Source organism: Cognatundibacterium rugosum, from assembly GCF_014284365.1.
Lineage (GTDB): Bacteria > Pseudomonadota > Gammaproteobacteria > Burkholderiales > Burkholderiaceae_D > Undibacterium > Undibacterium rugosum.
Map to the genome: position 1 here is coordinate 1 of NZ_JACOGG010000015.1, position 57,671 is coordinate 57,671.

At 52.1% G+C, this 57,671-nt stretch carries 46 protein-coding genes, 1 tRNA gene and 1 pseudogene (1 of these 48 running past the window's edge); 20 read left to right on the top strand and 28 right to left on the bottom strand.

Annotation, left to right across the window (positions count from 1 at the left end; translation table 11 throughout):
• A partial coding sequence (locus H8K47_RS13750; RefSeq protein WP_186881635.1) for an IS3 family transposase occupies nucleotides 1-91 on the top strand: 91 nt, incomplete at its 5' end.
• A gap of 140 nt (nucleotides 92-231) precedes the next feature.
• Here the strand turns inward: H8K47_RS13750 and orn are convergent.
• A complete protein-coding gene (gene orn, locus H8K47_RS13755) occupies nucleotides 232-819 on the bottom strand; it encodes an oligoribonuclease (RefSeq protein ID WP_186881988.1) in 588 nt (195 codons plus the stop codon).
• Nucleotides 820-858: 39 nt separating this feature from the next.
• Here orn and H8K47_RS13760 point away from each other — a divergent pair, with 39 nt between their 5' ends.
• The 3 genes from H8K47_RS13760 to rsgA are packed head-to-tail and all read left to right on the top strand — an operon-like array spanning nucleotide 859 to nucleotide 3,405.
• Nucleotides 859-2,118, top strand: a complete 1,260-nt coding sequence (locus H8K47_RS13760) for a M48 family metallopeptidase (protein WP_186881989.1) — start codon at nucleotides 859-861, stop codon at nucleotides 2,116-2,118.
• A 28-nt stretch (nucleotides 2,119-2,146) separates the two neighbouring features.
• Entirely contained in the window at nucleotides 2,147-2,500 is a 354-nt protein-coding gene (locus H8K47_RS13765; protein WP_408057901.1) for a 4a-hydroxytetrahydrobiopterin dehydratase, read from the top strand.
• On the top strand, nucleotides 2,500-3,405 hold the full coding sequence (rsgA, locus tag H8K47_RS13770) for a ribosome small subunit-dependent GTPase A (protein WP_186881990.1): 906 nt from the start codon (nucleotides 2,500-2,502) through the stop codon (nucleotides 3,403-3,405). The genes H8K47_RS13765 and rsgA overlap by 1 nt, the downstream gene beginning before the upstream one ends.
• Before the next feature lie 473 nt (nucleotides 3,406-3,878).
• On the opposite strand, the gene H8K47_RS13775 is transcribed toward rsgA, so the two are convergent.
• The 4 genes from H8K47_RS13775 to H8K47_RS13790 form a co-directional block, all read right to left on the bottom strand.
• Nucleotides 3,879-5,024, bottom strand: a complete 1,146-nt coding sequence (locus H8K47_RS13775) for an alginate O-acetyltransferase AlgX-related protein (protein ID WP_186881991.1) — start codon at nucleotides 5,022-5,024, stop codon at nucleotides 3,879-3,881.
• Nucleotides 5,025-5,033: 9 nt separating this feature from the next.
• On the bottom strand, nucleotides 5,034-6,431 hold the full coding sequence (locus H8K47_RS13780) for an MBOAT family O-acyltransferase (RefSeq protein WP_186881992.1): 1,398 nt from the start codon (nucleotides 6,429-6,431) through the stop codon (nucleotides 5,034-5,036).
• 20 nt (nucleotides 6,432-6,451) lie between these two features.
• Nucleotides 6,452-7,108 (bottom strand): alginate O-acetyltransferase AlgF, encoded by a 657-nt coding sequence (locus H8K47_RS13785; RefSeq protein WP_186881993.1) that lies wholly within the window; start codon nucleotides 7,106-7,108, stop codon nucleotides 6,452-6,454.
• A 153-nt stretch (nucleotides 7,109-7,261) separates the two neighbouring features.
• A complete protein-coding gene (locus H8K47_RS13790) occupies nucleotides 7,262-7,921 on the bottom strand; it encodes an SGNH/GDSL hydrolase family protein (protein ID WP_186881994.1) in 660 nt (219 codons plus the stop codon).
• Nucleotides 7,922-8,376: 455 nt separating this feature from the next.
• On the opposite strand from H8K47_RS13790, the gene argF reads away from it, so the two are divergent.
• The 3 genes from argF (at nucleotide 8,377) to ppnP (ending at nucleotide 11,149) form a co-directional block, all read left to right on the top strand.
• Nucleotides 8,377-9,294 carry an ornithine carbamoyltransferase gene (argF, locus tag H8K47_RS13795; protein ID WP_186882065.1) on the top strand — a complete coding sequence of 306 codons (918 nt, stop codon included), beginning with the start codon at nucleotides 8,377-8,379 and terminating at the stop codon, nucleotides 9,292-9,294.
• A 175-nt stretch (nucleotides 9,295-9,469) separates the two neighbouring features.
• Nucleotides 9,470-10,702, top strand: coding sequence for an argininosuccinate synthase (locus H8K47_RS13800; protein ID WP_186881995.1), 1,233 nt, complete (start codon nucleotides 9,470-9,472; stop codon nucleotides 10,700-10,702).
• A 132-nt stretch (nucleotides 10,703-10,834) separates the two neighbouring features.
• Nucleotides 10,835-11,149, top strand: a complete 315-nt coding sequence (gene ppnP / locus H8K47_RS13805) for a pyrimidine/purine nucleoside phosphorylase (protein ID WP_186881996.1) — start codon at nucleotides 10,835-10,837, stop codon at nucleotides 11,147-11,149.
• 91 nt (nucleotides 11,150-11,240) lie between these two features.
• On the opposite strand, the gene H8K47_RS13810 is transcribed toward ppnP, so the two are convergent.
• Both H8K47_RS13810 and murJ read right to left on the bottom strand, forming a co-directional pair.
• Nucleotides 11,241-11,741 (bottom strand): hypothetical protein, encoded by a 501-nt coding sequence (locus H8K47_RS13810; protein WP_186881997.1) that lies wholly within the window; start codon nucleotides 11,739-11,741, stop codon nucleotides 11,241-11,243.
• Between the two features lie 167 nt (nucleotides 11,742-11,908).
• Nucleotides 11,909-13,462, bottom strand: coding sequence for a murein biosynthesis integral membrane protein MurJ (gene murJ, locus H8K47_RS13815; protein ID WP_186881998.1), 1,554 nt, complete (start codon nucleotides 13,460-13,462; stop codon nucleotides 11,909-11,911).
• A 114-nt stretch (nucleotides 13,463-13,576) separates the two neighbouring features.
• Here murJ and H8K47_RS13820 point away from each other — a divergent pair, with 114 nt between their 5' ends.
• On the top strand, nucleotides 13,577-14,665 hold the full coding sequence (locus H8K47_RS13820; protein ID WP_186881999.1) for a serine hydrolase domain-containing protein: 1,089 nt from the start codon (nucleotides 13,577-13,579) through the stop codon (nucleotides 14,663-14,665).
• Between the two features lie 37 nt (nucleotides 14,666-14,702).
• Here H8K47_RS13820 and H8K47_RS13825 read toward each other — a convergent pair whose 3' ends face one another.
• A complete protein-coding gene (locus H8K47_RS13825) occupies nucleotides 14,703-15,005 on the bottom strand; it encodes a cupin domain-containing protein (RefSeq protein WP_186882000.1) in 303 nt (100 codons plus the stop codon).
• A gap of 178 nt (nucleotides 15,006-15,183) precedes the next feature.
• Nucleotides 15,184-15,663, bottom strand: coding sequence for an Lrp/AsnC family transcriptional regulator (locus H8K47_RS13830; RefSeq protein WP_186882066.1), 480 nt, complete (start codon nucleotides 15,661-15,663; stop codon nucleotides 15,184-15,186).
• A 191-nt stretch (nucleotides 15,664-15,854) separates the two neighbouring features.
• On the opposite strand from H8K47_RS13830, the gene kynB reads away from it, so the two are divergent.
• From kynB to H8K47_RS13850, 4 genes are all read left to right on the top strand, one after another.
• On the top strand, nucleotides 15,855-16,493 hold the full coding sequence (gene kynB, locus H8K47_RS13835; RefSeq protein WP_186882001.1) for an arylformamidase: 639 nt from the start codon (nucleotides 15,855-15,857) through the stop codon (nucleotides 16,491-16,493).
• Between the two features lie 69 nt (nucleotides 16,494-16,562).
• Complete coding sequence (gene kynU / locus H8K47_RS13840) at nucleotides 16,563-17,825, top strand: kynureninase (protein WP_186882002.1); 1,263 nt, start codon at nucleotides 16,563-16,565, stop codon at nucleotides 17,823-17,825.
• 94 nt (nucleotides 17,826-17,919) lie between these two features.
• Nucleotides 17,920-18,774: a tryptophan 2,3-dioxygenase gene (gene kynA / locus H8K47_RS13845; RefSeq protein WP_186882003.1), complete on the top strand. Its 855-nt coding sequence runs from the start codon at nucleotides 17,920-17,922 to the stop codon at nucleotides 18,772-18,774.
• Between the two features lie 96 nt (nucleotides 18,775-18,870).
• Entirely contained in the window at nucleotides 18,871-19,497 is a 627-nt protein-coding gene (locus H8K47_RS13850; protein WP_186882004.1) for a LysE family translocator, read from the top strand.
• A gap of 170 nt (nucleotides 19,498-19,667) precedes the next feature.
• Here H8K47_RS13850 and H8K47_RS13855 read toward each other — a convergent pair whose 3' ends face one another.
• Nucleotides 19,668-21,473, bottom strand: a complete 1,806-nt coding sequence (locus H8K47_RS13855; protein ID WP_186882005.1) for an amidohydrolase — start codon at nucleotides 21,471-21,473, stop codon at nucleotides 19,668-19,670.
• A gap of 217 nt (nucleotides 21,474-21,690) precedes the next feature.
• On the opposite strand from H8K47_RS13855, the gene H8K47_RS13860 reads away from it, so the two are divergent.
• A complete protein-coding gene (locus H8K47_RS13860; RefSeq protein ID WP_186882006.1) occupies nucleotides 21,691-22,299 on the top strand; it encodes a fumarylacetoacetate hydrolase family protein in 609 nt (202 codons plus the stop codon).
• 98 nt (nucleotides 22,300-22,397) lie between these two features.
• Nucleotides 22,398-23,198 (top strand): type I methionyl aminopeptidase, encoded by an 801-nt coding sequence (gene map, locus H8K47_RS13865; protein ID WP_186882067.1) that lies wholly within the window; start codon nucleotides 22,398-22,400, stop codon nucleotides 23,196-23,198.
• A 152-nt stretch (nucleotides 23,199-23,350) separates the two neighbouring features.
• Here the strand turns inward: map and H8K47_RS13870 are convergent, their stop codons facing one another.
• The gene (locus H8K47_RS13870; protein WP_230410214.1) at nucleotides 23,351-24,088 is read right to left on the bottom strand and encodes a DUF4386 domain-containing protein; all 738 of its coding nucleotides are present in this window, start codon (nucleotides 24,086-24,088) and stop codon (nucleotides 23,351-23,353) included.
• 220 nt (nucleotides 24,089-24,308) lie between these two features.
• Here H8K47_RS13870 and H8K47_RS13875 point away from each other — a divergent pair.
• A pseudogene (locus tag H8K47_RS13875) lies at nucleotides 24,309-24,524 on the top strand (M24 family metallopeptidase); the annotation flags it as partial.
• A 273-nt stretch (nucleotides 24,525-24,797) separates the two neighbouring features.
• On the opposite strand, the gene H8K47_RS13880 reads toward H8K47_RS13875, so the two are convergent.
• The 3 genes from H8K47_RS13880 to H8K47_RS13890 all read right to left on the bottom strand — a co-directional run bounded on the left by H8K47_RS13880 (nucleotide 24,798) and on the right by H8K47_RS13890 (nucleotide 25,785).
• The gene (locus H8K47_RS13880; RefSeq protein ID WP_186882007.1) at nucleotides 24,798-25,124 is read right to left on the bottom strand and encodes a type II toxin-antitoxin system RelE/ParE family toxin; all 327 of its coding nucleotides are present in this window, start codon (nucleotides 25,122-25,124) and stop codon (nucleotides 24,798-24,800) included.
• Nucleotides 25,121-25,396: a type II toxin-antitoxin system Phd/YefM family antitoxin gene (locus H8K47_RS13885; protein WP_186882008.1), complete on the bottom strand. Its 276-nt coding sequence runs from the start codon at nucleotides 25,394-25,396 to the stop codon at nucleotides 25,121-25,123. The genes H8K47_RS13880 and H8K47_RS13885 overlap by 4 nt, the downstream gene beginning before the upstream one ends.
• A 314-nt stretch (nucleotides 25,397-25,710) precedes the next feature.
• A tRNA-Arg gene (locus H8K47_RS13890) sits at nucleotides 25,711-25,785 on the bottom strand.
• A 187-nt stretch (nucleotides 25,786-25,972) separates the two neighbouring features.
• Between H8K47_RS13890 and H8K47_RS13895 the strand changes: the two genes are divergently transcribed.
• A complete protein-coding gene (locus tag H8K47_RS13895) occupies nucleotides 25,973-27,898 on the top strand; it encodes an ATP-binding cassette domain-containing protein (protein WP_186882069.1) in 1,926 nt (641 codons plus the stop codon).
• A gap of 109 nt (nucleotides 27,899-28,007) precedes the next feature.
• Nucleotides 28,008-28,649, top strand: coding sequence for a hypothetical protein (locus tag H8K47_RS13900; RefSeq protein WP_186882009.1), 642 nt, complete (start codon nucleotides 28,008-28,010; stop codon nucleotides 28,647-28,649).
• A 29-nt stretch (nucleotides 28,650-28,678) separates the two neighbouring features.
• Here the strand turns inward: H8K47_RS13900 and H8K47_RS13905 are convergent, their stop codons facing one another.
• The 3 genes from H8K47_RS13905 to murB form a co-directional block, all read right to left on the bottom strand.
• Nucleotides 28,679-29,980, bottom strand: a complete 1,302-nt coding sequence (locus H8K47_RS13905; protein WP_186882010.1) for a putative bifunctional diguanylate cyclase/phosphodiesterase — start codon at nucleotides 29,978-29,980, stop codon at nucleotides 28,679-28,681.
• On the bottom strand, nucleotides 29,977-31,677 hold the full coding sequence (locus tag H8K47_RS13910; protein WP_186882011.1) for an HD-GYP domain-containing protein: 1,701 nt from the start codon (nucleotides 31,675-31,677) through the stop codon (nucleotides 29,977-29,979). Before H8K47_RS13910 ends, H8K47_RS13905 begins: the two co-directional genes overlap by 4 nt.
• 365 nt (nucleotides 31,678-32,042) lie before the next feature.
• On the bottom strand, nucleotides 32,043-33,107 hold the full coding sequence (murB, locus tag H8K47_RS13915; protein ID WP_186882012.1) for a UDP-N-acetylmuramate dehydrogenase: 1,065 nt from the start codon (nucleotides 33,105-33,107) through the stop codon (nucleotides 32,043-32,045).
• 84 nt (nucleotides 33,108-33,191) lie between these two features.
• On the opposite strand from murB, the gene H8K47_RS13920 reads away from it, so the two are divergent.
• Together H8K47_RS13920 and H8K47_RS13925 are read left to right on the top strand one after the other, a co-directional pair.
• Nucleotides 33,192-33,683, top strand: a complete 492-nt coding sequence (locus H8K47_RS13920; RefSeq protein WP_186882013.1) for a YajQ family cyclic di-GMP-binding protein — start codon at nucleotides 33,192-33,194, stop codon at nucleotides 33,681-33,683.
• Nucleotides 33,684-33,739: 56 nt separating this feature from the next.
• Entirely contained in the window at nucleotides 33,740-34,381 is a 642-nt protein-coding gene (locus H8K47_RS13925) for a retropepsin-like aspartic protease family protein (protein ID WP_186882014.1), read from the top strand.
• Between the two features lie 212 nt (nucleotides 34,382-34,593).
• On the opposite strand, the gene aroG is transcribed toward H8K47_RS13925, so the two are convergent.
• The 11 genes from aroG to H8K47_RS13980 all read right to left on the bottom strand — a co-directional run bounded on the left by aroG (nucleotide 34,594) and on the right by H8K47_RS13980 (nucleotide 55,124).
• A complete protein-coding gene (gene aroG / locus H8K47_RS13930) occupies nucleotides 34,594-35,655 on the bottom strand; it encodes a 3-deoxy-7-phosphoheptulonate synthase AroG (RefSeq protein ID WP_186882015.1) in 1,062 nt (353 codons plus the stop codon).
• 446 nt (nucleotides 35,656-36,101) lie between these two features.
• Nucleotides 36,102-36,512 carry a tetratricopeptide repeat protein gene (locus tag H8K47_RS13935; RefSeq protein WP_186882016.1) on the bottom strand — a complete coding sequence of 137 codons (411 nt, stop codon included), beginning with the start codon at nucleotides 36,510-36,512 and terminating at the stop codon, nucleotides 36,102-36,104.
• A gap of 1 nt (nucleotide 36,513) precedes the next feature.
• Complete coding sequence (locus H8K47_RS13940) at nucleotides 36,514-40,827, bottom strand: cellulose biosynthesis protein BcsC (RefSeq protein WP_186882017.1); 4,314 nt, start codon at nucleotides 40,825-40,827, stop codon at nucleotides 36,514-36,516.
• Between the two features lie 109 nt (nucleotides 40,828-40,936).
• Complete coding sequence (gene bcsA, locus H8K47_RS18645) at nucleotides 40,937-45,475, bottom strand: UDP-forming cellulose synthase catalytic subunit (protein WP_186882018.1); 4,539 nt, start codon at nucleotides 45,473-45,475, stop codon at nucleotides 40,937-40,939.
• Entirely contained in the window at nucleotides 45,475-46,242 is a 768-nt protein-coding gene (bcsQ, locus tag H8K47_RS13950; protein ID WP_186882019.1) for a cellulose biosynthesis protein BcsQ, read from the bottom strand. Before bcsQ (H8K47_RS13950) ends, bcsA begins: the two co-directional genes overlap by 1 nt.
• Nucleotides 46,239-46,784, bottom strand: a complete 546-nt coding sequence (gene bcsP, locus H8K47_RS13955) for a cellulose biosynthesis protein BcsP (protein ID WP_186882020.1) — start codon at nucleotides 46,782-46,784, stop codon at nucleotides 46,239-46,241. Before bcsP ends, bcsQ (H8K47_RS13950) begins: the two co-directional genes overlap by 4 nt.
• A 46-nt stretch (nucleotides 46,785-46,830) precedes the next feature.
• Nucleotides 46,831-47,322: a cellulose biosynthesis protein BcsD gene (bcsD, locus tag H8K47_RS13960; protein WP_186882021.1), complete on the bottom strand. Its 492-nt coding sequence runs from the start codon at nucleotides 47,320-47,322 to the stop codon at nucleotides 46,831-46,833.
• Nucleotides 47,323-47,731: 409 nt separating this feature from the next.
• A complete protein-coding gene (gene bcsQ / locus H8K47_RS13965; RefSeq protein ID WP_186882022.1) occupies nucleotides 47,732-48,493 on the bottom strand; it encodes a cellulose biosynthesis protein BcsQ in 762 nt (253 codons plus the stop codon).
• A 22-nt stretch (nucleotides 48,494-48,515) separates the two neighbouring features.
• Nucleotides 48,516-49,976 (bottom strand): metalloprotease TldD, encoded by a 1,461-nt coding sequence (gene tldD, locus H8K47_RS13970; protein WP_186882023.1) that lies wholly within the window; start codon nucleotides 49,974-49,976, stop codon nucleotides 48,516-48,518.
• A 163-nt stretch (nucleotides 49,977-50,139) separates the two neighbouring features.
• Nucleotides 50,140-50,937: a carbon-nitrogen hydrolase family protein gene (locus tag H8K47_RS13975; RefSeq protein WP_186882024.1), complete on the bottom strand. Its 798-nt coding sequence runs from the start codon at nucleotides 50,935-50,937 to the stop codon at nucleotides 50,140-50,142.
• Nucleotides 50,934-55,124: a YhdP family protein gene (locus H8K47_RS13980; protein WP_186882025.1), complete on the bottom strand. Its 4,191-nt coding sequence runs from the start codon at nucleotides 55,122-55,124 to the stop codon at nucleotides 50,934-50,936. The genes H8K47_RS13975 and H8K47_RS13980 overlap by 4 nt, the downstream gene beginning before the upstream one ends.
• Nucleotides 55,125-55,353: 229 nt before the next feature.
• Here H8K47_RS13980 and glnE point away from each other — a divergent pair, with 229 nt between their 5' ends.
• Nucleotides 55,354-57,671, top strand: the 5' portion of a protein-coding gene (gene glnE / locus H8K47_RS13985; protein ID WP_186882026.1) for a bifunctional [glutamate--ammonia ligase]-adenylyl-L-tyrosine phosphorylase/[glutamate--ammonia-ligase] adenylyltransferase. It continues 409 nt past the right edge of the window; the window shows 2,318 of its 2,727 coding nt (coding positions 1-2,318); its start codon is at nucleotides 55,354-55,356; the stop codon falls past the right edge of the window.

Consider the following 57,671-nt stretch of genomic DNA (forward strand, 5'->3'; position numbering starts at 1 on the left):
CTACATCCACTACTATAATCATGACCGTATAAAACTGAAATTAAAAGGGCTGAGTCCTGTTCAATACAGGAATCAGCCCTTGGCCACGTAACTATCAAGCTGTCCAACTAAATGGGGTCACTTCAAAAATCGGGTAGCTTTTTTTTCATTACGAAGCTGGGTTCAAGCCAGACTCGCACTCGTACAATGGGATGGACGCGATTCAGGCGAACGCTAAGAGCAGCCGCCAGCTTACTCCTTGATGAAATGCTGACGGTAGTACTTGAGTTCTTCTATGGATTCCACGATGTCGGCCAGCGCGGTGTGCTTCTGGTGTTTTTTGAATCCGGCCAGCAGCTCTGGTTTCCAGCGGCGGCATAATTCTTTGAGGGTGGATACGTCCAGGTTGCGGTAGTGGAAGAAGGCTTCCAGCTTAGGCATGCCGCGTGCCATGAAGCGGCGGTCCTGGCAGATGGAGTTGCCGCACATTGGCGATTTACCGGCCGGTACCCAGACTTTGAGAAAGTCGATCAGGGCTTGCTCGGCATCGTCTTCGCTGACTGTGGAGGCTTTGACGCGGTCGATCAGGCCAGAGCGGCCGTGGGTGCCCTTGTTCCAGGCATCCATCTTATCGAGGGTTGCATCCGACTGATGAATCGCAAACACCGGGCCTTCTGCCAGTACATTGAGTTCTGAGTCGGTGACCACGACGGCGACTTCGATAATTCTGTCATTGTCTGGGTCCAGACCGGTCATTTCCATGTCTACCCAGATCAGATTGAGCTCATTGGCGCGCGCTGCTGCTGCGTTGTTTGCTTGCATATCGGTCGCTTGTGACATAATTCTTCCTTAGCTTTTTTACGAATGTCACATTTTCCCATGAATTCTGTCAGCTTTTCGGTTTTCTTCATCGGCTTTTTGCTGATTTCTGTGTGCTTGCAGTTCTGGCTCAGCGCACGCCATATCCGCCACATCCTGAGCAAACGCGATAGCGTGCCAGCGCAATTCGCGGAAAAAATCAGTCTGGCAGCGCATCAGAAAGCGGCCGACTACACCGTGACCAAGACCAAGCTGGGCTTGTTGATGCTGATGCTGAATGTGCCCGTGTTATTGGGCTTCACGCTGTTTGGAGGGCTGCAATGGCTGTCAGTCACGATTGCGGGTATCACCGGGCCGGGCATGCTGTATCAACTCAGCCTGTTTGCCGCATTTGCGCTGATTACGGGTGTGCTCGATTTGCCATTTGCTTACTATTCGCAATTTGTGGTCGAAGAAAAGTTTGGCTTTAACAAAATGACACGCTCGCTGTTTGTGCGGGATCTGATCAAAAGCAGTCTGTTGGGCGCAGCGATAGGCGCACCGCTGTTGTGGCTGGTGCTGACACTGATGGCCTCTGCCGGTGATCTGTGGTGGCTGTACACCTGGATCGCATTGATGGCATTTCTATTTCTTAGAATTCAACTTTACCCAACATTCATCGCGCCCTTATTCAATCGCTTCACCCCACTGGAAGATGACAGCTTGCGCAGCCGTATTGAAGGCTTAATGGCCAGAGTCGGCTTTGCTTCCAAGGGTTTGTTTGTGATGGATGGCTCTAAGCGCAGTGCGCATGGCAATGCCTATTTCTCAGGCTTTGGTGCAGCGAAGCGCATCGTGTTTTTCGATACCCTGATCGAAAAACTGAGCCCGGCAGAAATCGAAGCCGTGCTGGCGCATGAACTGGGCCATTTCAAACTGCGTCACATCGTCAAACGTATCGGCGTGATGTTTGTTTTTTCACTGGGTTTTCTGGCTTTGCTCGGCTATCTGAAGCAACAGGTATGGTTCTATACCGGCCTGGGCGTTGATCCGCTGTTACTGGCGCAAAATGATGCGATGGCACTGTTGCTGTTTATGCTGGTTCTGCCGGTATTTACTTTCCTGCTGTCTCCATTGGCGGCGATCAGCTCGCGCAAGCATGAATTTGAAGCCGATGCCTTTGCCGCTCAACATGCAAGTGCGCAGGATCTGATTACGGCACTGGTCAAAATGTATGACGATAACGCCTCCACGCTGACGCCCGACCCTTTACACTCTGCATTCTATGACTCCCACCCACCGGCCGCGATCCGTATCCAGCATTTGCTGGCCGCACAGTGAAGCGCAGCCCTGATACTACTTTGAAGGAATGATGATGAAAACAGCCGACTTACTCGCACTCAAATCCCAGCACACAGAAACCGGACTGGCAGATGCGGAACTCAGCGCTTACTTTGCTGCGACACCGGGCTGGAGCCAGGACGGCCCGCGCATCGTGAAGACCTATCAGTTCAAAAATTATTATGAAACCCTGGCTTTCATCAATGCAATCGCCTATGTGATCCACGCAGAAGATCACCATCCTGAACTGGTGGTCACCTATAACCGCTGTGTGATCCGTTTCGACACCCATACCGTGAACGACGGCAAAGGCGGCATTTCGGTCAATGACTTTATTTGCGCGGCCAAGGTTGACGCGATTTTTGAGCAAAGCTTTTCCTGATGGCGCACTTACAAGGACTGGTCATCGCCGCGCATGGCCGGCATTATCTGATACAGGCGGAACTGGATGGCGAGCAGCATAAGCTGCACTGCGTCACGCGTGGAAAAAAAAGCGATGTGTCGGTCGGCGACGTGGTGGAGTTTGCACTGACCTCGAAAAATCAGGGTGTGATCGAAGCTATCACTACGCGGAAAACCTTGCTATATCGATCCGATCAGTACAAATCCAAAATGTTGGCAGCCAATCTGACGCAATTGCTGATCGTGATCGCGACTGAACCCAGCTTCAGCGATGATCTGGTCTCGCGCGCACTGGTCGCGGCGGAATCGGCTGGTATACAGCCTGTGCTGATACTGAATAAAACTGATGTCACCGCCTCCCTCGATAAGGCCAGGGAGCGCGCCGGACTGTACTCGAGGCTGGGCTATCCTGTGCATGAGGTATCAGCCAAAGAACAGCCTGAAGCAACCCGCGTGTTGTTGGAAACGCTGACACGTGGTCAAAGCACTATCCTGATCGGTCAATCCGGCATGGGTAAATCTTCGCTGATTAATTTGCTGATCCCGGATGCCGATATCGCCACCCGTGAAATTTCAGCTGCGCTGGATACCGGCAAGCACACCACCACTTTCACCCGCCTGTATCAGCTCGACGCACAATCCTATGTGATTGATTCACCAGGCTTTCAGGAGTTTGGTCTGCATCATTTGAGCGAAGGCATGTTGGAACGGGCCTTCCCAGAATTTGTGCCACATCTGGGCAAATGCCGCTTCTATAACTGCCACCACCACACTGAACCCGGCTGCGCCATCCTGGCCGCGATCAGCAATGGCGAAATCAGCAGCATGCGCCACGAGCTATTCGAGCAACTGGTACACGAATCGAAGCAAACTGTCGGGTATTGAGGCGTTTAGCTGGTTCCACTTTGTGTGATCCGGCATGCATACTCATTGTTGGCATGATAGACATCATTGCCGGCTTGATTCAGACAGCGTCATTCCCGCGCAGGCTGGAATCCAGTGGCGTACCAGCACCAAGACACTAGGGCCTGTTAACATTTAAATTGCGAGATGCGTTCAAGCCAAAACGTGGGCTGGCAAGGCGTGTGTCGCCGTCAGGGCTGGTGCCCCTGACAAGACACGCAACGCAGTCCAGCACGGGTTTTGGCTTGAACCCGGAGGGAAAGGGGTAAAACAGCCGCATGGCGTTGTTGCATCCCGCTGACAGTGATCACACTGCTGCGCGGGCTGCGCCTAGCCCTGCACCTGTTTTACCCCTTTCGCACACGTAATTTAAATGTTAACAGGCCCAGATCCCTGCCTGCACAGGGAAGACGAATTTTAGTGCATCAGTATTTGGATCGAAGGTGCTCGCATTATCAGAGCTTACCCTGACGCAGACGTTCAAACCAGGCGCGTTCTTTGGGCTCAAACGGGCGTTGTATCATGCGTTCCGGGATTTCCCACAACACCAGCTTGGGGGCGTCCTGACTGAATTCCTTGCTATGAAAATAAGCTTGCGCAGCGCCGTCAAAGGCCCCGCCATCTTTCGCCAGATTCGCAACCGGCGCACCCACATGGCGGCTCAGGAAAGGCACAAAATTACCGCGCAGGCTGAACGAAGTACCGATCAGCGATAAGGCAGGTAAGCCGCTGTCACCAAACAAATCATCGCTATGGACCACCACCGGTGCGACTTCGCTGAGGGTGGTGATTTCAGTCGCCGGTCTGGCCCAGGCTGGCACATCTTCCAGGCTGGAGACTTTGTACAAATCGCCCATGCGTTCGCCTTGACGGCTCTTCACGCTGTCGGCATTGAGTGGCGCAGCGTCTGAGCTGATCCACTGCTTCTGACGTAACTGAGTCGCGATATATGCGGCCACCGCGTTGGCACCGGCTTCATTCCAGTGAGAATCGGTGCGGTAATAACGCTCCCCGGTCACAGCCTGCAGCGGCAAGCGCAAATCCAGCACTGGCACCTGCGCCTGTTGTAACTCGCCTATCCACTGATCCATCCTCGGACCAAAAGCAACCGGACGATACATGCCACATGTATGACTGCTTTCTATGCGTGCCTTGTCTGGCACCACGGCCACGACCAACGGTATGCCTTGCGCTTTGAGCAGTTTTGCCACCTGTCCGACCATCCAGGCGCGTGCTTTGGCGTTCTGGGCCGCACCATCGAAGCTAGTCAGTTCGTCGGTCAGAAAAAACCAGCCTGTACACCCTGGCTTGACCTGAGTGCCGGTGTCCCGCACCAGGTTCCAGCTGACCGCGCGTTCGGTTGCGGCAAAGGCTTTGCTGAAGATGAATTTTTCGTTCAATTGCGAGGTCAGCAAACGGGTGGACTCGCCCTGCGCGACTTTTTTCCAGTCAGCCATCTGCGCCCATTTGTCGGATGGAATTGCGCGCAGCGTCTGAATACCAACGGCAAAACCGCCCAGCGTGATGGCCGCAAACGCAGCTGCCGGCAGGTACTTCCACAGTCCGGCACGTTCAGGGCGATAGATAAATGATTCACTCATATCAGCCTCTTAAAACTGAAAATACAGGAAGGGAACGGCCTTCTGACCCGCCAGCACAATCACGCCGTAGCAGAAAGTCAGCACTGGCCACAGCATGCTCCAGCTCATTACACCGAGACCGCCGCGTTTGGCGACCGGTGTGGCGGGATAGACGACGCACAGCAAGCCAATAAAAAAAGTCAGAATAATCATAGGACGCAGCGCCAGGATCACTTCATCCTGGATGCCAAAGCCGTGCAAGCCGAGCTGACCGGCCCACATGCCCAGTGCGCTGTCAAAACCGCTGGCACGGAAGATCGTCCAGGCGAACATCACGGTCAGCATGGTCAATGCTCGCGAGGCATAATCCGGCATGGATAAACCACGCTGGGTAAACGCACGGTCACAGCACAAGGCCGTGCCCTGAATAATGCCCCAGATCAGATAATTCCAGTTATCGCCACCATGCCACAAACCACCTATCGCCATGGTCAGCATCAGATTGACATAGGTGCGTAACGGTCCCTGACGATTCCCACCCAGGCTGATATACAGATAATCCCTTAACCAGGACGACAAAGTCTGATGCCAGCGGCGCCAGAAATCCTGTATCGATACCGCCAGATACGGATTGTTGAAATTCTCTTCGAAATGAAAGCCCAGCATCAGCCCGAGGCCGATCGCCATCGCACTATAACCGGCAAAATCAAAATACAGTTGTAAGGTATAGGCGATGCAACCTACCCAGGCATCCCAGAAGCCAGGGTGTTTGAGGCCGAAACACAGTGCAACCACCGGTGCCAGCGTATCGGCGATCAGCACCTTCATGGAAAAACCGATCATGAAGCGACGCACACCTAAGGAGAACTTCTCCATTGAAAACACGCGTTCACGCAATTCCTTGTCGATGACTTTGTAACGCACGATAGGCCCGGCGATCAAATGCGGGAACATCGCCATATAGGCTGAGAACGCCAGCACATCATACTGCGCCGGCACCACCTTGCGCCGTACGTCCACCACATAGGAAATCGCGTGCAATACCGTGAATGACAAGGCGATGGGCAGCATCACATGTTCCCAAGGCAGTGCTTCCATCTGGCGTCCGGTCAGGAATTCATTGAGTGTGGACACCAGCATATTGGTGTACTTGTACCAGACCAGCGAAGCGAGGTTGAGCACGATGGTCCACGCCATCCAGCGCGTTTTCCATTTCTCGTCCTGGCTCTTATCGATCAGAATCGCTGCACCCCAGGCCAACAGGGTCAGCGCGATAATCAGGATCAGGAACTTGGGCGTCCACCAGGCATAGAAAATCCAGCTGCCGACCAGCAGCGTATGGTTGCGGTAGTTCTGCGGTGTGACCAGGTAGAGGGCAAAGAACAGGGGCAAAAACAGAGTCAGAAACTCAAGTGAGGCAAATACCATAGCTGCGGTCCGGTGTCAGATCAGGATGTGCTATCGCGCACGAAGAAGACTTGTTGCGCTTTTTTGGACGGAATCACGATCACGCTGTAGCGCTCGCCCGCCTGCAACTGCCCCATATCCACTGCCGCACCGGTATCGGCCTTATTGCACTGTGCCTGCACGCTGAGCTTAACGGCATTCACCAGACGGCGCTGGGTAGTACCAGTCGCCACATTCTCAAATACCGACGCACCTTTTGCACCGCCATTCAGGCCAGCTGCGGTGCAGGCTGGATCAGCATTGAGCAAGGAAATGGAAGCGCGATTGGCATTGAAATCAGTAGGTGATTCACGCACGATCAGGCTGTCCAGACCATTGCCTTTATTGACGATGGCGATAGTGATGAATTCACCGGGCTTGGCAACGACATCAATCGCTGCTTTGTGATTGCCGACCTGTACCGTAGCACTCAGCTTATCACCGGCTTTGACCGGATAAAAACGCGATACGCGATTGTCTGTCTGTGCGCCCAAAGCCACTTTGGCACTGCCATTGACCACGCTGGCTTTATCACTGGCGGCATTTAGAAAACGCACAAATGACGAATCCTGACCGGGACCGGTTTCATATAAAGGATTATCCGCATAGGCATTGAGGGACAGCACCAGTGTGATGCAGCTAAGGGCAAATTTTTTCATATTAGGTGTCAGGGTTCGGTGGCTTTCCGGTTGCCAGCAGGCTTATCAAGCTGCTTGCAGCTTACTTGCTTCATTACTTGCTTGTTTTATTTAACAGCCAGTCCCGTCGCGCAGGACTGGCTGGGACTGGCTTTATCGCGTCTTGAAAATGGCTTAACGCTTGATCGTATTGATAATCGCTGGTGTGCTGATCGCATTACCGATCGCCGTTCCCCAGGATTTATAACCGGCATTGTCAAAATGCTGACCATCTATCGTGCCCCATTCGCCAGGCTGTGATAGTTTGAGCGAATCCACATAGGTGCATGGTGCGACGATTTCAGACAAGTAGCCCGACATTTCTTTTGCGCGCGCATAAGTTTTGTTGAATTTACCGCCCTCTGTACCCCAGGCTGGGCCTACCCAAACGCAGGCCACGCCATTATTTTTGACGCCCTTAGTCAGACGTGATACCTGCTGCCATATCCAGGTCTTTTGCAGTTCAGGCTGAGTATAGCCAGCCATGGTGTCCCCATTCACGACCACCACCAGATTTGGCTTATAGGTTTTCACTAATTCATTGAAAGGACGCGTCATTGCATCCTGACCGGTTTTCACTTCTACCGGGCCATCTTTCAGGCGCACCGCGCCGCCGCAGGAGGACTGGCTCTTCACCATCCAGTCACCGGCGGCCACGCCGCAGGCGCCAAAGGAATAGACCACCGCACCTTTATTCATCAGATCATCGTGCAAAGTCGAGATCAGATAATCAGGGGTGGACATGTGGCTATCGCCAATGATCAGGACGGTCAGTCCGGCTAACAGTGCGCTCATAGTTTCGACTCAAAAAAGTGTGGCTGATTAATCTGATGTATTCCTGAACAGGCAGAGCGTAATTCCTACCCTGCTCTACTTCGCTATGCTCCGCTTTACGCTATTTCAACGCAGAACAACGATTTCGGGAAATGCGTACAATTATAAATATGATGCGGTCATTTACTACTGGCAAACAAGCAACATTTCCGTATTGAATTAAGTTTTTTCACTAATTGACTAGAATCGACCATCTGGAGTAAGTTGCTCCGGTGTGCAAATATACTGACCAAGTCAGAATAGTCCGTGAATAATTCGTCGAATGTGCATGAATAATTCGTCAATAACTCATATTCACGGCACTATTACGCCTTAAATTGCTTTTTCCTGAATTTCGTATGGGAAAGAGAGTTTAATCCCTTATAATTAAGCAGTTATGACAGGCGGCGGCATGCCTCATGCTGCCCGTTTTATTTATGGCTATCAAACACTTCCTGCAATTCTCCGACTTCACACGCTCAGAATTTGAATATGTGATGCAGCGTGCGCGCATTATTAAACAGCGCTTCAAGGCGTATCAGACCTATCATCCACTGCTGGACCGCACGCTGGTGATGGTATTCGAAAAAAACTCCACCCGTACCCGTCTGTCATTTGAGGCAGGTATGCATCAGCTTGGTGGTGCTGCGATTTATTTGAATACGCGTGACAGTCAGCTCGGACGCGGAGAGCCCGTGGAAGATGCCGGTCAAGTCATGTCGCGCATGTGCGACATCATCATGATCCGCACTTTTGAGCAGGAAATGATAGAAAAATTCGCTGCCAATTCGCGCGTACCTGTGATTAACGGCCTGACCAATCAGCACCATCCCTGCCAGATCCTGGCTGACGTGTTCACGTATATAGAACACCGTGGCTCTATCGCTGGCAAAAAAGTCGCCTGGATAGGTGACGCCAATAATATGCTGTACTCCTGGCTGCAGGCCGCGCAGGTATTTGGTTTTCACCTGCACGTCTCTACACCGAAAGGCTATGAGATGGACATGTCGCTGGTTGGCGCAGATGCCACCCATTACACCCTGTTCGACAACCCGTCCGACGCCTGTTCAGGCGTGGATCTGGTCAATACAGACGTCTGGACCAGCATGGGCTATGAAGCAGAAAACGAGGCGCGCCTGAAAGCCTTTGACGGCTGGATCGTGGATGAGGCCAAGATGGCGCGCGCTAATCCGGATGCGCTGTTCATGCACTGCCTGCCCGCACACCGCGGCGAAGAAGTGTCTGCCGGTGTGATCGATGGCCCGCAATCTGTAGTGTGGGATGAAGCAGAAAACCGCCTGCACGTGCAAAAAGCGCTGCTCGAATATCTGGTGGTGGGCAAGATCGAAGGATAAAAAAATTTACGAAAACCTCTCAACACAGAGGCACGGAGACTCGGAGAAAAACAGGAGAATGGCAAATGCATTTCCAATTTCCTCCTAAGCTTTTCTCTGCGCTTCCTCTGAGTCTCTGTGTCTCCGTGTTGAGAGGTTTTTCGCTTGGCATAACACTATTAACAGAAAGTACAACATGAGCGATATTAAGAAAGTCGTCCTCGCCTATTCCGGCGGTCTGGATACCTCCGTTATTCTGAAATGGCTGCAAGACAATTACCAATGTGAAATCGTGACCTTCACTGCGGATCTGGGTCAGGGCGAAGAACTGGAACCGGCACGTGCCAAGGCCTTGAAATTCGGTATCAAACCGGAAAACATCTACATCGACGATGTGCGCGAAGAATTTGTGCGTGACTTTGTTTTCCCTATGTTCCGCGCCAATACCATTTATGAAGGCGAATACCTGCTGGGCACGTCCATTGCACGTCCGCTGATCGCAAAACGCCTGATCGAAATCGCGAAAGAAACAGGTGCCGATGCGATCTCGCACGGTGCGACTGGCAAAGGCAATGATCAGGTACGTTTTGAACTCGGTGCGTATGCACTGATGCCAGGCGTGAAAATCATCGCGCCTTGGCGTGAGTGGGATTTGCTGTCGCGCGAAAAACTGCTCAAATATGCAGAAGACGCAGGCATCGATATCGACATGAAACACAAAAACGGCGGTGCGCCTTATTCCATGGATGCTAACCTGCTGCACATCAGCTTCGAAGGCCGCCATCTGGAAAACCCAAGTGCGGAAGCCGAAGAAAGCATGTGGCGCTGGACCGTCAGCCCGGAACAGGCTCCCGATGCGCCAGAATACCTGGATATCGAATTTGAACGCGGCGACATCGTAGCCCTGAACGGCGTACGCATGTCTCCGGCCACTGTGCTGACCGAACTGAACCGACTGGGTGGCAAACACGGCATTGGTCGCCTGGATCTGGTCGAAAACCGTTATGTCGGTATGAAATCCCGTGGTTGCTATGAAACGCCAGGCGGCACCATCATGCTGCGTGCACACCGTGCGATCGAATCGATCACACTGGACCGTGAAGTCGCGCATCTGAAAGATGATCTGATGCCACGTTACGCCAGCCTGATTTATAACGGCTACTGGTGGGCTCCGGAACGCGTCGCACTGCAAACGCTGATCGACCATACCCAACAAACCGTCAATGGCTGGGTACGTGTCAAACTGTACAAAGGCAATGTGATTACCGTGGCACGCGATTCGAAAACCGACTCGCTGTTTGACATGAATATCGCGACGTTTGATGAAGACGGCGGCGCCTACAATCAGGCTGATGCTGGCGGCTTTATCAAGCTCAATGCACTGCGTATGCGTATCGCCGCCAACGCGCGTGCAAAACGCGGTCAGTAAGCACTACGGCATGTCATATGAAAAAGCCCGCATCGTTGACTGATGCGGGCTTTTTTTATCTGTCATTTCTGTCATTTCGTCTTTCAACTCCCGGCGCCTTCACTTTGCGCTGAACACTTTTTTGGGACATTCATGAGCACACAGTTTGATCAGGTCAGTATCGTAAAAAAAGCCAACCTCTACTTTGACGGTAAATGCGTTTCGCACACCGTGCTGTTCGCAGACGGCAGTAAAAAAACCTTAGGGGTGATTTTTCCATCCACCTTAGTGTTTAACACGGCAGCAGCGGAAATCATGGAATTGAACGCCGGTCAATGCCGCATACGTCTGCAAAGCAGTCAGGACTGGCAGACATACCAGGCTGGCCAGCAATTTCAGGTAGCGGCCAATTCCAGCTTTGAGATAGAAACACTGGAAACCCTGGACTACGTGTGTCATTTCATTTGAAGCAGCAAATAACGCGACTGCTAATTTCTGGATGAAGCCGGATTGCGCGCATCCGCTTCAGCTTGAATCTCAAACAGCTCAGGCGTCCACCTTAGTCGTCGCGCCGGTGTCCGTGCTCACGGCCGTGCTCTTCCCGGCGCCACTCACGCCGCTCTTCCCTGCGCTCGTGCTCCCAGCGCCGGGAGTCATCGCGATAACGTCTGTCCTCATAGCGATCCCAGCCATAGACGGGTGCCGGTGCATAACGCCGATAGGATGGCACATACACCGTCTGGTACCAGTTATCCTGCACAAAATAGACTTGGCGGCCGCAGGCATCGTAGCGATAACAATGGTGGGACCAGTGATGGATATGGCCGGGTGGAACACGCAGATACAAGGGCTGTTCGATATACACAGGAGGCTGGCTCACCAGCAGCGGCCGCTCATACACCAGTTGTGGCCGCATGGTATTGCCTATATCCAGACGGCCATAAAAGCCAGGATCACCAACAGATACTGAGACACCGATATCGCTGGCATGGGCGGAGGAAGTACCTGTCAGACTGGCAGCGGCCAGCGATAAGGCGATGAAGAATGCAGACGCTTTCATGATTTCTGTCCTTGTCCGGGTTGCGCTGTGATGCAGCACGCGTGCTACAAGAGTGCTGCTTGAGTACAGCGTGAGTTCAGCGTTAACGCTGCCCGGATGAAAGCGGATGACAGCAGGATCGCAAGCATTTGTAAGCAGATGTATGCGATCCTGCTATTTGCCCTGAATCAGGCTTTGGTCGTTTTGCGGAAATCTTTAAAGCGGAAGCCCATGATACCGAGTGCCGCAAAATACACACCGGCCGAAATCAGTACCAGTCCACACATAATCATTGCGCGCAGGTACGGGGTGGATTTCATTTCCAGCCATGGGAACTGATCTGAAATCCAGGAACAGGTGGCGGCCATGATCAGCAAGGCTGCAGCGAGTTTAATGAAGAAAGGCAGCCAGCCCGCACGTGGCTGATAAATGCCGCGACGACGCAAACCGGTGTACAGCAAACCCGCATTGACGCAAGCGCCCAGACCAACCGACAGCGCCAGCCCGGCATGCGCGAACCAAGGCACGAAAATCAGGTTCATCAACTGGGTAGCGATCATCACTGACAGCGCGATCTTGACCGGGGTACGGATATTCTGCTGCGCGTAAAAGCCAGGAGCCAGAATTTTGACCAGGATCAGACCAATCAGACCGATGCCATACGAAAGCAAGGCATTGGCCGTCATGTGCACGGCATGATCACTGAACTTACCCTGATGGAATAAGGTCGCAGTCAGCGCCTCAGGAATAATTGCCAGTGCCACCGCGGCAGGCATCGCCAGCAAAAATGTGAGCCGCAAGCCCCAGTCCAGCAAGGCTGAATATTCTTCTTTATCGCCATCCGCATTCGCTTTAGACAAACCCGGCAGCAGTATCGTACCCAGTGCCACGCCAAGTATCGCGGTCGGGAATTCCATCAGGCGGTCAGCACTGGCCAGCCAGCTCACACTGCCCGGCACCATACGCGTGGCCAGATTGGTATTGATCAGAATGCTGATTTGTGAAGCCGACACGGCCAACAAGGCCGGTGCCATATTCTTAAGGATGCGGCGCACCCCGGCATCCTGCCAGGCGGTGTCGGGCCGCCAGCCTATGCGTGGCAACATCCCCACCCGTATCAATGCCGGTACTTGTATAGCCAATTGCAGCAAACCACCGACAAAGACCGCAATCGCGAGCGCGTAAATCGGTGTTTCCAAATGCTGTGCCAGCCACAGCGATGCCGCAATCGACGTCAGGTTATACAGTACCGGTGTAAAGGCCGGGATCTTGAATTCACGCCAGGTATTGAGGATGCCGCCAGCCAGCGCCACCATGGACATAAAGCCTATGTAGGGGAACATAATACGGGTCATCACCACACTGGCCGCAAAATCATCCGGCCGGTCGACAAAGCCGCTGGCTGCCGCATACATGATGGCGGGTGCCGCTGCCACGCCTAGCGCGCAGGTCAGCACTAAGGCCCAGACCAGCAAGGTCGCCACATGGTCGATCAGGTCTTTGGTTTTTTGCTCCCCCTGCTGGGTTTTATATTCAGCCAATATCGGCACGAAAGCCTGTGCAAATGCGCCCTCAGCGAACAAGCGGCGCAGCAGATTCGGAATGCGAAAGGCGGTGTTAAACGCATCGGTCATGCCGTCTGCGCCAAATTTGGTGGTGATCAATACGTCGCGCGCCAGCCCCGTGATACGGGAAAGCATGGTCATGCCGCTGATAGAAACGAGAGTCTTTAGTAAATTCATAGGCCAGCATTATAGCCTCTGCACTGCACAATCTTCCGTTTTTCCCCTGATTTGGTACACTCTGGCAGCCGAGCCCCAGCGCTCTTTTCCGCAGTGTTCTTCCGGAGTCCATTTATGTCTGTCTTTTCACGCTACCGCCGCGCCCTGCAGTTGCCGGGTCTTCTGACTGCCCTGTTGCTCAGCACCAGCTTCTGTCTGCCAGCCAGCGCTATCGACAACAGCGGTCTGGAAAAAGCAGCGAATGCGCTGGCACAGTCAGGTTTTCAGGGCGCCGTATTAGCCGCGCGTGGCGATCAGGTCTTGCTGCAAAAAAGCCTGGGGCAGTTTGGTGAGCTGAATCAGACTTTCCGCTTCGCTTCTATCACCAAGCAAATGACGGCAATACTGGTGATGCAGGAGGTAGATGCAGGCAAACTCAGGCTGGATGCGAGTTTAGGCAGTTACTGGCCGGATTATCCGAATGCGGATGCACGAGCAATCACGCTGCGTCAGCTGCTCACGCATTATTCCGGCCTTTACAATGAAAATGCGATCCCCGACTTCCATATGGCGTCGGCCGCACGTGGCGACAATATGCAGGAATTTGCGACTGGCGTGTGCGCTCAGCCACTCAAGGCCAGTCCGGGCAGCAACTTTGATTACAACAACTGTGACTACATGGTGTTGGGTGCGCTGCTGGAACGGCTGAATAAGCAGAGTTTTGCGCAACTGCTCAAAAAAAGAATCTTCCAGGTTGCAGGTATGAAGCAATCCGGGCTGTATAACGCAGCGATGCCAGATAACCGCAGCCACGTGCACGGCATCTTGAATGGACAGCCGGAACCGGAAGTCAATTTCGCCAGTTATGGCGCAGCGGGTTCCAGCTATGGCACGCTGCAGGACTTGCTGGCGATGAATCGCACCTTCATACAAGGCAAACTGATGTCTGCGGCCGCCCGCAGCGAGATGCTAAAACCCAATGCCACCGGTGGCGCGCTGGGCGTCTGGGTCTATCCGTTTGGCGGCGCCGATGCGGCAAAACCTACGGTGATCGTTGAACGTCAGGGCTGGATAGCGGGGATAAGAATATTGAATCTGGTCGATATTGCGAGCGGTAATATCCTGATACTGGTCAGCACCAACGGTGATCTGGATCTGACCCAGACCTGGGCCAATCAAGGCCCGGCCGCTGCGTTACTGAGTGCTTTGATTAAAGTGAAGTGAATGATTACTGAACAATCGCTGCCATACGTGAGCGCACTCAGTTAGCGTTATCGATCATCATTAGCGTACCGAAGCTGCCTCTCGCAACAGCATGGGTTTTACTGGCGGGGACAATGAATAATTCCCCCGCCCTGACCGAAATCACCTTCCCATCCAATTCCAGATTCAACTGTCCATCAAGCACAAACAAGCCCTGATCAAAATCATGCATTTGCTCAGGATAGCCCGTAGCATCCATACGCAAGACTTTCAGGCTGGCACCCGCTGCTTTACCCAGCACGGTACTTTGCCAGGCATCGGGGAGTGCGGCGGCGCGGGATTTAACATGAGTCAGAGGCATAATTGAATCGCAATCTCTAATTACAGCTATTGAACAGGAACAGCACCAACAGGTTTCCGTTTGCGATCAGCAATCGCTAACACATCAACTAAGTACCTAAGTACAGTACCGAAGTAAAGTACCTAAGTACGCAGATAACTAAGCAAATTTGATACCACCGAATCGCAACATGCTGCTGTCAGTATTGATCCTGCATCAGTTCTACTGCGATCTGATGTGTATCCTTTAAAGTCTGCAATACGATATTGGAACGTATATCAAGCACACCTGCGGTTTTATATAAACGTTCCAGCACAAAGCCAGAGTAATGTTTTAAATTCCTGGCGCGCACTTTCAGCAGGTAATTCGCATCGCCAGTGATAATATAAGTCGCCACGACTTCCGGCCATTGCTGCAGTGCCCTAGAGAAATTTTCGTGCCAGTCTTCCACATCACGACGCATCGTCACCTGTACAAATGCCTCTACCTCGATCCCAACTTTGGTGGCATCAATCACCGCACAATAGTGGTGAATAATGCCTGCCTCTTCCAGTGCCCTCACTCTGCGCAAGCACGAGGATGGGGATAAAAACACCTTATCTGCCAAATCCTGATTACTGATACGTCCGTCGGTTTGTAATTGCTGCAAAATTTTCAGGTCGGTCGCATCCAGTTGCATGTATTCGCCTTCATCCGGGTTCAGGTCAAACTGTATTTGCTGCATCACAGCAAATAAATTTAGCGGAAAATTTCAAATATTGTTTATATCTGGCAGTATATTCGACTACATCTGAATTACACCATGCAATTTGCAAGAAATTGTCACGTAATCCGGCATAAAATTACTGCTATTCAATTGCAGGAGTTTTTATGTCCACCGCAACGCATAACAGCCAGATCTGGGACATCAGTCCCGCCATCAAAACCGGCATTCCGGTATGGCCTGGCGATACCGCCTATCAGGCTGACACCACCTGGCAAATCGCCGATGGCTGCCCGGTCAAGGTCAGTAAAATCACGCTGTCTACCCATACAGGCGCGCATTGCGATGCCCCTTCACATTACGATATCGACGGTGCAGCAATCGATGAGGTGGCGTTACACACTTATCTTGGTGCATGTCGTGTGATTGATTGCCAAGGTGCGGCCCAGGTAATGCCTGAACACGTACTGCCGTATCTGAACGCCATCCCGGCGCGCGTGCTGTTTCGCTGCTATACCCAGGCCCCGCAAAGCAGCTGGGACAGCAACTTCCCCAGCGTTGCGGCAAGCACGATTAGTTTACTCGCGCAACACGGCGTTAAGCTGATCGGCATAGACAGCCCTTCGCTCGATCCTCAGGACTCCAAGACGCTCGATGCACATCACTGTATCAAGACACATCAGATGGCCATCCTGGAAGGTATCGTGCTCGACCAGGTAGAAGCCGGCGACTACGAACTGATTTGTCTGCCGCTCAAGCTGCACGGGCTGGACGCCAGCCCGGTGCGTGCGATTTTGCGGCGCTGAAGGCCAGGCATCATTCATCCCTATTTTTCATCATCCACCACTGAACCATTGATAGCAACAGGAGACAGCATGAGCACTACAGTGAACACCGTACTGACCCGCGCCGATTGCGAGCGCATGGATGCCAGCGATGCACTGGCCGCATTGCGCGAGGATTTTTTACTGCCGGAGGGCATGATTTATCTGGACGGCAATTCACTCGGTGCGCGCCCCAAAGCCTCGCTGGAACGTGCACGCCAGGTCATCGAACAGGAATGGGGGCAAGACCTGATCACCAGCTGGAATAAAGCAGGCTGGTTCGATTTACCCTCCACATTGGGTGATCAGCTGGCACCGTTGATCGGTGCAGACAAAGGTGAAGTCGTGGTGACCGATACGACTTCAGCCAATCTGTTCAAAGCGATTGCCGCCGCCCTGCACATGCAGGCCGCACACACAGAACGCAAAACCATCATTACCGAGCGCAGCAACTTCCCTACCGATATCTACATGGCAGAGGGCATCACGCGCTGGCTGGATCGCGGCTATCAAATTGTACTGATCGATCATCCGGAAGAATTAGCCAGTGTGATCAATGAAAAAACGGCACTGGTGATGCTCACGCATGTGAACTACCGCACTGGCTATCTGCACGATATGAAGGCAGTGACGGCACTCGTCCATCAGCACGGTGCACTGGCACTGTGGGATCTGGCACACTCGGCCGGTGCGGTACCAGTGCAGCTGCAAGAGGCGAACGCTGACTTCGCTGTAGGCTGCACCTATAAATATCTGAATGGCGGTCCCGGTGCACCCGCCTTTATCTGGGTGCCGCACAAGCATCATGCGCAGTTTCATCATCCGCTGTCTGGCTGGTGGGGACATGCGAGCCCATTTGCGATGGACCCGCATTTCAGCCCGACACCCGGCATACGGCGCGCGCTGTGTGGCACCCAGCCTATGATTTCGCTGGCCCTGGTGGGCTGCGGTCTGGACGTATTTGGCAAAACCTCGATGCAAGCTTTGCGCACTAAATCACTGGCATTGACCGATCTGTTTATCGCATTGACAGAAAGCCGCTGCGCATCCCATCCATTGAAACTGGTGACACCACGCGCACATGCGCAGCGTGGCAGCCAGGCCAGCTTTGAACATCCGCATGCCTATGCCGTGATACAGGCCTTGATTGAACGTGGCGTAGTTGGTGACTACCGTGAACCCGGTATCATGCGCTTTGGCTTCACGCCTTTATATGTGGGCTTTGCTGATGTCTGGGATGCCGTGGAAACCTTGCGCGACATCCTCGATCAACGCGATTACGACAGCAATTTACAAAAAAATGCAGTAACCTGAGTTCGCCCAAACCTCTCGTTCAAATCCGCATCGTGAGCAGCCGCACTTCAGCCGTGCCGCCACGATGCCGACTCAAATTAAGGAAAAAAATAGCATGAGTTCTCACAACGAATCCGCTGGTAAATGCCCGATGGCCTGGCATGGTGCCCAACTCGATTTCTCTTCATCCATGAGTTATGGCGATTACCTGGGTCTGGATCAGGTACTGAGTGCACAGCATCCGCTGTCGCCCAATCACAATGAAATGCTATTCATCATTCAGCATCAGACCAGCGAACTCTGGATCAAACTGATGCTGCATGAATTACACGCGGTGCGCCGTCAGATCCGCGACAATGATTTGCCACCAGCGTTTAAAATGCTGTCGCGGGTCGCGCGTATCATGGACCAGCTGGTGCATGCCTGGGATGTCCTGGCGACCATGACACCGAGTGAATACACCGCAATCCGCCCTTACCTCGGCGCCTCTTCCGGTTTCCAGTCGCATCAGTACCGCGAACTCGAATACCTGCTCGGCAATAAGAACGCGACCCTGATGGCGGTTCATGAAAGCAAACCCGAAGTGCATGCGACACTGGATGATGCACTGCGCACGCCATCGATTTACGATGAAGCGATATGCCTGATGGCACGTCAGGGTTTGACGATAGATGTGGACCGTCTGGAGCGCGACTGGACCCAGCCAGTGAGCATGAATGAATCGGTGAAAGCGGCCTGGCTGCAGGTATATCAGGCACCGGAACAACACTGGAGCCTGTATGAACTGGCCGAGAAACTAGTGGATATGGAGACCGCATTCCGCATCTGGCGCTTCCGCCATGTGACGACAGTCGAACGCATCATCGGCTTCAAAACCGGTACTGGCGGCACTGCTGGCGTCAGCTATTTGCGCAAAATGCTGGATGTTGTGCTATTCCCCGAGCTGTTTGCGCTGCGTACCGCTTTATAATCGCAGCACTGGCAATAATGCGATGAACACGTCTGTGTCTGGCCAGGACCGCAGCCGGGGCGGTGTTACCCCGGTCAGATCACAGAAAGGCAGCCCATGCTGAGTTTGGAAACCGCCGTCAGTTTTTTAGGCATCTCGATTTTACTCGGGCTCAGTCCCGGTCCGGATAATGTGTTTGTCCTCATGCAGTCGGTCATGCAAGGACGGCGCGCCGGTATGCTGGTCGTGCTGGGCCTGTGTACTGGCCTGGTGGTACACACCACCGCGATTGCGATGGGGCTGGCTGCCGTATTTGCCGCGTCCGCCATGGCCTTTACCGTCATGAAGCTGATCGGTGCTGCCTATTTACTGTATCTGGCTTATGGCGCTTACCACGCACCGGTCAGCACAACCGATGAACAGCGCCCACCGGCCTTGTCTGGCCGCCAGCTGTATCTGCGCGGGATAGTCATGAATCTGACCAATCCTAAAGTCGTGCTGTTTTTCCTGGCTTTTTTGCCGCAATTTGTGTCGGCTGAACGGGGTGCGATTGCACCGCAGTTTTTCCAGCTCGGCGGCATCTTCATCCTGGCCACCCTGCTCGCGTTTGGCAGCATCGCCTGGTTTGCCGCCAGTGCTGGCCAGCGTTTGCGTCGCTCAGCCAGTGCCCAGCGTTGGCTCAACCGCAGCGCGGCGCTGGTGTTTGCCGGTCTGGCAGCCAAGCTGGCGTTCTCACAACGCTAAAACAGCTACATTCAGTCAAATACAAAGTCCGCATCAAATAAGGCTATCCAGCCATTTTTCCGCCAACAGGCGCAGCGGTATTGGGTCTTGCTTATTTTGATCTTGGCATAGAAGTAAAAAAAATCTGCCCCAGGTGCGACCGGGGCAGATTTTTTTATATTGGCTCCAACTTATTTGGCCGCGTCTTTCGCGGCTTTAGCGGATTTCACCGATTTCACCGATTTCACTGAAGCAGGCGCTTTAGCCTGATAAATCGTATTGCCTTCCTTGATGGTTTCCAAAACTTGGATGCTGCGCAAGTGCTCAGGATCTATCGTCATCGGATTGGCGGATAAGACCACCAGATCGGCCAGTTTGCCAGGTTCTATCGAGCCCTTGCTGCCGTCTTCAAAATGCTGCCAGGCAGCCCACAGCGTGATGCTCTTGAGTGCTACTGCAATCGGCAAACGCTGATCCGGGCCCAGGATGTCGCGGCTGCGGGTACGACGGTTGACCACCGCATCCAGAATTGCAATCGCATCCGGAAAAGCCACCGGTGCATCATGATGCTGAGTGAATGTCATGCCACGGTGCAGCGCCGACATGGCAGGTGAAATCCGGTCTGCACGTTGTGGGCCCAGCGTTTCATCGCGATGCCAGTCGCCCCAGTAATACGCATGCATGCCAAAAAACGAAGGCACGATACCCAGCCTTTGCATCGCATCAAGCTGTTCCTCGCGCACGGTTTGTGCATGGATCATCACATTGCGGCGATCCAGCAAACCATACTTCGCCACCGCCTTGCCCACGCCGCTCAGCATCTGATCAGCCGCTGCATCGCCATTGGCATGTACCAGCAATTGCCAGTTATTGGCATAGGCCTTATCGATCAGGCGCTCGGCTTCATCATCACGGAAAGTCGGATAACCACGATAGTCAGCCGGCTTGCCTTTGGGTGGCACATGGTAGGGATGACTCAGAAACGCGGTCTTACCTTGCGGCGAACCATCCAGACTCAGCTTCACACCACCGACCCGAAAATGACCGCGATAGGCGCGCTGATTCCAGGCCGAGCGCATCAATTCATCAGTAAAGGGCATCGCCAGATCAGGATAAGACACCACGTCGATCAACATCTTATTCCCCTGCGCCAGCCCAGCCCAGGTCTTGTTCGAATTTTCGTCAGAGCGCCCATCCTGACCAGTGGTGAAGCCAAAGCGCGCATACAATTGCTGGCCCGCGAGCAGCATCGCCGCGTAGTCCGCAGGTGATGGCTGGATCAGCTTCATACCAGATGCAAACCAGGCGGTTTCTTCCAACACGCCATTGGGCGTTCTGCCATCGGCTTCACGCTGAATCTGACCGCCTTCCGGGTCTTTGGAATCAGCGTTCAGACCGACCATTTGCAGCGCCTTGCTATTGAGTGCACCCAAATGACCCGACTGATGAATCACCAGCACCGGCTTATCGCGCGAGACCGCATCGAGTTCCTGCCGGGTCGGCGCACGCCGCTCTTTCAACTGCGCATCGTCATAACCAAAGCCGATGATGATGCCCTTGCTGCGCGCCAGCGGAGTCGCCGCATACTCTTTGAGTATCTGCTGCAGGGCTGCGATGCTGTTCCCTTTGCCATCCGGCGCTGGTAACAAGTTAGCCGACACCGCTTGCAAACCGGTCATCGACACATGACCATGCGCATCCACAAAACCAGGCAACAGCGTCTTGCCTTTCAAGTCGATCACCTTCGTCGTCGCCGACTTGTGCGCCAGCACGCTTTGCTGATCACCCACCGCAATCACTAAGCCATCCTTGATCGCGAGGGCCTGTGCCGCAGGCTGCGCGTCATTCATGGTGACGATTTGCGCATTGATATAAATTTTATCGGCATCCGCCGCCAAGGCGATACCGCTCATCGCCATCCATCCCAAACCCACTGCCAGATTACGCCACATCGCCTGCTCCTCAGTTAGATGAATTTTTGCTGCATTTTGCTTCATTCAGTCAATTGCCGCATCCCCGCCCTTAGACCGCAGGCACGCCACATCACCAGTTGCGAATCAGGCAGCTGTTCAAATGACATCATGCATCAAAGCGATGCTGCCCACAAACAGATTTTGTCTGCGCCGGATGTGGCTGTAGTCTGCCCCGCTTTCTGAGAAAATTCTCTGCATCAGTTAAACTGTCGCCTTTGCCGCAGACAATTCAGGAGTAAGCATGCATACCGTGACACGCGAAGACCAGACCATCGTGCCGTCTAAAATCGTCTGCGCTGGCAGAAATTATGTCGCCCATATCGCCGAACTCGGCAATGAGGTACCGGCTGAACCGGTGATTTTCCTCAAGCCAAATTCTGCGCTGTCAGAACAATTGCGTGCTGATGGCGAAGACATCCATTACGAAGGCGAAATCAGCTTTTTGCTCAAGAATGGCAAGCTGGACGCCGTCGGTTTCGGCCTCGATCTGACCCGCCGTGCAGTACAAACCAGCCTGAAAAAACAGGGCTTGCCTTGGGAACGCGCCAAGGCCTTTGATGGCTCGGCCGTGTTCAGCCGCTTCGTGCACTTTGATGGCAATCCCGAAGAATTAAGACTGGAATTATGGATAGACGGTCAGTTGGCGCAACAAGGCGGCACGCCGCTGATGCTGTTCAAACCGGCGCAATTGCTGGCATCGATACAAAGTTTTATGAGCCTCAATGATGGCGACATCCTCATGACCGGCACGCCGGAGGGCGTGGGCCCGGTACGCCAGGGTGCCAGTTACTGCGGCCGGATTTATGCCGGTGACAGCCTGCTGGTCGAACACAGCTGGATCGCTATCTGAATTGAGCGCAAACACTAAGCATTAAATACACCAACAGCAGCGTGTTGCAGCACCACCGTCAAACGGGCTACGACATACTGACACTACTGAGAATCATGATGAAGCACAGAAGTAAAATCCCCTATCACAACGCAGCTAACATAGAAAAATCGCGGATTGCAGCAAAACTGGCAGCCGACGTGCTGCATATGATCACACCGCATGTTAAAGCTGGTGTCAGCACTGAACAGCTGGATCAGATCTGCCACGACTACATCGTCCATGTACAAAAAGCGATACCCGCCAATATTGGCTACCACGGTTTTCCTAAGACTATTTGCGCCTCTGTGAATCAGGTGATTTGCCACGGCATCCCATCCGGCCTGGTACTGAATGAGGGCGACATCCTCAACATTGACGTCGCGGTGATCAAAGATGGCTGGTACGGCGATACCAGCCGTATGTATCTGGTCGGCGCAGTCAGCGCCGAAGCGCAACGACTGGTGCGTACCACCTATGACTCGCTGTGTGCCGGTATCCGTCAGGTTCGTCCGGGCAATACGCTGGGCGATGTGGGCTACGCGATACAACAAGTCGCAGAAAAAGCTGGCTACAGCGTGGTCAGGGATTACTGTGGTCATGGCATAGGCAAGATTTACCATGATGAACCGGAAGTGCGCCACTATGGCCGTCGCGGTGAAGGTATCGTGCTGCAGCCGGGTATGATCTTCACCATAGAACCCATGATCAATGCCGGTAAAGCCGCGACCCGCCAGCTGGCCGATGGCTGGACCGTAGAAACCCGCGACGGCTCATGGTCCGCGCAATGGGAACATATGGTCGTCGTCACAGAAAGCGGCTGCGAAGTGCTGACCGCCTGGCCTGAAGCCGATCCGGCTTATCCGGATGTGTTTGCTTAATTCCTGATTGGTCGTGGTGGTGTGGGCGCAGTGAAAAACTGCTCAGCCCACACTGCTTCTGGCTGCAGCGATGAATTAGCACTTCCAGCCGCTAAACAGCTGATGTTGCCATGTCGATGCCGATGAACCGTTAGAGATACTAAGTTATCGTGCTAATTGCCCCCGTCCTTTGTGGTCCTGAATACCACATGCTCTGATTTGACACCCTTCACCAATAACCATAGACACAGGGTCGACTCACCGATCAGCGGGGGGATAAGGATGGATGGTGTGAGCAGGTTTGAGAACGCTGGCGTAAAAAGCGCTGCAAAACACGCGATCAAATAACAGATACCGGCAAGCTGTAACAAGAGACCTATAAGTTTAGGTAAGTACCCTGACTTAAAGATCAGATAACCATTCACCAGACAAGCCAAACCAAAGAAGATCAACGCAATATTGAATGCGACGTTGTGCGACTTCAGCGCAATATTCGCCAAGACCTGTACCTGATGCACATCAAAGACAGTCAGGTAATCTGGATTATTCAATATTGGTAAGATCAGTAGCAGGAAGACTTTGCTGACAGCCTCGACAGCCAGCGACACAACACCCAGCAGCAAAGAAAGCTGCATCAGCGGTTTATTGACCTTGCTAAGAAACAAATATTCTATCCACAATTGCGGAACTGCAAAAACAACCACGAATAAATTTGCGGCGACACCCAGACTCCATAAGCCTGGTGAAGCGAGAATATTCTGCGCCGACGCCGCAACATTTCCGGCGACGACGAGTTTGTCGGTGACAAAACCCTCAGCAAAACCACCAAACACGATTACCAGCAGATATAAGCCCCCCCAAAGTCGGGCATAAACTTGTGGGGAATGCTCAAGGGATTTGAGTTTCATCATTTGTTATTCCACTCTATAAAAGTAATCCGACAATGAGAATTCTACTTCCGCCAGCTTGTGCGTCCACGTGTTCATACCCCACATAAGGGAAGCCTCCTGCATGAAGCACAGGACTTTATAGAGCAAAGCACCTTCATCTGTACAGACAAATATCTGCGTAGTGTAAGAAAAATGTACTGCCTATGTCGATATTACAAAGCACAGTGCTATCGTGGCTATTCTGCTGCTGCAGCCGGGTATGATCTTCACCATAGAACCCATGATCAATGCCGGTAAAGCCGCGACCCTCCAGCTGGCCGATGGCTGGACCGTAGAAACCCGCGACGGCTCATGGTCCGCGCAATGGGAACATATGGTCGTCGTCACAGAAAGCGGCTGCGAAGTGCTGACCGCCTGGCCTGAAGCCGATCCGGCTTATCCGGATGTGTTTGCTTAATTCCTGATTGGTCGTGGTGGTGTGGGCGCAGTGAAAAGCTGCTCAGCCCACACTGCTTCTGGCTGTCGCAATATGTGCCGCATTTTGCGCGCAAATTTGACGGAAACCCGTACTGATGCGTGCATCGCAAGTCGGGCAAAAACGCCTGTGCGGTCAAAGCATTCGACTTCGTAAAAAGTACGGCTAACAAACTATTAGAATGTTAAAACACGGTGTGTGTACGGTATCAATAATTTTATGTTACCCGATTGGTATTTCGAATAATTTGAGCATTTATCTGCTCATTAGCCTATCGTAGAGCACACTGGGGAAATCTCTGTTCGTATCGACAAACATATGGACGAAAATTTCCTCTTCTTTTATCTGGTAGATGATTCTTGTTTTTCCTACGAGTCGTTGACGATAATGAACAAGTCCAATCGCTTCAATCTCCTCAGGGACAGAGCCAGCAAGTGGCATCTCGGCTATCTGTTTGAGCATTTTCTTGAAGTCTGATTCGACAGTCATCCAGACCTGATCGCCAAATTTTCTCTTCACATAGCCGCGTATTTCACGATAGTCGTCCTTGGCATAAGCTAGGACCTGGACTTTGTAGCTCATTGCTGATTTTCCTTGTCCATCTCAGCAAAGAAAGAATCGGCATCTTGGAACTTACCTTCTTCAATTTGTTTGTTGCCCAGTGCGAGGATTTTCAGCAACGCCATGGTTTCTTGTTGCTTCTGGTAGCTGTCGATGTCCATGACCACCATCTTCGCTTCCCCGTTCTGGGTGATAATTAAAGGATCGCTGTGGTTCTCGCTGAAGTCCCTGGCAATCTCTGCTGCGTTTGCCTTCAAGAATGAAATAGGTCTGATTTGTTCGGAAAGCTTCATGATCACTCCTGGTGAACAATTGACAATAAGTCCAATTATGGTCTGAATATAGTCTCATTATGAGACTTTTAGGCTAACCAGGTCAAATTTTCAATCGTGAAGAATGCGCCTTCTCTGCACTACCTGAGTTGCTGCCATCAGATTTTTCAACGACATAGAAGCAATGCGTAAATCGTGCGTAATTCAAGTTCGAATCGAAGCAAAAACGAGCTTACATGAGGGTATTTCAGACTTTTAGAAACCTGCCAGGAACGCCTGAAACCTATGTTAGATATGGGTTTGAGGAAAATTGCCAGATATTAAGATGTAGGGACTGGTCCCGCCGACAGGAATCGAACCTGTATCTTACGCTTAGGAGGCATACGTTCTATCCATTGAACTACGGCGAGACACGGTGTGAAACGCCGTGACGGCGCTTCAGCAAGCCCGTCATCTTACCTGACTGGACAGCAACAATCAATTCACGCTTGCATACAGGATGCGGCGCAGATGGTGGAAGCTGCGGCGGTCTCGCGTACAATACGGGTTTTTCAATGCTGTGCGGCACCACGGGCTGCGCACTTCCCTCAGGAATTTATGGCTGTTATTTCATTAAGCGATGCCCAACTGGCATTCGGTCACGTAGCTTTGCTCGATCATGCAGAGTTTTCCCTGGAAACCGGCGAACGTGTCGGTCTGATCGGCCGCAATGGCACGGGCAAGTCTTCCCTGCTCAAAATTATCGCACGCACGTCCAAGATAGATGACGGTTTGCTGGTGATGCAGCAAGGTCTGAAAATCGCTTATGTGGAACAGGAGCCGCAATTCTCTGCTGAGATCAGCGTGTTTGATGCAGTCGCTTCCGGTCTGGGTGAGTTGCCTGCGCTGTTGCAGGAATATGAAAGCCTGACCGGTCAGTTTGGCGGTGACAATGACGATGCGCTGATGGAGCGCATGCATGACATACAGGTGATACTGGATGCGGCCGATGCCTGGAGCCTGAACAACAAAGTCGAAACAACCCTGGATAAACTGAATCTGCGCCGTGATTCCATCATGGGCACCTTGTCCGGCGGGATGAAAAAACGGGTGGCGCTGGCCTGCGCCCTGGTCGGTGCACCAGACGTGCTGCTGCTGGATGAACCGACTAACCATCTGGATTTCTCATCGATCAAATGGCTGGAAGGCCTGCTCAAAGACTTCAAAGGCAGCGTGTTATTTATCACGCACGACCGCTCTTTCCTGGATAACGTGGCGACCCGTATCGTGGAACTGGATCGCGGCAAGCTGACTTCTTTCCCGGGCAATTTCAGCACTTACCAGACGCGTAAAGAAGAACAGCTGGAAATCGAAGAAACTGAAAATGCCAAGTTCGATAAGCTGCTGGCACAAGAGGAAATCTGGATACGCAAAGGCGTGAAAGCGCGCCGCTGCCGCGATGAAGGACGGGTACGCCGGCTGGAAGATCTGCGTCTGCAGCGCAGCGCCAGACGCGACCAGCAAGGTCAGGTCAAACTCGATATCACGACCGGTGAACGCTCAGGCAAAATCGTGGCGGAATTGGAAAATGTAGGCAAATCCTTTGGCGACAAAGTGATCGTCAAAGACTTCTCCAGCATCATCCTGCGCGGTGACAAAGTCGGCCTGATCGGCCAGAACGGTGCCGGTAAAACCACCTTGCTGAAACTGATACTCGGTGAAGATCAGCCTGACAGCGGTATGATCAAACAGGGCAGCAAACTGCAGGTCGCTTATTTTGACCAGATGCGTGCGCAACTGAATGAAGACACCAGTCTGGCCGATACCATTTCGCCGGGCAGTGACTGGGTTGAAGTGAATGGTCAGCGCAAGCATGTGATGTCATATCTGGGTGACTTCCTGTTCGCACCGGAACGCGCACGTTCGCCGGTGAAATCACTGTCCGGTGGTGAGCGTAACCGCTTATTGCTGGCGCGCCTGTTCGCGAAACCAGCCAATGTGTTGGTGCTGGATGAACCGACCAATGATCTGGATATCGATACGCTGGAATTGCTGGAAGAATTATTGGAAGACTATAACGGCACCGTCTTCCTGGTCAGCCATGACCGCACCTTCCTCGACAATGTGGTCACGCAGGTCATCGTGTCTGAAGGCGAAGGCCAGTGGCGTGAATTTATCGGTGGCTATACCGACTGGGAACGTTATCGCGATACCGTCAGCAGCAAGCCAGCGAAACAGGAAAGCAAAGCGGATAACAAAGCCAATACCGGGAACACGGCAGCCAGTGCAAACAGTGCAGCAACCGCAGCCAAAGGCAAAAAACTCAGCTACAAAGAACAGCGTGAGCTGGAAGAATTGCCTAAACTGATCGCGCAACTGGAGCAGGAACAGGCCGCCATTACCGCAAAACTTAGCGACGCTGACCTGTACAAAAATGGACCGGATCAAGCCAACCAGTTGAATGCGCGTTTTGCAGAAATTGATGAGCAATTGCTGGAAGCACTGGAAAAGTGGGAAAACATAGAAGCTAAATCCAAGGGTTGAGCGCCATCAACGCCAGTCTACACTTGGAGAGGGGTAGTGTGATCACCATGCCCTCTCCTGTATTCAAATTTTCAGCATCATTGGGGCTCACCTGAGCAAGGAGTCGTGTATGTCAGTGTCATCCCGTCATTGTTTAGCCGCGCTGCTGCTGAGTCTCTTTACGCCGCTGCTGACGGCGCAGAATCTTTACCGCTGTGGTAGCAGCTATCAGGATAAACCCTGTGACCCGGGTCAGAAATCCCAGATCATCGGCACCTTACCTGGCAATGGAAACAACGGAATTCCGCGTGCAATACTAGATGGCGAATGTACACGGCGCGGTGAAGAGGCCAAGAAAATTATCTGGATGCGCGAAGGCGGAGCCACCCAGGATGCCTTGCTGGCCGAAGCAAAAACCGAGGACCGGCGTAAGCTGATCAGCGATATTTATGCGCAACGTGGCAATTCCAGCGATGTGCGCAACGCGATAGAAAAAGACTGTTTGCAGGAAAAGCTGCGGCATATGCCGCTACCGGCCACTCCGGCGTCTCCGGCATCTCCTGCTGCACCTGGCGCACCCGTTGCGCCAACTGCGCCCGCTGCACCAGCGGCTCCGCCTGCACCTGTCAGCCCTGCTGCTCAGCAAGCGGCACAAAAACAGTTGTGCAGTCAGCTCAAAGAAATCAGTAAGCGTGCGCCAGCTGAAGGCCAGGGAAAAGGTGCACCCGACCTGAGTCAGCAAATCAAGGCGCTGGGTTGCGATAAAAACTAAGCAAAGTCAACAATTCAGGAAGTCAGCATTCAGCCGGGCGACGCCTCTGCCTTGCGGTGAAAGTCGGCACACCAGATCAGCAACTCCTGTGCGGGCATGGGTTTGGCGAAGTAATAGCCCTGAATCTGCTCGCACTCCATCGCGATCAGCGCCTGCAGGGTTTCCAGGCGCTCCACCCCTTCTGCCACTACCGGCAAACCAAAGTTATGCGCGAGGTCGATAATACTCTGTACGATTTGCTTATCCTGCAGTGATTCCGTCATGTTATCGACAAATACCCGGTCGATTTTGAGTTCATCAATCGGGAAGCGGCGCAGGTAAGCAAATGAAGAATAACCTGTACCAAAATCATCAATCGCGAGGGGGAAGCCCAGTCGCTTCAGTTCACTCAGGACTTCTACTGTCTTGTCCAGATCACGTATCAGCGCACTTTCAGTAATTTCCAACCCTATGCTGCCGGGTTCAGCAAACCAGACCTCCATTTTGTGCGCCAGAGTGCGTGGCAAATCGGGCTGACTTAGCAAACGGGCGGATAAATTGACCCAGACTGTGACATCCAGACCAGCCATTTTCCAACCTGAGGTTTCGCGCAATACGGCGCTGAGTACCTGTAGCGTCAACGCTTCGACCAGGCCGCAACGCTCCACCGTATCGATCAACACGTTAACCGGCACAAACTGTGGATGATCAGACGGCCAGCGCACCAGCGCCTCCACCGATACCACGCGATTGCTACGGATATCCACTTTGGGCTGATACACCACCCGCAACTCATTTGCGTCGATCACATCGGCGATCAGCTTGGGCAGGTTATCGGGCATCAGACTGTTTTTCACATCCCGTTCTGCCAGCGCATAGCGTTGATGTTCAAGTAAGGCCCCTTTTTGTGCCTGATCTGCCATGCGTAACATGGATGCTGCATTCATCCCCTCCATGGGTGCAAGAGCGACACCTATGCTGGGATAAAAATGAATGCTGTGACTATCCAGCGTCAGGGGGGTATCCAATACGCCAAGCAAGCGGTGTACCGCCAGCAATGCCAATTCCTGCGCAGCCAGGCCAGGTAACATAAACCAGCATTCATTGTCACCCACAAACACGGCACTATCCTGAGGCCGCAGACCGGGCTGTATGCGCTGCCACAACCGGGACTGCACTTCCTGAGCATAACTGGTGGAAATCAGGGCCGCAATGCGGTCACTGCGCTGCAGCTGCAGTATCAGCACCGCCAGGGTATTGCCTGCGCCACACGCGCTAATTTCCTGTTGCAGCTGGATAGAAAATTCAGCACAGGAACTCAGGTGCCGTGCGCCGGCTTTAGTCAGATTCATGATGATTTCGCCTGATAAAAACGTCTGCTGTCTATGCCATAGGCACCGTCCGGTAAGCCACGCAGGATGCGGATCTGGGTCTGCCCTTCGGATTTATCCTGATGCATCAGACTGAAGACATAGGGCTGTTCCAGCTGATTTTTGTCGCGGTCAGTCAAGATCAGGATTTTAGGTTCCAGTCGACGTAACTTATTGTGCTCTAACACGATGGCGGCCTCACCGGTCGATAATTCAATCAGACTCCCTATCGGAAAAATACCGATTGCCTGCACAAAGTCTTCAACCAGCGGTGCATGCAATTGACTATCCGCTTCGCGAAATAACTCTTTCATCGCATCAAATGCAGAGCGTGTCGAATCATAAGAACGCTGCGAGGTCATGGCAGCGAAACTGTCCGCAATCGCTGCCATGCGCCCAAAGATACTGATTTCATTCCCCTTGAGTCCAGCCGGATAACCGCTGCCGTCAAGCCGCTCATGATGCTGACTGATTCCCAGATACACATTGTGCGACAGCGGACCATTGCTTTGCAATTTACGCAGGCTGAAATCAACATGGGTACGCATCATTTCACTTTCGTCGTCTTCCAGCTTACCCGGCTTTTTTAATAACTCGTCAGGCAGGCTCAGCTTGCCCACGTCCAGTAACAGGCCAATCAGGCCTAACTCATTCAACTGCGGACGTGCAAATCCAAGATGACGTCCGAGCACCATCAGATAAACGGCGACTTTAATACCGTGGTTATAGGTCTCGGTATCTTCAGACTGCATACGGATCAGCCACATCAAGGCAGAGGGATTCGCGATGATACTTTCAGTCAGCAGCATGACCGCGGGCTTGACCTGTTCCACCTCCAGCTCTTTGCCGTTTTTTATGTCGTCCGACATACGGCTCAAAAATTCCTGAGTACGCTCCACCGCAACACTGGCGTGGCCCAGTTCTTCCTGCATCGGCGCCCGGTCCTGATAAATCACCAGATTCAGCGTCTGGGGTATATGTTCAGGATGCTGTTTACGTTTGCGGAAATGCTGGCGTTTGCGGGTATCGGCAACGGGCTTGGCCTTATTCCATTCGATCACCCACTCCTGAGCACGCTCCACCCAGCTCAGCGGCGCGTAAATCACATCACGCGGATACAGGGTTTCAATAAAATGGCTGAATACCTGGGTGGAAGGCGGCACCAGTTTAGAACTGAGGTCTGCATGTGACACACTGCTCTGCACGACTACCTGATGAGTGAAGCGCAAATAATACGGTTCAGGCTGACTGGCTCTGGGTTGCTGCGCCATACGGCGCGCTTGCAGATACGCCGATGCACTTGGCTTTTCAAACAATTGTCGGACGCCATGCTGGACTTTCGCCAGCACGGATTGCTCAGTCTCAGGTGGCGCTGTATACGTCACACGCAGCGTGGAGTCGCCCGGATGCAGATCAGCAGCGATGTCCGGATTTTCTTCATGAAAGCTGTCCCAGGGCAAATGCAATAATGCGCCCGGGTCGCTGCGACTCGGATCGATGGTGAGCTGATTCACCATGCCTTGCAGCGTTTGTAAATCGATCAGTTCGGTCAGCAAAAAGCCCTGTATCAGAAAATCCGTTTTTTCCCAGGGGCGATCCAGTTCCGCAACAAACATGCCGGTACGCAGGTCCGCGATACTGATAACCAGACTGTGACGTAATTTTCTCTTTTCACGCATGTGAGGTAATCTGCTTTTGATGGAGTTCAGTCATTGTAAGAATAAAGAAACCGGGAGAGCAGGAATAAACCACTTGTGGTGATCGCTCAATACCTTAGCACAGCTTGCAGCAATTGCAATTCTGCATCGGATTGAGCGTACAGAAATGCAGCATTCAAGCTCTTGATCTGCAACACATTGTCACGAACGACGTGTTTAGCTCGCGCCCCGAAATTTCCACATGGAAACAATTAAGATGATACGCTGAACACTTTCTCTATAGACAAATTATAGGCAAAGAAAACGTTAAAGATGGATACAGCTTATTCCGTGTCAGTCGATGTCAGTATATGCAGAATGATGCATCTACCTGATTTAACACATGCTCACATGCCTTGTGGCGTACCTGCAAATACGGGCTCTGCTTCGAGGCTGACCTGAAATAAGGCCCTGACATCCTGCTCTATCGCCGTTGCCAGTGCGCGAATATCTGCCCCCGTTGCCTGGCCACGATTGACCAGCACCAACGCTTGTTTTTCATAGACGCCAGCACGCCCCAAATGCCTGCCTTTCCAACCAGCTTTTTCTATCAGCCAGCCCGCAGCCAGCTTGTAGCGGCCATCGTCCAGTGCATAGCTGACCAGCTCAGGAAACTGTGCCAGTAAGCTTGTGCGTTGTGCCGCACTCACGACCGGATTCTTAAAAAAACTGCCTGCATTTCCAATTTGAGCCGGATCCGGCAATTTGGACTGGCGGATGGCGATCACCGCATTGCAAATGTCTTGCGCGGCCGGTGTGGTGATACCTGACTGATCCAGAAAACGCTGCACATCGGCGTAGCCCAGGCGCGGCTGCCAGCTCCGAGGCAAGGCCAGTGTGACCTGCAGGATAGTCAGGCGTCCCTTGAATGCCTGTTTGAAAATACTGTCGCGGTAGGCAAATTGACAGGCTGCCTTATCGAGCGTGACCAGCTCACCGCTATCCCAGTCAAACGCGTCCAGATGATGGAACACGTCCTTGAGCTCGAGTCCGTAAGCACCGATATTTTGCACCGGTGCCGCACCAACTGTGCCCGGTATCAGGGCCATATTTTCCAGTCCGCCGATACCTTGTGCCAAGGTCCACAACACCAGCTCATGCCAGCTTTCACCGGCTGCTGCCTGCACATACACGGTATCGGCATCGCTGCCAACGATTTGCTTGCCTTTCAAACACATATGCAAAACCAGCAGGTCAAGACGGTCGGCCAGCACCAGATTGCTGCCGCCACCCAGTATCAGCCTGGGCATAGACATCAGTTGCGGATGCTGTCGAACAGATTGCAAATCCGCCAAGCTGTGGACCTCAGCAAAATGGCTGGCAATCGCGGCGATACCGAAGGTATTGTGCTGACGCAAAGAGAACTCATTGGATACAACCAGCGGGTTCGGATGGATAGGTAAATTTGTCATAAGGCGAAATTATAACGTTTGGATTCTGTGCCAGTCGCACATTTGATAAAATGCGCTACGTTTACAATTCATCAGGAAAGTTTTATGCCATCGTTTGATACCGTCTCCGAAGCCAATATGGAAGAAGTGAAAAATGCGATCACCCAGTCGAATAAGGTGATCACGAACCGCTTTGACCTGAAAGGCACCAGCGCGAAAGTTGAACTGAAAGATAAAGAACGCGAAGTCATTATTTACGGCGACTCCGAATTCCATTTGGATCAAATCCTCATCGAAGTCACTCAGACTATGGGCAAACGTAAAGTGGATGTGCGCTTCCTGGACATGGGTAAAGTCGAAAAAATCGGCGGCGATAAAGTGAAACAAGTCATCAAAGTCAAAAATGGGATTGAGTCTGATGACGCCAAGAAAATCGTCAAAATCATCAAAGACAGTAAGATGAAGGTCCAGGCCAGTATTCAGGGGGATGCGGTGCGAATTCAGGGCGCCAAACGCGACGACCTGCAAGCCGCTATGGCCTTGTTGCGCAAAGAAATGAAAGATCTGCCGCTGGATTTTAATAACTTCCGCGACTGATACCACACGAAAACGGTCCTTCCAGCGCAGTCCCCTTCATCCTCAGGGTCACCAGTATGAAACTGCCAGCACTTTTCGCCATATTTTTAGTAAGTACATGCTGCAGCAGTCTGGCGGCCGCAGCCAATATCGGTGTAGTTGCTATCCTGTCTGGTAAGGCAATACTGGTCATTGATGGCGCTGCGCCCAAGACCTACGAAGTGGGCGCCATGCTGAATGGCGAAACGCGTCTGCTCGCCGTCGATGGCGACAATGCCACCATCAGCACCAACGGCAAACGACAAGTACTGCGGCTGGGACAAACCGACTACAAAACAGGCGGTGGAACATCTAACCAGGTGGTGCTGAAAGCGGGCGACCATGGACATTTCATGGCACCAGCCAGCATCAATGGCGTCGCACTCAGCATGATGGTGGATACCGGTGCCAGCCTGATCGCGCTGCCGGCCAGCGAAGCCCGGCGTATAGGCATCAATTACAAGGCTGGCCGCCCCGGTCGCGCCAATACCGCAGGCGGCGTGGTCAATACCTATCTGATCAAACTCGATAGCATCAAGATCGGCGATATCGAATTATTCCAGGTTGATGCCTCTGTCATCGAAGCCGGACTCAGCATGCCGCTGCTCGGCATGTCCTTCCTGAATCGCATGGAAATGCGACGTGAAGGTGAACAGATGACGCTGACTAAGCGCTTCTGACACCCACACTCACAGATAAACGCTTAGCCAAGCCAAATGCGGCATTCAGCACAAGAAAGTGTTTCAATTCAGATATAGGCCATACCAAGACTGGCTGCCAAGGTATCCATTAAAGTCCCGTAATAGCGAAATCCGCATAGTTTTCAAATGGAAATTTTAGCGATCAGCGCAGTCAGCCCACGCCGATCGCTGTCACTGTTGGCGTATCCGGCTTATTCAGAATGCGATAAACGACGCTGTTTAACGGCTGCTGCCAGCCCTTCCAGCACCTGCACACTGGACTCCCAATCGATACATCCATCCGTCACTGACTGGCCATAGACCATCTCCTTGCCCGGCACCAGATCCTGACGGCCCGCGACCAGATGCGACTCCACCATGACACCCACGATACGGGTATCACCGGCTGCGACCTGGCTTGCAATATCGGCGCAAACCGGGATTTGATTCGCTGGGTTTTTAGAGCTGTTGGCGTGCGAAGCATCAATCATCAGACGCGATGCCAGCCCTGCATTGGCAATATCCTTACAGGCAGCATCCACACTGGCGGCATCATAATTGGGTGTCTTACCGCCACGCAGTATGATGTGGCAATCTTCATTGCCATTGGTCGACACGATGGCAGAGTGGCCGCCTTTGGTCACCGATAAAAAGTGATGCGGCTGCGAGGAAGCCTTGATCGCGTCAACTGCGATTTTGACATTGCCATCGGTACCATTTTTAAAGCCGACCGGGCAGGATAAACCCGACGCCAGTTCACGGTGTACCTGGGATTCTGTGGTACGGGCGCCAATTGCACCCCAGCTGATCAGGTCAGCAATATATTGAGGACTGATCACATCCAGGTATTCTGTACCCGCTGGCAAACCCAGTTCATTAATATTCAACAGCAGCTCGCGCGCCAGACGCAAGCCGTCGTTAATGCGGAAGCTGTTATCCATGTAAGGGTCGTTAATCAAGCCCTTCCAGCCTACTGTGGTGCGCGGCTTTTCAAAATAAACGCGCATCACAATTTCCAGTTCACCCAGAAAACGCTGACGTTCCGCCGCCAGTTTGTGGGCATACTCCATCGCTGCTTTGGTATCGTGGATAGAGCAAGGCCCGATTACGACCATCAGCCGGTCGTCCTGACCGTGCAAAATCCTGTGCAGCGCGGTGCGGGCATTGGCCGCTGTTTCGGATGCGATTTCTGAACACGCAAATTCGCGGATCAGGTGGGATGGCGGGACCAGCTCTTTCATCTCGCGGATGCGTAAGTCGTCAGTACGTTGCATGGTTTCTCCTGAAAATTTTCAATGGTTTAATTCGTCAACTTATTCTTAGGGCTTACCCGCTACCATCAACGCATTCTGCATACCGGTCTGATCGGGCCTGATCTGGCCACTGCAATTCAGACTACCCCTGTCGGGTACACAATACGCAAACACGGATCAAACAGCAGGTAAAAAAAAACCGCCATCACTGGCGGTTTTTTAGAATTCTGGTTGGGCTCTTTTTCTTCGTGTGCTTACCTTCTTCCTACCGCCTGAGGCTGGGAATAGCTAAAGTAAAAAAAGAAAAAGAAGTAGACGCGTTTCATACAAAATTAATGTGCGTGTTGACCCGTTAATTATCTGCATTTATGCGGGCGACATCGCAATCTGCCACTTGCCAGCATAAATCCGAGAACTGATATTGCATCATATTTCAGCAAATGGCAAGCGTAAAACCCGCAGTTTTTTCATTTTTTCCATAAGGCCGGTGGCTCAGGCGGGATATCTGTATCGGGATACACATTCATGATCGGTGGTGGCGCTTCCTTGAGCTTGATTTGCGGCGCATGACGCGTCACCCAGGCACGCATCTCGTTCAGATTGGTCGCAATGTCGGCACGCGCTGGCGCCAGCCTGACTGCACGCTCCAGCAAGCCTAGCGCTTTTTCATAATCGCCTTGCGCCGACAAGGCGACGGCCTGATTATTGAGCGCCGACGCATCAAACGGATTCACCTTGGCCGCTTCAGCAAACTTTTTACTGGCGGCCGCGGCGTCCCCCTGAGACAACAACTGGCGTCCTTCGGTCTGTAAATCAGCCGCAAACAACACCGGGCTCAGGCTCAGCAACAGGCTGAGTAAGACACTACGAACTAACATTTCAGTTCCCCTGATAATAAGTTTTCGGGACTACGGGTGGAAAAGTAACCTGTGTCTTTCTGGGCTCAAACGTGTAACGCAAATAAACGATGCCAGCAGCATCAGTGAAATCCCCCGAATTATCCACCGAGAAGCGCCCCCCCACAGAAAAACGTGGTGTCAGCAGATATTCCAGACCGCCCGCCAGTTTGTACTGCAAACCGGTATGGCTTTGACCTGCGTAGCTGGTGGTGATATTCAGTAAAGGATTGGCAGCCGCAAACAACTCCAGCCCAGCCTGATCGGCCGCAATCAACGGATAAACCTGGCTACTGTCCTCACGGAAGTGCTGGATACCGATAGCTGCACCAAGCTGATAAGCCAGGCGACCATTACGCCCGCTCCACTCCACTGGCAGATTCACGGCGAGGTAAGATTGCGGGCTGAAATAACCGCCATGACCATAGGTGAAATAACGCAAATTCTTTTTATAGAACATGGTATTCATAGCGACACCGGCAGTCACCACATTCTCCTTGGTTTTATACACACGCCAGTAAGCACCGCCACCGAAATCGAAGCCAGTGTTCTTCACCACCTGAGTGCCTTGCAAGCTATATGCGCCCAAACCACCATAGAGCCCGCCGTCTTCCATGTCATACGACAGGTCCAGGCGAGCACCATTTTTCGTTACACCACCCCAGCTCAGACCAAACAGGCTGTCTTTGGCACCGGCATACGACAAATAACTATCGGTCACCGAGCGGCGCGACAACTCCAGACTCAGGTTCAGGCCGTCAACAGCGGTACTCCATTTGACACCGCCGACCACATTCCGGATCGGGAAGTTGATTGGGCTGGAGCCCAGATCCAGTTTTAATCCGGCCTCTGCCAGCTCATAACTGAGATTCAATGCCACGCCTTTAGCCACTTGTTCTATTTTGCTGGCACTGGACAAACCCTGTTCCCGCGCGACTGCAGTAAACGCAGTATTTGAGAACTTAGCACGCTCATTCAGGATCGCATTCTTAGCAAACTGCCCTGCGACATTGGTGTCATTCAGCTGCAGCGTGCCGGCATCAATCACGACCGGAATAATTTTCAATCCAAACTGGCCGTAACCCAAAGTGGACAATTTTGCCTCTATCGGCATTTCCACATCTTTTAATTGCGACAAGCCACTCTGACCACTACGCGCACGCGCAGACAAGCCCAAAGTGACTTCAGAACGGTTTAAATCATTCAACGATTCAATTTCACGTATCAATGCCGCTTCTTCCGGGCTCACATCCTGCATGTCTTTTGTCGCTTTACGCTTGGCATTCGCTGTTTGCGACTGACTGACCGTGTTCTGTCCCTGCACGTTCGCGGCATATGTGGTGGAAGGTGATGATGCATAATAGGTCTTAACGGGTGCGACCGCATTCGTCTGGGATGTTACGACACTCCCCGCACTGCTAACGACGGGAGTGAGCGCAGCGGGCTGAGCAGAGACACGCGCCAGTGCCGGTGTTGGCGCTGCGGTGGCTGCATTCAGCGGACTGGCCGGAGCAATGGTCGCATTGGAGATTGGGGCGGTGCTAATCGGCGCGGATGGCGCCTGAGGCTTGCTGATGCTGCCAGCAGCGCCGGGATTCAGCCCGGGTAAGACGTGCTGAGGTCCCAGTTGCGGCACTTCGCGCAATACCGGTCCTGGTACTGGCTTCGCTACCGGTGTCTGGGTCTGGGACTGCCCCTCTTTAACGGCAAAAGGATTGACTTTGAAATCGTTTACAGCGTTGGCGGGCGCGGCTGTTTCTACCAGTCGTAAGCCATCAGCCCCTTTGCCGGCCAAAGGACGCTGCGCCTGCTCCAGCGCCAGCGCTTTTTTGAAATAGCCGAGTGCCTTACCGTTTTGTCCTTTCGCTCTTGCGACATTACCTGCCAGAGCAATGTAACGCGGATTATCCGGCTGTAAATGCATCAGACGGTCCAGATGTTGTTCAGCGCCGTTAAAGTCTTTAATGTTGATAGCGGCGAACACCAGTCCCTGCAATACCTCTGGATTATCTGGTTCCGTGTCGAGGACCTTGGTGTACAAGTCTTTGGCCTGATCCATATCGCCGGCCGATGAATAGATACGTGCCAGTGTCAGCAACAGCACATTGTCATCCGGCGTTTCTATCAGCATGGGCTGGATATAGGTATATGCACTGGCAAAATCACCTGCCTCGCGCGCGCGTTCGGAATAGCGCATGGCAAGTGCTTTTTGCAACTGACGGAAGGACAGGATTTCGTCCTCGCTCAGTTTAGGCATGGCGGCGACTTTACGCATGACGGCTTCCAGCTCCGCTTCCTGATTGGACTGCATCAGGGTGCTGGCATACTGTAGTAATAAACCTGCCGTCGGTTGTTTCGTGTTTTGCACCAGCTGCCGTATCATGGAAAAACCACGTTCGCGGTCACCCAGCTTGATATACAGTGAAGCGACCGTGCCGACAAATTCGGGATCGTTAGCGGCCGTACTGTCGACAGCAGCCAGAATTTCCTTCACCTCAGTCGTTCTGCCTTTTTTATTCAGGATATCGATACGATCCAGCTGTACCTTCAGCCACAGCCGCTTCTGCAAGGTGAACATTTCTGTCTTGCGTGAATTGGCTGGCACACGCTCCAGCGTCATCATGCCTTCCCACCACAGTCCCTGCATTTCACTCAGCAAGGCACTCACGTACAGGGCTTCCGGATCAGGCTTTTCTACATTAGTTAGCGCATCCAGCAACGCACGTGCCTGTCCGGGCATATTGCGTTTCTGATACAGCTTAGCCAGGCTCATGCGCAGCCAGGCATCTTCGGGCTTGATCAGGATCGCGTCTTCCAGTGCACTTTGCGCTGTCGCAAAATCACCTGCAGCCTCTGCTTTCTTCGCTTTTTCTGACAACTCTTCGGCTTTAGAATTCGCCAAAATCGCGAGCTGACGCGGCAGCATATACGGACTCAGTGCCTCCATGTCCTTCACGCGTTTTTGCAAAGAATAGAGACCAACCAGACCATCGAGCGCGCGCATATTGGTCTTATCTTCGTTAAAGACCCGCTTGAAATTCTCTTCCGCGCCTGCCATGTCGTTTTCAGCCTGCAAGGCATCTGCCAGCTGCAAAATACCGGATGGCTCTTTGTTGTCGAGCGCGATTGCCTGCCGTAACAGGGCTATCCCTTTTTTACTGTCGCCATCTTCGAAAGCGTTACGCGCTTCCTCTATGCTGGCCCAATAATGCGCGCCATCATAGGCTTTTTTCCAGTTTAATTTTCCTTTAGCTGAAGACAACTGCATTGCTTTTAGCAGATATTTTCTGGACTCAATAAACTCTTCCTGACGCATCTTGACCAGCCCCATGCCGCCGTAGCCAACCGGGTCTTTGGGATGCGACTTCAGGATAGTCTGGAATTCTTTTTCTGCGGTCGCTACATCATTGTCGTCCAGTGCTTTGAAGCCTATGGTCTGCCCCTTGATGACGGGGTTTTCTATTCTTGGCTTAGCCGGACGCCGCTCTTCACGCACTTCTGCTTTGGCCTGACGGCCCATGTTATCGAGCTTATCCTGTATGGTTTTATCGTCAGGATATTTGTCGAGATAATGGCGGAAGTAACGCGCATTGCTGGTCTTTAAGCCCATCCAGCTTAACGCCTGGCGCCAGGATTCTCGTGCTGGTTTTGCGACCTCAGGTTTTGCAGTCAGTTGTTCCAGCTGTGTCATGCCCTCAGTTCGGGTCGCCTCACGGTAGGTCAGTACCTGCGCATAAGCCAGTGCATAGCGGGTATTTCCAGGCTGTTCTTTCGCCAGTTTTTCTAATCCGCGCTTAGCTTCAGCATAGCCTTTTAAGGTTCCCGCCAAGGTTTGGTAGTACTCAGAAGCCGCATCACCCTTGAGCTTCGAAGGGTCGCCCAACAAGCGGTAACTCTCGACCGCAGCCTCTGCATCACCCTGCTTAGCCAGGCGGCGTGCATCGTCGATTTGGGTGCGCGCACCGGATGCACCCATTTTTATCGCTTCCTCCAGCGTACGTATCTGCGCTGCACTCCCATTGACTTCTCGTAGTTTGCTTAAATGCTGCTTAGCCTGATCCGCATTTCCATGCCTGGCTTCATAGGCACCAACTGCGACTAAAGCGTGAGGACTGGCGGGATCAATTTTGAGCAACTTGCGCCAGGCATCCATCGCATTATCTTCTTTGCCGCGCTGTTCCCAGAACTGAGCTGTCTCTATCAGTTTTTCATGCAAAGGAGAATTGGCAAAAGCGGAGCTGTAGCAGCCCTGGATCGCAAACAGCGCGAGTACCACCGCTTTTTTATTCAAAACCATGCCATTCCCCTATTCCTAATCCGTTGATCATTCTTGCCTGATATGGCATTGAGGCCATACTACGCTGTCGCACAGTATGGCCTGCGTCGTTTTTACTGTCTTGCCTTAATTATTCGTCACTGCCGTCAACATCACGCAAACGTGTCGCTGCTTTACGCTTCAAAAAGCGGAACAACAAGGTCGCCGCGATCAAAGACGCCAGCATCAGGAACAGTATCAACAATACCGGCTGGCCGGACAGGGTCCATTTTATCCAGGTCCAGAGCGGCAGGTTACCCGCATAATACGTGTCACCGATCAGGAAACTCGCTACACGTTCTCCCTTCAATAACACCAGGTCACCCTGATATTTACTGCGTATATCAGATTTATTTAATCCCTCGGTCAAATCCAGCAAACTTGGTCCGTCACCGGCAGTCAGGACGATCACATTCCTGCCGCCGGATAAAGGTGACTGAAACTGCATCAGGGCTCCGAAGTTATTTCCGGTTGCTGCCAGCATTTCGCCAGAGCGGCGCTCGATATCATCCAGATCCTTACCGGTCCAGCGTGCCAATACGCGTAAAAATCCGGTCGGTAATTGCAGACGGTTACCTGTTTCGTCCATGGCAAATGGCATGTATTTCGCCCACTGCTTCAACAAAGGCTGGTTACCCGCAGTTGCAATCACCAGTAATTCTTTATTGCTGTGTTTATCGACATCCGCTCCGCGTATCAGTGTCGCGTTAGTGACCGGATACCCGGTAGACTCACCCATACGGCCCATCAGATTTAAAAACACTTCCATCTCTGGAATGGTGGATCGATCCGGCATAATGATTGCGGTTTCAGACAAGTCCGCAAATCGTGTATAAGGGAAGCCGGCGTTGGCGAGATAGGCAAGATTTGGGAATGTCGCATAATGCGGCATGTGCGAAAAATCTATGGTCGAATCCGGATCAATGGCGGAACGCACATTGTCCAGATACACATCCTTACATGCCCCCTGCTTTGGATAATCATAGAAGAAGTGGAATTTCAACTGATTTTCAGCACCGATACGAAAAATAGGTAACTGTACTTCCTCTTGCGCAAAACGATGCCCGTCTTTAAAGAACAGCATTACGGATTCTTTGATCTTACCTTTCTCAATTTCCGCACCGGACAAAGACAACGCCCGAACAAAATTTTCATTAATTCCGATATTGAGTGTGGATTTATCTACAGTCGGACGCGGTGTAAAGCGGTAGCGTAAATCAATTGGCACCCCCTCTTTTTGCCATGTGAACAAATCGGGAGCAACCCGCATATTCACACGTATCAAATCCGGCGTTAATCCACTGACTTGCAGGCTCTCGTTCGGCACCAATTCTCCGAATTTCACAGGTCTATGGGTAGGCAGCCATTTCGGCGCATCATAGGCCAGGCGTGGATTGGGCTCTTTCAGATTTTTAATCACAGCAGATGGGCCGGACATCGCAATCTGCCCCAGCGTCAACGCCTGCACCGCCGTTTTCAATTCAGCTGAGTCACGTCCCATGACCAGCAATAGTTTCGCTTTTGGACTAACCGGATTCGGCACCACCATCAGTGTAGGGCCGTTGATTGCGGGCAGTTGCAGCCCGGCAGGAGCTTCTTTGGCTGTCGCAAATACGATGGCATTCCCTTTGGGCAGGCCATTTGCAGCAATCGGAAAACGTGAGCCACGGTAAGAAGCAAGGTGCCCAAACCAGGAGGCAACAGTCCCTGCATTTTTCAGCACATCGAGTGACGGGGATGCTGGTAACACAAAGGGCAGTTCCAGCAATTTAGAATCACGTCTGTCGAAAAAAGGAGCAGGCAACAAAGCCAGGTCATTAGCCAGTTCTATCGAACTCACCGTCAGTTCGAGATAAGTGGTGTTACTGAGGCGCGCCCATAAACTGGAATGAAACGGATCCTCACAATCGCGTGTGTAGTGACCAATCAGTCTAAAACTCAACTGGTTAAAATCAGCAAAATAACGCGGATCGATATTATCCTCGCGCACGATGCCCTTACTGGTCTCTTTCGGCAATGGAACCACGCTGACCAGTTCATTATTGACCAATACCTTAATGTGGGACAGATCGGGCAATAGTGCCGGTGAGTAGGCGATCCCATAGCGGACTTTGGCAGAAGTGATAACCTCGTCACTACGTACAGTAAATGGGAAAGAACGCTCACCCTCCACGCCACGCAATTCAACGCCGCTGTCTTGCCCCATTTGCTTGAGGCTGATGTTGTACACCTTTTGTCCGGATGCGGCCTGCGGTGTGGTTGGTTCGGTCGCTGGTTTTTCTATTTCTTCAGTTGCTGCTTCAGCCATTTTGGATTTCTTGGATTTGGCAGCAGCATCCTCAGCCACGGAGAAAGACAAGCCTAAAGCGATCGCAATGGCCAGCGTTGATTTTGCGGTACGTTTCCAAGGCATTTTCATTTTCGATCTCTTCTCATTATTCGTTGCATTAATAGTTGATGTGTCCATATCGCTTGTATCTTTGCTCAAATATTGCCTGATGCTGGCACCAAATCGTATAAACCCGCTGACACTATGCATGGCGATCTCTTTTAATCCATTCAGAGGGTGATCCATATCGCGTTCGTTAGACCAATTTAGCCAGACATCAGCACGGCCTATCGTGCAACTGATCAATTCCATCTGCTGCTTCATGTCCAGTTCGAGGAACTGTACGCTGAGCAAACCTTTTTTTGAAAAAATGACTTTCGCCGGAAATACCGCTTCGCCATTCGTCCCATACAGAGAGACCATTAAACTGGCTTCTTTCTCCATTAAAAAACCGTCGGGTACGCGAAAGGACATTCCCCCCATGGAAAAATCTTCTGTCTGACAAACCAGCGAGTGCCCTGTTGGCAAACGCAAGCCAGCATTGAGTACGGCACGAACACGATGGGTACGGCGTACTTGCTTGGTTTCAGTCGCCACAGCCAGAGTCGCCCCCAGAATCACCAGGTTATAAATCGTCCACAACATATTCAGGATCACCGTGTCCAGCTCGTAGGTATTCCACCATAATGCACGCCCAATACCGATCAAAAAGCCCAATACGTTCAGGCCCAGCATGACCAGATAGGGTTTAGAGATAACCCAGTCAAAATGTTCTTTTTCAACCAAACCACCCTTGGCCGTTACGTTGAATTTACCAAGTTTGGGATTGATCAGCGCGACCAGCGTAGGTCGAAAAATATACCAGGCCAGCGTGGCTTCATACACTTCCGCCCAGAATGAATGCCGGTGCGCCCCCTGTATTCGTGAGTTAGTCAGATTCGCATGCAACAAATGGGGCAGTGAATAAGCCGCAATCGTCAGCGCTGATGCTTTGATGATGTGGACTTCGAAAAACAGATAAGAGATAGGCGCCAGCAAAAACACCATGCGTGGCAACCCGTAGAAGAAGTGCAGCATCGCATTGCTGTAACAAAGTCGCTGCCCGAAGGACAAACCTTTGCCAAGTAAGGGATTATCGACCCGGAAAATCTGTGCCATGCCACGCGCCCAGCGGATACGCTGACCTACGTGCGCAGACAAACTTTCAGTTGCCAGGCCTGCTGCCTGAGGTAAAGCCAGATAGGCTGTGTTGTAACCGAGACGCTGCATTTTCAACGCGGTATGCGCATCCTCAGTCACGGTTTCAACAGCAATCCCGCCCACCTCTTCCAGGCAGGTGCGTCGCAAAATCGCACAGGATCCACAGAAAAAAGTGGCATTCCAAAGATCATTCCCATCCTGAATCAGGCCATAAAATAACTCACCCTCATTGGGAACATTACGGAAAGTTTGCAGATTACGTTCGAATGGATCGGGTGATAAAAAATGGTGGGGGGTCTGAACCATAGCCAGCTTAGGATCGACCAGAAACCAGCCCATGGTGTACTGCAAAAATGATCGCGTTGGCATGTGATCACAATCAAAAATGGCGACGAACTCACCATTTGTGCGCTTGAGCGCCGCATTAATATTGCCCGCCTTAGCGTGATTATTGTCTGCACGAGTAAAGCACTGTACGCCTATCGATGCAGCAAACTCCGCAAATTCCGGACGACGACCGTCATCCAGAATAATAATGTTGAGTTTATCCTTGGGCCAGTCTATTCCCATCGCAGCCATTACCGTCGGCTTGACCACGCTAAGGTCTTCGTTATAGCTGGGGATAAACAAATCAACAGTAGGCCAGCTGGAAGTATCTGCAGGAAGTATCACAGGCTTACGCTTCAATGGCCAGGCCGTTTGCAGATAGCCCAGCAACAGGACCAGCCAGGCATAAACCTCCGCCATGATCAGTACCAATGCAAAAAACAAATCGATCAGGTTTTCAGTGTCGATGGTATAGGCAATCCGCCAGTAGATATAGCGACTGGTTGCACTTACCGAAAACATCACCATGATCAGCAAAATCAGGGTACCAGTGTAACGGCGCAAATACATCGCTGCCAGAAAAACAACCGTAGAAAACAGCGTCTGCAAAGGCAGATCCATGGGCACACTGATTGCGGTCCAATAAAGCAAAGCAGCAAATATCAGCGCTACTATGCGCGGCCCTTTCGCCTCCCATCCCTGCCAGTTCACCATAGAACGGCCAAACTCGTTGAGCCGGCCGTACATGTAACGGGAATTCAATATTGAACGCATTAGTCGATCAGCCCGAAGTGAGTTTGCAACCACTGCGCCAGATGCTGGACATCCTGCGTCGCAGAGCAGAATCGTGCATATTCTGCAACCGGCATCTGGCAGGCAAGCGCCTCCCGGACCCCCTCATCGCGATGGATCGCGGCTGGCACAAACCGTCCACCCAATTGCGCACGTAACATGCCGTAGACATCACGACATAACTGCTTAGATGCATCCATTTGATTCAGAACGAAACAATGGCCAAGAAAATCCTTACGCTTACCGGTATAAAATTCAAGCAAGGCTTCTATCGACGGCACCGTCGAATAGGAAGCTGCATCCGGCCTCAGAACCACCAGGCCAACATGAGCAACTTGCAATACCTGCTGTAAATAAATGCTGGGACCAGGAGGTGTATCAATCAATACTACGGCATTTTCTGCTAAACCTAGCGAGTTCAAATGCTGAAACAACCAGTCTGATTGAAACTTAAGCTGACGTTCAAACTGCTCACGTTCTGACTCATTGACGATGCCATAGGGAAGAAAATCAACCCCAAACCGGCTCACATTCAAACATGGGCGCCAGCCACCCGACCATGCCTCAGGTCTGGCAATACCTGCGTTTTCTTCATACGGCATACCAAAATGCAAACGCAGAGCATTTTGTGGGTCCAGATCCAGTACTGTTATCCTTTCCCCTAATTGTGAAAGTGCGGCTGCCAGATTAGCAGTCACCGTCGTCTTTCCGACGCCACCTTTAGGAGAAATAACAGCAACAACTCTCATGACTTGAATATTTTTTGGAAAAAGGACAGATTGGGCGTATCTTTACTTTTGCTTTGCTCAGGGCTTTTCGCCAACCGGTCAAAAATGGCACTGACCGAACGCTGCCTGTTTTGTTCCACGCCAGGAGCAAGCTCAGCAGCAACGGGAGATGCCGTGAAAAAGGGCTGCACACCTGGACTCGGTGAAACCCGAGCCTGAGCTTGACGGCCCTGGATTTCAGCCGACACCTCAGATTGAGCCAATGACGCCACTTTTTCAAAGCGAAACTGAGGCTCGCTCTGCACAGGGAGTGCGCGCGCATCCAACCTAGTCTCTTTCGGATATGCAGGTATATTCTGAGGCTGCTGCGACAAAGAAGATAAACTAAATTCAGGCGTATCACCTGTATCTTCATCCGCAAATGTAGCAGCATGCACACGTACATCGCGTAACAAAGGCCAACGTTGTCTGGCCTGCTCGCTGTCTACGTCGCGATTAATTTCCCTGTAACCAGTCGCAGGTTGGCCAAACTTTTGAAACAGATTTTTGATATCGTCATCCATACTATTCACCGTCTTCATCATTTAGCGAAAGCTTCACGCTCCAATTTCAACGACGCCCAAAAAATGGCGACTCCTCTACCTGCCTCTTAAGTTCAAAGACCAAAACCTGAGCAAAACCTGCTTCAGCGGTTTTTTGTTGCAGCCTCAACGAAGAGTCCATCCCCATCCCTTCGAACCAACTCGCATAAATCCCTTCCAGCAAAGCCGGAGTCCAGCTCAGTGCCTGTTCACCAAATGCTGTTTTTAATGGACTTGCATGGTGCAACAATACCAAGGCTTCAGCTTCTTCATTAATCTCCACCCAGCCCCAATGCATGCGTTCCCAAATTGCATTCATGTTATCTTCAAGTAACTGCAAATTGTCGCCGCCTTTGAATCCCAGACCCGACGCCATATTGCGCCCCAACTGGTGCATAAATAAACGCAAATCTTTCAAGTCACCCTTGGTAGAGAATTCTGCTGAAAATGCGTTCAAAAAAGCACGCCATTGCAATGAACATTGCTGCGACTCGTAATACTGGAGATCGTTTTTTGACATAATGAACACTTCCACAAAATGATTGCAATAACAATCCCGGGAAATTTACCGAAACCGCTTACAACTACTTACAACTCTACCATTTGGCGCGACCTGTAGTCCAGTTCACCGCCATGCACAATTGTCAAGAATCTATACGCCGGACACTCAATTTAATAGTAAGCGCAAGATTAACTTAAATAATTTATTTTTTTACAACATTTTTATGCAATAAGAACGCCCTCGTTCAAGCACTAACTGGCATAAGCCCTGTGGAGCATAACGACCTAAAATCAGGAAAGTGAATACAAAAACATGAAATTTTCTATTTACACGTAATTATGATCAATAGTTACACGTAAGTTGCTATGCAATGTAACTAAGGTCGCCTGAAATATTCTTCGCCGGCTATGTTCAAGGTTCAGATGCCTTACCGTGGTAAGCCACGAATTATCCAATCTGTAATCTTAAAAATACTTTGGGCTGCCGCATTTTCAGGTTGGTGTACCACCACCGGGCGTTCAAAAGCCAAAGCTTCTTCAACGACTTCGCTTTCCGGTACCACGAAAGGCAGCATTCGTTGTCCTAATTTTTCAGAAAACAAAGAGAGCACATCTTGTGCCAGTTGACGCTGAGTCCCTTGGTTGATCAGATAAGCAGACCCTATTCTGGCGCTTGATCCTGCGGTATAACTCGCAATCAGCGCCTCCATTTCTGGCAAGGTTGAATAAGAAGCTGCATCCGCCAACACCACTGCCAGCAAAAAATCTGCGGCGCGAACGGCCTGCTTCAGATACACCGAAGGACCTGGAGGCGTATCGAGTATCACGACGGTTTGGTCTGGCAACCTGGTCGACAGAAGCTTATTTCTCAACCAGTCTTCCTGCGCTTCCAGCGTCGCCTCAAATTTTTGCCGGCGTTGCTCACTGCAACTGCCGTAAGGAACCAGTGCCACATCAAAGGGAGTTTGATGCATGACACCTGCGAGGCGCGTGCGGCTGGCGTTGAGTGAGCTGATGCCCTTGGCAACATCAGGGTCCAATCCGCCCAGATGCCATTGCATGGCATTTTGTGGATCGAGATCGACGACGACCGCAGGACGTCCGCGTTGTGCGAAACCTGCAGCAAGATTGGCCGATACGGTTGTTTTTCCAACGCCGCCTTTCGCAGAGACGATAGCGATAACGAACATAGTAGGTTTTGCCCTTAAGGTATTAAGCGGTTCCGCCTACAGTCAGCCCCTCTATGCGCATACTAGGCTGACCCACGCCGACGGGCAGACTCTGCCCTTCTTTACCACACACGCCTATACCGGAGTCCAGTTGAAGATCATTACCTATCATGGAGACATGATTGAGCACTTCTGGTCCATTGCCAATCAGCGTTGCGCCTTTGACCGGATAGCTGATTTTTCCATTCTCTATCATGTAGGCTTCACTGGCGGAAAATACAAATTTTCCATTCGTGATATCGACCTGGCCACCGCCAAAATTAACGGCATACAGCCCATTCTTAACCGACGCCAGAATTTCTTCCGGATCCTTGTCACCAGCCAGCATGTAAGTATTGGTCATACGCGGCATAGGAAGATGCGCAAAAGATTCACGCCGTGCATTACCGGTAATCTCCATCTTCATCAGACGTGCATTCATCGTATCCTGCATATAGCCTTTCAGGATACCGTCCTCAATCAGGACATTGCACTGAGTCGGATTACCTTCGTCGTCGATATTCAACGAACCGCGCCGGTTCTGCATCGTACCATCGTCCACCACGGTGACGCCTTTGGCCGCTACCCGCTCTCCGATGCGACCGGAAAAGGTACTGGAACCTTTGCGGTTAAAATCACCTTCCAGGCCGTGTCCAACCGCTTCATGCAATAAAACGCCAGGCCAGCCAGGCCCCAATACGACTGTCATCGGCCCCGCCGGTGCCGGACGTGCATCCAGATTTACCAGTGCAGATTTGACCGCTTCGTCCGCAAATTTTTCCAGTAAAGCATCTGTAAAGTAAGCATAGTCATAGCGGCCACCGCCGCCGCTGGAACCCATTTCACGCCGGCCATTCTGCTCGGCGATCACGGTTACCGATACCCGCACCAACGGCCGTACATCGGCGGCCATCACACCGTCACTGCGCGCCACCATCACGACATCGTATTCGCCAGACAGCGAAGCCATCACCTGCACAATGCGAGGGTCCTTAGCGCGCGCAATACGCTCTACGCGCTCCAACAGGCGCACTTTCTGATTTGCATCCAAAGAATGTAAGGGGTCGTTCGGTAAATATAAATCGCGGCCGATCGCTTCAGCCATGGTTTTAGCGACTTTCACTTTCCCGGTGCCCTGGCGCGCGATGGTACGGGTTGCGACTGCAGCCTCGGACAGGGCTTTCGCAGAAATTTCATCGGAATAGGCAAACGCTGTTTTATCGCCAGATACCGCGCGCACACCGACACCCTGATCGATAGAGAAACTGCCGGTCTTGACGATGCCCTCTTCCAGACTCCAGCCTTCGCTGCGGGTAAATTGGAAGTACAAATCTGCGTAATCAACACGATGCGTAAACATCGAGGCAAGCACCTGATTTAACTGATTGTCATCCAGACCAAAAGGAGTAAGCAACACATCACGGGCGATGGTTAAATGGCTAGGAGTCGATACGCTGGAAGTCATAGATTAAGGGCTCACGCATAAAAAAACGGTAATGCTGGCATTGTAGTTCAGAAGCAGCCTGCATCACATATGGGACATCAATATTCTGTCTGACAGAGCGTTGCGCTTAGGGTTGTGAGCTTTTACGAACGAATTCGGAACAGATTCGGAACTGACTTCAGGCTCAAATACGCCGATGATGCAAGGCCGGCAGGCTTTCACGTACTGATGCAATCAGTCCGGTATCAATTTCACCGGTTACGATACCCTCTCCCTCTGGCAAGCAGGCCAGTACCTTGCCCCAAGGATCTATCAGCATGCTATGCCCCCAGGTGCGGCGGCCATTGCTATGCACCCCACCCTGGCCACAGGCCAGTAAATAACATTGATTCTCAACGGCTCTGGCACGCAACAGGATTTCCCAGTGAGCTTCGCCCGTTGTATATGTAAACGCAGCCGTCACAATCAGCAGATTGCAATGTCCTAACGCACGAAACAATTCCGGGAAGCGCAGGTCATAACAGATTGCCAGTCCTATCCTGCCTAATTCAGAATCAAAACTGACCACTTCATGACCCGCCGTGATGGTACGCGACTCTTCGTACGACTCACTGCCCTTCTGAAAACCGAACAGATGTATTTTGTCGTAACGCGCTTTCAATGTGCCGTCCGGCCCATAGACTAAGGTCGTGTTCAGCACCTTATCTGCTTCAGCGGACTTCAAGGGTATGGTTCCACCTATCAGCCAGACACCGAGTTCGCTTGCGATTGCAGACAAAAAAGTCTGCATACGACCATTTCCCGGTTCTTCCGCAATCAATAATTTATCCGTATCCTGCTGCCCCATCAGGGGCCAGTATTCAGGCAACAATAATAGCTGCGCGCCTTCTGCAGCGGCCTGTCGTATCAGGCGCTCCGCTGTCGCCAGGTTGTCATTCAAGTCCGCAGACGAAATCATCTGTATCGCCGCCACCTTCATCATTCACCTCTCCCTGTTTTACTGGTTTCAGCGGAGGAAGCACTGTGACTCAGGCCGACCTCCAGTTTTTTGACGACAGGTTCAGTCCAGGAACCAGTCAGGCCATATTCAAAAGTAAACGCCTTGGCTAAAGGCTCACGTAAAAATAGCTGTGCCAAAAAAGTCCCCAACCCGATCACAGGATTGACTGCCAGACCATACACAACGGAAGCAGCGCCGGCGTTCACGACCGGAATCACCACCACATGCAAATCCTGGGTCTCATGCACTATGTCTGCCTTACCTGCCATCAGCACGGTCGCATTCAAACCGCGCATTTTCAGATTCTCGGTATGCGCCAGCCCTTTTTCGATCACAGCATGGCCGTTAATGCCATCAAAAGCAAAGCCCTCAGAAAACACATCGCGAAAATCCAGCGTCAACCGACGTGGCAAAGATTGCATACTCAATACGCCTAATAATTTCGCTGCGCCCGGATCAACTTTTAAAAACTGACCTGCAGCCAGGTCGAGCTGCATTTTTCCTGACATGGACGGCAAATCCATCGCAAACGGCAGCCCATTCCAGCGCAGATTGCCTTCAATTTTCCCTTTACCGCCCTGCAATACGTTGGCAAAACCCAGGCGGTTCAGCAATTGCCCCGCATGCTGAATGTCCAGTACATATTCGAGCTGGGTCTGACCGGCATCGGCCTGTTGCAACCATTTTCCCGAGGCTTTTAATTCTGCATCCGGATTTTTCAAATTAATTTTACGCAGTTGCCACTCGCTGCGGCCATTCACCAACTGATTACTGGCCTGTAATTCCAGCCTGCCCATTTTTTTATTCACCAGTTCAAGCTGATCTACCACAATATCAAGGCCAGGTAACTGTGTCTGCATTTTTTTTCCATCTAACAGCTCAGTCACTTCTTTCGCAGCAGAGGCCGGAATTTTCAGGTAATCGAAGCGGCCAGTGATGACGGAATTCGCTTGCGTCAGTGCAGCCTCGTTCCAGCTCAAAGTCCCGGCCATCTGAGCAGACTTCATACCCGCTTTCCAGTTCCCCTTCTGTTGCGTGAGTGCCAGTTGCATATCGTCAAACTGTTTCCCCATCACGTGCAAATGTCCTGCCCGCAATTGTAGCGAGGCGGGGTAAAAATACGATTCCAGCCCAGTGTCCGTCACTGCAGCGCTCGCAGCAGATTTCGCTGACATGTTGTCCAGCCACTGCGACCACTCATCCATATTTAATTTCGGGAGCTGAATTTGCCAAGCCATCCCTTGTTCGGAATCCGGTGCAGGCTGACCTATGCCGATGCCACCACGCGCGACACGCCATCCCTTATCGTTGTCGCGCTGTTTTTGTCGCAGAAAGCGCGCCTGCGCCAACGTCCCCAACTGCAGCTTTAATTCATCACGTAACTGGTTACTCTCATTACCAGCCAGCGGCGTTAGCTCGACTTTCAATGGCAAGATCTCAGTAGCTGCCTTACGCAAAGGTTCTGGAAAATGTAAGGCCATTCCTTGCAAACTTGATTCCACCACGATCTCTGGCAACTGCTTTTTGACATTCACTGCCGCAGTGTAACGACTGGAGCCAGACAAACGTCCATCCATGATCCTGCGGTGCTCAGGCGGCAGATAACTGATCAGGCCTTGCGCACTGGCTGTACCGTCGAGTCGTATACGTATCGCATTGTCTTTTTGGCTGCCACCGCTGATCACCAGCGGGCCGCCCAGAGCAATCGCTTTCAGTGACGGTATGGTCAGTCCGGTTTCATTGAATTCCAGTTTGCCATTCGCCGCGCTGACCTGTGGAATTCCTGGTTGCAACATGACATCGTTATTTTGAAATTGCAGAATACCATTCACCTTAGCATCAATCAGATGCAACAAAGGCAGCTGCAATTTCAGATTCAATGAAGACAAGCCGCTAGCCTTGGTCTCATCTAAAAAATGACCTAGCCAGCCCTGCACAGGGCTGGCAGCGACGTAGCCCAGCATTTGCTGCAACAGACCGGATGCCGTTCCGTCAATTTGCAACACTGCACCATGCGTCATCAGATCAGGAATGATGGCTTTCACTTTTTTCAGGTCAACTCCGAGCGTCTTGGCTGTGTCGCCGGAAATTTCCATCCGTGCTCGGTCAAACACAAAGCTGCCACGGATTTGCTCAATCACAGGCCAGAGAGCCTGCTTCGATGTGTCGCTCAGTTGTCCAGCGGTGAAATCCAGTTTGGCGCCACTCAGACTGCCTTTAACCCTGAACTCGCCGGCCTGCGCGGCCCTGCTATCATTCGCTGCAAACGGAAAGTGAGATAAGTCCCCTCTCACCTTGACCTGTACCTCATCTGCATAACCATCCAATAACGAATGGGTAAGCCAGTAGCGCAAATCCTGCGGCGCGCTGGCGGGTATATATTTATCGATGGTTTTCAAATCAAAACGGTCGATACGGCCACTCAAATCCAAATTCCCCGCCGGATTATCGGTATCCGCACGCAAGGACACGGTATGCCTGCCACTGAAGCTGGCACGCATATTTCCTTGCTCTGCATCGAACTTTTGCAGCTGAACTGTGAGCAGATCATCGTTGGCGATCTTCCAGTTGGCGTGCACAAACAAACGGTCAAAATACAGGGAAGGATCGACAAAATAACTGGCGGTATGTAGGGCTAAGGCTGTTGAGTTCAGTACCAGCTTGCCGTTTTTTTCATTGGCTTCAATACTGCCCGACAGATTATCAAAGCCTGGAATCGCGGGCACGGCTGCCGTTGCTGGCCGCTTGCCACGCTTAGCCTGAGCGGCTCTGGCGGGTTGCGCGCGCAGAGACAGATTCTCAAATTGCCCCTGCACCTGATAACTAAGGATTTCCGGATAACTGCCCCGCCATTGAGCGCGCAGGTTCTTCAGTACACCTTTCGGCGCAAAATCATTCAGCATTTGGCGCTGCCCTGCCGGCAAGGGTAAATGTTCTGCGAACTGAACCAGAGTCTGCAAATCCAGCATAGGCGAGGACAGTTCAACCTGCTCAGACTGACCATCGCTGCCAGGTGTAAAACTTTCCCGGATTGAAGTAGGTGGCAAACGCAGCCCGTCGCGGGCAGTCATGCTAAAGTCAGTCAGCGCCAGCGTATGACCAGCAGGACCAAACACCGAGGGCAAATATTTCCGGGCGAAGGAAATTTTTTCACTTGCCGTGATGCGTCCGCGAATTTCCTGCATATCCAGCGCAGGCAGATCTTTCGCAAATTTTCCCTGCACCTGCCTGAGTAAGACATCCAGTGTCAGGTCAGCCATCCTGCCTGCATCCAGCTGCATCCAGGCACGCAGCGTACCTTTTCCTTGCTGCAACTGGCTATTCAATGGCAGATAGGCCTGTAAGGCAGGCAAGTCAGCCTGACTCAGAAACGCATAAATTTCACCCGACCAGACTGAACGATTCAGCAAGGTCTTAGCAAATGAGGCATGGCGCAAATTACCGCGGACATCCAGAGGCTGCGCCAATCCCTCGTTCATTTGCGCCAGCAAGGAGAATTGGTGCTGCTGCCAGTGATTATTCAAATCGAAATTGACGCCAGACAGATTGGCCCCAGGTGTTCCCCGCGTCTGGTCCCGCCAATGCAGCTTACCACCCCGTATCCGTATCTGCTGCTGAGCCAACACCCAGTCCAGGCCCTTGCCATCCCCTTGACGTTGGGTATCGAGCAAAAAACCTCCTATGTAAAGCTGACCACGCTCATCTCTTTGTATCGTCAACTCTGGCGCCACCAATTCGATGCGACGGAAACGCAGCTCAGCCAGCGGTAAACTCCACCACGACAAGGTCGTGCGCACCTCTGGCAAGGCCAGCGCGAGCTGCCCATGCTGATCAAACAGTTGCACCTGATGTAGCGCGAACTGGGGATGCAAGCCTTGCCAGCTGGCTTCCAGTGAGGCAATTTTTACCGGGCGCCCGATAGACGCGGTCAGCGCTGTTTCAACTTCAGTCTGGTAGCTACCTACCTGTGGCAGCAACACATAGCGCAACACCAGCACCAGCAGTGAAAACACAAAATACAACCCCAGCAGCCCCCAACACACAGCGCGCAAGCCACATCCCCCCGCTCGCCACAAACGGCGACAGGGTAAGGCAACCAGCATCCTCAGGGAAGACAGCAAGTGGCGGCTACGACGGGTCGGTGCAGGTGAAGCAGATTCTTTTGTCATTCAAGACATTCACTTCTTTGCACTGCGGTGTCAGACCTGCAACCCGGCACATGGTTATTCAAACTACGTCTCATGCTTTTCATTGATTAAGTATCGAATCAGGACGATCCCGGATTCCTCAGCGAACATCGCGAGTACGGTTCTGCAAGCGCGCAAAATCACTTACAATCAGAACCTATCCTCTTCCCAGCAGCTATACCGCTGACCGACAATCCATCCAGTCTCCCTTATGAGCCATACGGAAAATTTCCAAACCACCGCCGCAGAACTGTCCCGTTTTTTACAACGTTGGTTGCAGGGGACGCCAGAACGAAGCGCACAACTGCAGGAAATAAGCAGATTATCCTTTAGCAAAGCGGATTTTGCGCAGATTTTACAAAAAGAAATTTCATCCGGTGCCAGTTTGAACAAGGCAATGCGACGTTTGCGCAACCTTGTCCTCGCTACACTGATCGAGCGCGATCTGAACGGACAGGCTGACATGCATGAAGTGGTCACCACAATCAGCGAGTTTGCCGACTTTGTAGTGGCGCAACACTTAACCGCACTCGATCAGGAAATGCGTGCGCTGTATGGCGTCCCGGTCGGAGAAGAAAGTGGCGCAGAACAATCCCTGATTGTGCTCGGTATGGGCAAACTGGGCGGTTACGAACTGAATGTCTCCTCAGATATCGATCTGATTTTCTGCTACGCCGAAGATGGCGAGACACGCTGTCATGAGGCAGCGCAGCGCAGCTTGTCTAACCATGAATATTTCAGCCGCTTAGGAAAAAAACTGATCGCAGCCATTTCTGAAGTGACCGAAGACGGCTATAGCTTCCGGGTCGATATGGCATTGCGCCCCAATGGAAACTCCGGCCCGCTGGTCGCCAGCTTCGGTATGCTGGAAGAATATTTCATGGTCCAAGGACGCGAATGGGAACGCTACGCCTGGGTCAAAGCCAGGGCAATGAGTGGTCAGGCTGAGGATTTGCTGCAACTTGAAAAAATCATCCGTCCTTTTGTGTATCGGCGCTATCTGGATTTTGGCGCCATCGATTCGCTGCGTTCTATGCATGCGCAGATCCGTGCCGAAGTGGTGCGTCAGGAGACACGGCACCCTGAGCGCAGTAACAATGTCAAACTGGGACGCGGCGGTATACGCGAGGTGGAATTTTTAGCGCAGGTCTTTCAACTCATACGCGGTGGGCGCGATGCCAGTCTGCGTGACCGCTCTACCCGCAACACGCTGGCTATTTTGAGCGAAAAAAATATTCTGGATGCCGACATCGTCACACAGTTACAGCAATCGTATGTATTCCTGAGAAATCTGGAGCACAGACTGCAGTATCTGGATGATGCGCAAACCCATACCTTTCCTTCCAAAGAAGAAGACCAGCTACGCATTGCCAACATGATGGGCTACCCGCAAGTAGCGCCGCTACTGGATGCCTTGCAAGTCCACCGGCAGTTTGTCGCAACGCAGTTTGATACCATCTTCAAAGATAAGGCAGATGATGCAGCAGAAGCCGGTGAGGCGCAGCTGATCGCCAGCCTGAACAGCAGCGAGGATGAAGACTTGCTCATTTCCCAGTTCACCGACGCGGGTTTCCATGATGCGCAAGAAGCGGCACGCCGTCTGAATGCACACTGGCATTCAGGCCGTATCCAGGCTCTCAGCGAAGCCAGTCGCCAGAAGTTGCTGGCCTTGTTTAATCAGGCCATGCGCCTGACCGGGACACAGGCACAAAATCAACTCAGTTGCTGGCATCGTTTTCTCGACTTTATGGAGGCGATCGCACGCCGCTCGGCTTACCTTTCACTGCTGACCGAATACCCGGATGCGCTGGCGCGTGTCATTCGCATGATGGACGCCAGTGATTGGGCTGCCAAGTTCCTGACCCGACATCCTTTGCTGTTAGATGAGTTACTGGATGAGTCAGCCTTGCAGGCACGCCCCGACTGGTCACAATTTTCACAAGAGCTGGAAAAAGAACTACTCGCACATCGCGATGACACGGAGCGGCAATTAGAAACTTTGCGCGAGATGCATCATGCCATGCAATTCCGTCTGCTGGCCCAGGATCTGGAAGGGCAAGTCACGGTCGAGCATCTGGCCGACGACTTGTCCCAACTGGCTGATTTAATGGTCGCGGCAACGATAAACGCTGTCTGGCAGACGATTGCAACACGTCATCGTGAAAAGCCACAGTTCGCAGTGATCGCCTACGGAAAACTGGGTGGCAAGGAACTGGGCTATGCTTCTGATCTGGATCTGATCTTTTTGTACGATGATGAAGAACAGGATGCGCCAGCGAATTATGCGAAACTGGCCCAGCGCTTCATTACCTGGATGACCAGCCATACGCCGGCAGGTATTTTGTTTGATATCGACATTGCCTTACGTCCGGATGGTGCCAGTGGTTTACTTGTTTCATCAATACAGTCATTTGCCCGCTATCAGGAAAAATCAGCCTGGTTATGGGAACATCAGGCGCTCACACGTGCGCGCTACTGTGCAGGTGACGCGCATATAGGCCAGCAATTTGATGCGATTCGTCATCAGGT

Coding starts and splice junctions, on each gene's coding strand:
- orn (WP_186881988.1), bottom strand. CDS start 819: ATGTCACAAGCGACCGATATGCAAGCAAACAACGCAGCAGCAGCGCGC.
- H8K47_RS13760 (WP_186881989.1), top strand. CDS start 859: ATGAATTCTGTCAGCTTTTCGGTTTTCTTCATCGGCTTTTTGCTGATT.
- H8K47_RS13765 (WP_408057901.1), top strand. CDS start 2,147: ATGATGATGAAAACAGCCGACTTACTCGCACTCAAATCCCAGCACACA.
- rsgA (WP_186881990.1), top strand. CDS start 2,500: ATGGCGCACTTACAAGGACTGGTCATCGCCGCGCATGGCCGGCATTAT.
- H8K47_RS13775 (WP_186881991.1), bottom strand. CDS start 5,024: ATGAGTGAATCATTTATCTATCGCCCTGAACGTGCCGGACTGTGGAAG.
- H8K47_RS13780 (WP_186881992.1), bottom strand. CDS start 6,431: ATGGTATTTGCCTCACTTGAGTTTCTGACTCTGTTTTTGCCCCTGTTC.
- H8K47_RS13785 (WP_186881993.1), bottom strand. CDS start 7,108: ATGAAAAAATTTGCCCTTAGCTGCATCACACTGGTGCTGTCCCTCAAT.
- H8K47_RS13790 (WP_186881994.1), bottom strand. CDS start 7,921: ATGAGCGCACTGTTAGCCGGACTGACCGTCCTGATCATTGGCGATAGC.
- argF (WP_186882065.1), top strand. CDS start 8,377: ATGGCTATCAAACACTTCCTGCAATTCTCCGACTTCACACGCTCAGAA.
- H8K47_RS13800 (WP_186881995.1), top strand. CDS start 9,470: ATGAGCGATATTAAGAAAGTCGTCCTCGCCTATTCCGGCGGTCTGGAT.
- ppnP (WP_186881996.1), top strand. CDS start 10,835: ATGAGCACACAGTTTGATCAGGTCAGTATCGTAAAAAAAGCCAACCTC.
- H8K47_RS13810 (WP_186881997.1), bottom strand. CDS start 11,741: ATGAAAGCGTCTGCATTCTTCATCGCCTTATCGCTGGCCGCTGCCAGT.
- murJ (WP_186881998.1), bottom strand. CDS start 13,462: ATGAATTTACTAAAGACTCTCGTTTCTATCAGCGGCATGACCATGCTT.
- H8K47_RS13820 (WP_186881999.1), top strand. CDS start 13,577: ATGTCTGTCTTTTCACGCTACCGCCGCGCCCTGCAGTTGCCGGGTCTT.
- H8K47_RS13825 (WP_186882000.1), bottom strand. CDS start 15,005: ATGCCTCTGACTCATGTTAAATCCCGCGCCGCCGCACTCCCCGATGCC.
- H8K47_RS13830 (WP_186882066.1), bottom strand. CDS start 15,663: ATGCAACTGGATGCGACCGACCTGAAAATTTTGCAGCAATTACAAACC.
- kynB (WP_186882001.1), top strand. CDS start 15,855: ATGTCCACCGCAACGCATAACAGCCAGATCTGGGACATCAGTCCCGCC.
- kynU (WP_186882002.1), top strand. CDS start 16,563: ATGAGCACTACAGTGAACACCGTACTGACCCGCGCCGATTGCGAGCGC.
- kynA (WP_186882003.1), top strand. CDS start 17,920: ATGAGTTCTCACAACGAATCCGCTGGTAAATGCCCGATGGCCTGGCAT.
- H8K47_RS13850 (WP_186882004.1), top strand. CDS start 18,871: ATGCTGAGTTTGGAAACCGCCGTCAGTTTTTTAGGCATCTCGATTTTA.
- H8K47_RS13855 (WP_186882005.1), bottom strand. CDS start 21,473: ATGAAGCAAAATGCAGCAAAAATTCATCTAACTGAGGAGCAGGCGATG.
- H8K47_RS13860 (WP_186882006.1), top strand. CDS start 21,691: ATGCATACCGTGACACGCGAAGACCAGACCATCGTGCCGTCTAAAATC.
- map (WP_186882067.1), top strand. CDS start 22,398: ATGAAGCACAGAAGTAAAATCCCCTATCACAACGCAGCTAACATAGAA.
- H8K47_RS13870 (WP_230410214.1), bottom strand. CDS start 24,088: ATGATGAAACTCAAATCCCTTGAGCATTCCCCACAAGTTTATGCCCGA.
- H8K47_RS13880 (WP_186882007.1), bottom strand. CDS start 25,124: ATGAGCTACAAAGTCCAGGTCCTAGCTTATGCCAAGGACGACTATCGT.
- H8K47_RS13885 (WP_186882008.1), bottom strand. CDS start 25,396: ATGAAGCTTTCCGAACAAATCAGACCTATTTCATTCTTGAAGGCAAAC.
- H8K47_RS13895 (WP_186882069.1), top strand. CDS start 25,973: ATGGCTGTTATTTCATTAAGCGATGCCCAACTGGCATTCGGTCACGTA.
- H8K47_RS13900 (WP_186882009.1), top strand. CDS start 28,008: ATGTCAGTGTCATCCCGTCATTGTTTAGCCGCGCTGCTGCTGAGTCTC.
- H8K47_RS13905 (WP_186882010.1), bottom strand. CDS start 29,980: ATGAATCTGACTAAAGCCGGCGCACGGCACCTGAGTTCCTGTGCTGAA.
- H8K47_RS13910 (WP_186882011.1), bottom strand. CDS start 31,677: ATGCGTGAAAAGAGAAAATTACGTCACAGTCTGGTTATCAGTATCGCG.
- murB (WP_186882012.1), bottom strand. CDS start 33,107: ATGACAAATTTACCTATCCATCCGAACCCGCTGGTTGTATCCAATGAG.
- H8K47_RS13920 (WP_186882013.1), top strand. CDS start 33,192: ATGCCATCGTTTGATACCGTCTCCGAAGCCAATATGGAAGAAGTGAAA.
- H8K47_RS13925 (WP_186882014.1), top strand. CDS start 33,740: ATGAAACTGCCAGCACTTTTCGCCATATTTTTAGTAAGTACATGCTGC.
- aroG (WP_186882015.1), bottom strand. CDS start 35,655: ATGCAACGTACTGACGACTTACGCATCCGCGAGATGAAAGAGCTGGTC.
- H8K47_RS13935 (WP_186882016.1), bottom strand. CDS start 36,512: ATGTTAGTTCGTAGTGTCTTACTCAGCCTGTTGCTGAGCCTGAGCCCG.
- H8K47_RS13940 (WP_186882017.1), bottom strand. CDS start 40,827: ATGGTTTTGAATAAAAAAGCGGTGGTACTCGCGCTGTTTGCGATCCAG.
- bcsA (WP_186882018.1), bottom strand. CDS start 45,475: ATGCGTTCAATATTGAATTCCCGTTACATGTACGGCCGGCTCAACGAG.
- bcsQ (WP_186882019.1), bottom strand. CDS start 46,242: ATGAGAGTTGTTGCTGTTATTTCTCCTAAAGGTGGCGTCGGAAAGACG.
- bcsP (WP_186882020.1), bottom strand. CDS start 46,784: ATGGATGACGATATCAAAAATCTGTTTCAAAAGTTTGGCCAACCTGCG.
- bcsD (WP_186882021.1), bottom strand. CDS start 47,322: ATGTCAAAAAACGATCTCCAGTATTACGAGTCGCAGCAATGTTCATTG.
- bcsQ (WP_186882022.1), bottom strand. CDS start 48,493: ATGTTCGTTATCGCTATCGTCTCTGCGAAAGGCGGCGTTGGAAAAACA.
- tldD (WP_186882023.1), bottom strand. CDS start 49,976: ATGACTTCCAGCGTATCGACTCCTAGCCATTTAACCATCGCCCGTGAT.
- H8K47_RS13975 (WP_186882024.1), bottom strand. CDS start 50,937: ATGATGAAGGTGGCGGCGATACAGATGATTTCGTCTGCGGACTTGAAT.
- H8K47_RS13980 (WP_186882025.1), bottom strand. CDS start 55,124: ATGACAAAAGAATCTGCTTCACCTGCACCGACCCGTCGTAGCCGCCAC.